Genomic DNA, 55,729 nt, shown 5'->3' with positions numbered 1-55,729 from the left:
AAATTGCAGTTCACGTTCTCTAATATCGTGTATTAATTTAGTCAACATATCCGCAGCGGTGGCATCAATGTAATTTATGGATTCTGCATTCAAAATAATTCCTTTAAGTGCCGGACCTTTTGCCTTTATATGCTTAAGCAATTGTTTTTTAAAATAAGCTGAATTACCAAAATACAACTGAGAATCGAACCTAACAATCAAAAGATCGTTACGCACCACCACCTCATCTGCAAAACGAATTACATTTTTATAATAGTCGGAATTGCCAATATTACCAATCTCTACAAAATGGGGTTTAGAAGTCCTATAGACCATTAGCAATAAAGAGCATAGAACACCTATTAAAATACCTTGTGTGATACCGATGAACAAAGTGATCAAAAAAGTCACCAGCATCACAAAAAATTCATCTTTTCTGTTTGACCATAAATATTTAAAGTACTTAATATCTATAAGTTTTACTACGGATACCATAATGATACTAGCCAGAATAGCATTGGGTAAAAACTTAAACAACGGTGTTAAAAAAAGTAAGGTCAACACCACCAAAATAACACTGAAGACAGCACTTAAATTGGTTTTAGTACCAGCATCAAAACTAATTGCCGATCTAGAAAAACTTGCTGTCACTGGATACCCTTGAAAAAAAGAACCCACAATATTTGATGATCCTAAGGCTATTAATTCTTGATTTGCCCTTATGGTATCTTCCCCTGTTTTATCTTCAATGGCCTTACCTATAGAAATAGCTTCTAAATAGCCCACCAATGCCAATGCTATAGCAATTGGCGCAAGTTGCTTTACATCTTCAATATTCAATGTAGGCATTATAAAAGATGGCAATCCACTAGGTACGTTTCCTACCAATTTAACTCCGTAAGTTTCTAGCTGAAAAAAGTAAACCGCCACAATCCCCAACACTACGATAATTAATATACCGGGAATGTTCTTTGCCCACTTTTTAAACCCTAGCAACAAAGCTATACCAACAAGACCGATTGAGAAATCCACATAATTTATTTCTCCTAGCTTATAAAAAATATTGATTACGGTCTTGTAGATTCTGTTACTTCCTACTACGGAAATACCCAACAAATGTTTCATTTGGCTAAAAACAATTATAATAGCCGCGGCAGATGTAAAACCACTAATTACCGGTTTTGAAAGAAAATTGACCAAGAAGCCCATTCGCAAAACCCCCAATAAAAACTGAATAACACCTACCATTAAGGCAAGTACCACCACCATTTTTATATAGTTTTCTACCCCGGTTATAGCCAAGGTACCCAAACCTACAGCCACCAAAAGCGAATCCATAGCCACAGGACCAACCGCTATTTTTCTTGAGGTGCCTAAAAGTGCATAAACAAGGACAGGAAATAAAGAGGCATAAAGACCATGTACGGGTGGCAAACCTGCTATCATTGCATATGCCATACCTTGTGGCACCAATACAATACCTACGGTAATACCCGCCAACAAATCTTTTACAAAGTCGGTTTTTTTATAGGATGAAATCCAATCCAGAAAAGGAAAAATGTTTTTCACGCCGTAAATTTAATCATTTCATAGGGCATGAAAGCCTATTTGACAGCCAAGATCATGTATTTAAAAGTATATTAAACTCCAAAGCTTTCGTCACCCAAAAATCCAGGTCATTTTCATTATCGAACCCATCAGGACCAACAAACAAAAAACCACGTGAAGGCTTACCCGTAAAATCCATTGGGCTACTACCCGGTTTATTTAGCAATTCTTCATAATTGAGTTTCCCTACTCTTACCATTAACTTGTCTTCTTCGGTTTTTTTATCGAACATAATACCAATGCACATTTTCCCATTGACCATAAAAACGAGCACGCCCATCATTTTCTTCTCCTCTACAAACCCTTTTCCCTTTAATCTTGGTCTTACCCTATCTGCCAAATATTCACTGTATGCCATTTTCTAAAAGTCCAACTCATTAGTTTCAAGTTCCATGTATTTTACCTCATCGGTAATTGAAGCAATATTGCCTGCATAATTTTTACCTCGAAGCTTGCCCACGGTATGTGCCTCTAATTCCACCTTGTCATTTCTGTTCAATAGTTCTTTTAACTCCTTTTCAAAATCCGAATGTGAGGAAAGCCATTGCTCTTCCATATCATCGGATAGTATTAATGGCATGCGGGGTTCTTTTAATTTTGGGTTATTATGAATTTTAGCCATCATGCCATTACCAACAGTGGTTACAATTGAAAAAGAATGGATAGTACCACCATGTTCAGGGTGTATCCATTTAGACCATAATGCAGCCAAAGCTAATGGTTCATTACTTTTTCGGTGGATGAAAAATGGATAGGTGTTATTTTTAAAATGATGATGCTCATAAAATCCGTCCACATAAAGTATACAACGTTTCTCATTGGCTGCATCCCTAAAGGCGGGTTTTTCAAAAATGGTTTCTACCCGAGCATTTAATGTACTGTTCCAAATTTTCTTTTGTTGATCTACATTATTTACCCAATGCGGAATTAACCCCCAAGTAGCTACTATGGGATAAAAACGATCCTGATTAGTGTAGATCAACACGTCTGGATGTGAAAACCCCGATGCATGATGAAGCGGTAGATCGGTCAACGGCCCTAATTTTTCAACAATTTCTTCAATTGCCTTTAAATCTTGATTACGTTTCGCTCTTTTTAGCTGCGCTTCCAAACTGGTTTTTACATCATAACACATACATCTGTACTTAACGGTAGTTTTTGACTACAATGGTTTTAAACTTACCTTAAAAATGGCAGGCTCATCTTTTAGCACCATAAATCCTTCCGCTAAATTCTGTTGTGCCACAGCATATGGATAAAAGGTAATCGGCTCTATACAAACCATATTTGGCACCTCTGTCCAAAGCATAAAATGGCTAAACCCTTCAGATGTTATTTGAATGGATTTCTCATCTTTTAAGATAATGGTATCCGTTTTAGGCACTTGTAGTGCCCTACTACCCACCGCCATTACTTCTGGAATAGTAATGTCTTGATTGCCCGTTGAGATTACGGCATTTTCTGAATGTAGCATAAATGCCGGATGATAACCCAACATAAAAGGCATACCTTCTTCTCCTGAAATAGAAAACGTAACTTCTAAAGTATTGTTCACCAATTCAAGTGTTTTTATGAACTCAAAATCATAAGGCCAACTCAATTTTTCGGCAGTTGATTTTGCTGGATATTTAGAGTTTAAAATTTCCGTATTCGCGCTATATTTTTTAGAAAATACGGCTTTACTATCGGTACTATCCGTAAGTACATATTCCATTTCACGCAATAGTCCATGTTGATCTTGGGTAGCAAATCCTTTTGGAGTATTTACCTTAAAGTCCGCTTCATTGGTAGGACCGATCAACGGAAACATTTCAGTATCTACACTTCGCCAACCGGGGTTCCCTTTTTGATGCATAAACTCATGACCAGAAACTTGGTAGCCTACCAATTCTCCAGCTTCAATTTTAACCTGATGGTCTCCTACTTTTATTGTTGTTATATTACTCATTTATCAATCTATAAATTAATAATGCCGTTCTTTTTGTTAATGCTTCTATCGTATTCAAGTTCACGGTTTCCTCAGGAGTATGGGCAGCATTTCCCATAGTACCCAATCCGTCCAAACAATCTACATATTCCGCTACAAAAGAAGTATCTGCCGCTCCTCTTTTACCGGGATCATATGCAATTACCTCACCTTGTTTCAAATCAAGGCTTACTTGATTTAGCTTTGCTAACAAAGCTTTATTTCCTTCTGTAGGTTGCATTGCCGGATAACTATCTTTGAAAGTCACCTTTGCAGATGTATGTGGTAAATTGTTAGCAACAACCGTTCTCATATTGTCACGGGCACGTTCCTTTTGTTCTTCGGATATAAAACGCAATCCGCCACGCACCTCTGCTTTTTGCGCTACTACATTGGTCTTACCGAACACCCTACCCTTACTGGTCATTTCATCAAATTCAACAAACGTTCCTCCCACTAAAGTTCCAGGGTTAAAGGTCAATAAATCTTCACCCTTAACATCGGTATAAAAACCGTTCAATATTCTTGACATTTCAAAAATGGCACCTGCACCCGTGTCTTCACTAAAAATACCCGATGAATGCGCTCTTTTACCTTCCACTTCAACTTTCCAGCCAGATGATCCTCTACGGGCAACGGTAGCATAATTGAACCCTGTAGAAGTTTCAAAACCCAGACCAATATCACTTCTTTTTGCTGCTTCAATTAAATCGTGCCTACTTTTTTCCAATGGACTACCAGTACTTTCTTCATCTCCGGTAAAAGCGACTATAATCTGAGCATCATCTAGCAATCCGTTTTCCCTTAATGCTTTTAATGCATAGAGCACAATGACATTGCCACCTTTCATATCATTACCTCCTGGCGCATGGGCAATAGAATCGTTCACCATTTTAAATGTTTGAAACGGACTATCTTCTTCAAAAACCGTATCTAAATGACCTATTAATAATAATTTCTTTCCTTTGGTCCCTTTGATCTCCGCAAATAAGTGTCCCGCTCTATTCATTTCTTCGGGCATGGGAATCCACGTACTTTCAAAACCAATTTCAGTAAAAGCAGTAGCAAATTCTTTTCCTACCATTTCTACCCCTTTAAGGTTTAAAGTTCCGCTATTGATATTGACGACTTTCTCCAAGAATGAAATTGCCTCATCATTATTTTTTTCGATGGATTTTAAAACCTTCTTTTCGTTCTTAGAAAGCTTTTGCGCATTGCTAGTGGTCACTAACAACAATGTAAATAGTGTAAAAAGTAACTTTTGATGCATGTGGTCTGTTTTACATCAAATTTACCAAAAACGCTCAAGTTAATGCTAGAATAAACCACTAACTATGTTAAGTTTAGACCAATGTATAATGTGGTGCAAATAATTACTATATTGCACCATAATCTCTTTTTTATGGCAACAATACGAAAATCTATAACCTTTACTGATCAGCAAGATAATTGGATAAAGTTAAAAGTAGAGAGTGGCGATTACACTAATGACAGTGAATATATACGTGATTTGGTTAGAAAAGACCAACAAGAAAATATGAAATTGGCAGAATTAAAAAATGCCATTGATGAAGGTTTACAGAGCGGAAGAAGCTCACTAAAAATCACTGATATTATTGAGCAAGTAGATAATGGCAAATTATAATTTATCTACCAAAGCACAACAAGATTTAATTGCTATTTATAAATATGGTATTAATTTTTTTGGACAATCACCAGCAACAAGTTACCTACAGGAGTTAGAAAATTTTCTATTGGAATTATCTGACAGACCTAGCTTAGCCAAAAATGCATCACCAATTGCAAATGGATTAAAGTTCTATAATTTCAAAGCTCATGTTATATTTTACCAATTTGAAAACAAGAACGAAATCTATGTGGTAAGAGTTCTAGGAAAACGAATGAACTTTGTAGAACATCTATAATTCAAACTTCTACTACTCAAATCGGATAGCCTTTACCGGTGTAATTCTGGTTATTATATATGATGGAATCAGTAACATCAATAAACATAACAACAATACCCCCGCATTTAAGAAAAGAATAGTCCACAGATCTATACTTACGGGTATGTACTCAATATAATACTCCTTTGGATTTGGAAATTTAAATACCCTAAACTGATCCTGAATAAAGATAATACCCAAGCCTATAAGGTTGCCCCAAAACAAACCTACCGCAATCAAATAAGCTGCATTATATAAAAAAACCTTTCTAATACTCCAATTTGTGGTACCCAATGCCTTTAATATACCGATCATGGGCGTTCGTTCTAAAATAAGTACCAACAATGCAGTAATCATATTAATACCGCCAACTATGATCATAATGCCTATGATCAGGGCAATATTAAAATCAAAAAGTCCGATCCATTCAAAAATTTTATAGTACTTATCTTTTATGGTCTTGGTATCTAAACTAGCAACCGTTTCTCCGTAAATCTCATTTGCTTTTTGATCAATATCATCAAAACTGTTCAAGAATATCTCAAAATTACCAACTTCGGTATTTTCCCACTTATTCATGCGTTGAATATGCCTTATGTCGGTGAAAATATAGAGTCCGTCAATCTCTTCAAATCCACTATCAAAAATACCGGTAATGGTGAACTTCCGTTGATTGGGTATTTTATCCGCTGCATCATCCCGTAAAAAAAAGGTGAAAAACGAGTCGCCCACTTTAAAATTGAGTCGGTTTGCCATTATCCTGGAAATCAACACATCTGAATTTAACTCCCCGGAATAATCTGGCAACACCCCGTCAATAAGAAACTCTTCAAACGGTTTCCAATTATAATCCTTGCCAACACCTTTGGCAATAATACCTTCAAAAGTATCTTCCGTTCTTATAATACCCGCCTTGGTGGCCACCGCCTGAATATGTTGCACCCCATCTACCATTTTAAAATCCGGATAGAACTCTTGTTCCGTACTCACAGGTACCACAGATACTTCAGAATTATTATTATCGTAATTATAGATTTGTACGTGACCGTTAAAAGCGGTCACTTTTTCACGGATTTTTTCTTTTAAACCCAACCCCGTAGCAATAGCGATCAACATCATAACCACCCCAATAGCAATTGCGGCAATAGCTATTTTTATTATTGGTGCGGATATACTAATTTTATGCTCCTTACCCTTTATAAGCCGTTTGGCGATAAAATATTCTAGATTCAAATGATGTTATTTTTATCCAATTTCAAAAGTACAGTTTTATTATGGTTTTTGGTATTGGCTACTTGCGGAAACGATTCCGAAAATGTAGCCGAAGGCACGCAAAGCCAAACCGAGCCACAAATAGTACAAGAGAAAAAAGAAATAGTTGTAGCCGCTAACCGTACGGAAGCCTATCTACCAATTTTAAAAGGGAAAAAAATAGCTGTTGTCGCCAACCAGACCAGTGTCATTTTTAAATCTGAAGGTCATACCCATTTGGTTGATAGCCTACTATCTTTAGGTGTGGACATTAAACATGTTTTTGCCCCAGAACACGGATTTAGGGGGAATTTTGATGCCGGTGAACACGTGAACAATAGTAAAGACATCAAGACAGGGCTAGAATTGATATCCTTACATGGAAAAAATAGAAAACCAAACCAGGATCAATTAGAGGGATTAGACTTAGTACTGTTCGATATACAAGATGTGGGCGTTCGTTTTTACACTTATATTTCTACCATGCAATTAGTGATGGAGGCTTGTGCAGAAAAAGGTATTCCCGTTTTGGTATTGGATAGACCAAACCCGAACGCACATTATGTAGATGGCCCAACGATGGAAGCAGAACACACTTCTTTTCTTGGCATGACCCAAATACCTTTAGTGTATGGTATGACCATTGGTGAATATGCAAATATGATCAATGAAGAAATGTGGCTTGAAGGAAATAAAAAAGTAAATCTTACAGTAATTCCTCTAGAAAACTGGACGCATGACATGTTCTACAGTTTACCCATTAGACCTTCGCCAAACTTGCCTAACGATACTTCAATTACCCTATACCCGAGTTTAGGAATGTTAGAAGGCACCAATATCAATGCCGGGCGTGGAACGGAGTTTCAGTTTCAACGTTATGGAGCGTCATTTTTAGATTCAAAAGTGTATGATTTCACCTATACTCCCAAACCAAATTTTGGTTCTAAATACCCAAAGGAAGAGGGGAAACTTTGTTACGGCAAAGATTTATCGAGAACCGAACGAATTAACGAAGTAACAATGGATTTTATGATTGACGCCTATACCAATACCTTGGACAAAAGTAAATTCTTTTTAACGAGCGGATTTACCAAACACGCAGGCAATAATAGACTTCAAAAACAAATTGAAGCCGGTGCCACTAATGCCGAAATTAAAGCAACTTGGCAAAAAGACATTGAAAAGTTTAAAAAAATAAGGGCAAAGTATCTACTTTACTAAAGGCTGTTCATTAACCACATCCGCTAGGTTACTACCATCTGTAGTAGGTTTCCTATACCCCACAAATGGATATTTCAACAATGAGCTAATTTGACCATTGGCCACCTCATCTGGGAAAGTGTCTACGCCGTAGATAATTTTCTCTCGATCTAAATGCATGTAGGTACCGAACAAACGATCCCACCAAGAAAAGATATTACCGTAATTAGAATCTGTATATGGTAACACGTAGTGATGATGTACTTTATGCATATCTGGAGAAATCAACACCCAACTAATAGCTTTGTCCACACTTTTTGGCAATTTAATATTGGCATGATTGAACTGTGATAATACTACCGAAAGACTTTGGTACAACATAATTATGCCTACAGGAGCACCAACTACAAATACACCCACCAAAGTAAAAATATAACGAATTAAACTCTCTAAAGGATGATGTCTATTTGCTGTGGTAGTATCAACATTATGATCCGTATGGTGAACCAAATGCACCATCCACAAAGGTTTTACACGGTGCTCTACCAAATGCGCCAAATATGCTCCTATTAGGTCAAGCAAGGCAACACCTAAAAATACATAAGCCCATAATGGCATTTCTGGTAACCAATTAATGATACCGAATTCATTGGCAACTGCCCAATCTGATGTTTTTAGCAACAAAAATGCTAATGGGAAATTGATAATTATGGTACTTAGTGTAAAAAAGAAATTAGGAACCGAGTGTTTCCATTTGTTATAGCTACCGTTAAATAGTGGTACTATGCCCTCTAGTATCCAAAAAAATGTAATTCCACCAACCAAAATAAGTGATCTGTGCGCTGCAGGGATTGATTCAAAATATGTTATAATCTGTTCCATGAAATGAGTGAGTCGTTTAAGTTATGAGCCGCAAATTAACTTTCTAACACACAATTATTGTATCGTCAATAAAAAATATGAATTATGATAAATTCGCAACTAACCACCCAATATAATAAACTTTTGTTGATTTTAAATTGTAAAATTTGATTTTAAGAAATAATCAGTCAATTACGCAAAAAACATAAAATATTACAAAAGAGTAAATTTCATTGAATCCATCACCCTCCAGGTATCTTGTATTTTATATACTTTTTTCAAAACAATCAGAAAGTTCTTGTCCTTATTTGAAAACGCTAAGGTTATACTTCCTCTTTCAATAGGCACATTATTATCAGGACTACTCTTAAAACTTACTTTTTCTAAAATGATATCTTCCCACAACACCCCGAAAGAACGACCTCTTGTACTTACTTTTCTAAAGTTTTCAATAGCTTTATTTTCAAAGTTTAAGATTATAGCATCTACAGACGGAACATTTTCATTAGGTTGAGTTTCTTTAACTATAGGAATAAGATATTCAACTTCGTTTTTAGTAGGTAAGATTTTTAAAAATTCTTTTTCACTCTGAGATTTCAGGGCATTAAAAACATTATTTACAAGCTCAGTATTTCTAAAATCTTCTTGTGCAACGGAAGTATAGGTTACCAATAAGGAAATCATCAATAAAGAAAAATAAAGGGTACGTTTCATCAATAAAGTTTTGGTTGAATAGTATATCTGAGGTAAATAAAAAACTATTAGCTAATCTAATTCAAAAACAACATTTCTTTCGGTATTTGTCTTATACCTGATTTTGGGAGCAATCTCTAAACTAGCACCATAGCGATAATTTTTACTATTTGGGTTTAGCATATAATCAAGTTGATGTTGGATCATTTTTTCAAACGGGACTAGGAAGTCCGCCGTATTACATTGTTCAATCGTTCCTTTATTCAACAAGTTTAAAACGGTATAGACCGATTCTATGGTGCTAAGACAAAGTGCTTCTGGTTGTTGTTTGATGATGAATTTTGATGCTATGCTATTATCAAAACTAACCCTATTTAACTTTTGCAAGTTCTTACTCAATTTAAGCATCTTTCTGGCACAGGGCCAGGTACCATCGAGAATGAAAATATTTGCACCTTTACCTATAAAATTATGCATTTCAGCACTACTTCTTTGAGATAGGTTAAAACTGTTTTTACCCGGGTAAAGTAAAAATGAATTTTCATTACTGTCCAATAATTCATTTACACGAGTATTATCACTAAAATCTACGCCCACTATTATTTCAGAATTTTCCAGTTGAAGATTCGTCATGTAGCCTGTACCGTTCCTTTCCTTTTTATACTCCTTAGGGTGCATTAAAATAATGAAACGTGTTTTAGTTTTTACGGCACTAATATGTTCACAAATACAGGTACTTGAAGGTCTCATGCATTGGTAACATTTTACTCTTGGATTATTTATATCAACTAGCAATCTTAATTTATTTTCAATATTCTACTTACTTCATCAACTTCTTCATCTCCTCTACAATATTATAAGCAGCTGGGCAAATAGCCACATTTTTTAAGGTAAGATTACTAATTTGCTGAAACTTCTTTCTATCCGTATGTGGAAATTCTCGACATGCCTTGGGACGTACATCATAGATAGAACAGTAATTATCCGCTCCTAAAAAAGTACATGGTACTTGCTGTAACACATAATCGTTCTCCTCATCTATACGCAAATAGCTTTCAATGAACTTCTGTGGTTTCATTCGGAACGATTTTGAAATTCGTTCCACATCTGCGTTGGTAAACAGCGGCCCTGTAGTTTTACAGCAATTGGCACAGGTTAGGCAATCGGTACGTTCAAATTCCGCCTCATGCAGATCTTGCATGGTATAGTCCAAATCTTTTGGTGGTTTCTTTCTTAGTTTGGCAAAGAACTTTTTATTTTCATTATGTTTTTCCCTTGCTTTTTTGGGCAATTGTCGTAAAACCTCTTCCATGTATCAAATTAATTCTTCAAAACTAGGAAAGTAGTACCAAAAAGCGAGACTTTTACAACTAGAAATACAAGAATTTTGGACAAGGACATTTTAGGAACGGCACTTTTAGATTATCAAAACGGAAACTACACCGAAGATATTACCACACATTCATCGCTTCAAGAAGAAGATGTTTTGCCACTGCCCTATATGTTCAGGACATTTGAAGAAATGCCGGAACTGGAGCAAAAGGCATTACAATTGTGCAAAGGCGAAGTACTTGATGTTGGTTGTGGTGCCGGTAGCCATAGTCTGTATTTACAAAATAAAGGATTTTCCGTTATTGGGCTAGATGCATCTAAAGGTGCTACCGAAGTTAGTGCTATACGCGGACTCAAAAATATTGCACACACTGCACTTCTTAATTACGAAGGTGATAAATTCGATACTATTTTAATCCTAATGAACGGCGTAGGCTTGGCAGGCACATTGGCAGGACTTGACCAATTTTTTACAAAATTAAAATCCCTCTTAAAAGACAACGGACAAATTCTTCTCGATTCCAGCGATATTATCTACATGTTTGAAAATGATGAGGATGGCGGCTATTGGATTCCCGATAATGTTAACTATTACGGCGAGGTAAACTTTAGTATGGAATATAAAAACGAAAAAAGCGAATTGTTTCCGTGGCTATACGTAGACTATAATACCCTGCAAAGAGCGGCAAATTATAATAATTTAACATGCGAACTTGTAATGGAAGGTGAACATTACGACTATTTAGCTAGATTAACGCATATGAAGTAATAGGTTACCTATTTTATCGTTATGCTATGTAGAGAAAATAATTGGCATGTATAAGTTAAGAAGAATTTTGTTTTTAGGTATTTTGGCATTTGCCATATCATGCTCTAAAAATTCATCTGACGATGAAAGTCCAGAAACTAGAGTTGACAAAAGTGCTAATTTATTGGCAACGGGAGATTCAGCAAAAGATATTCTTTCTAACGAAAACTTTGATAAACTCTTAATTGAAATAGCCTATGTTACCGGTTTTAAACCTACCGATGAGGCAATGGCAGATTTTACCGAATACCTTAAAGAACACACTTTTAAGGAGGATATTGAACTGGTGTATAATGAATTATCCAGTCCGTCAGAAGATGAACTTACTTTACAAGAAATTGCAGATTTAGAAATTTCCAATAGAACCGCCTTTAACACGGGCAGAACATTGGCTATCTATATTTACTTTGCAGATTCCCCTGCTGAAGGTGATGACCTTGATGGTGGTTTGGTAACGTTAGGTTCTGTTTACCGTAATACTTCAATGATCATTCATGAAGTAACGGTCAGGGATTTGGCCGCCCTAAGTATTTCAATTAGCGAAGCAGATGTAGAGACCACGACCTTGAACCATGAATTTGGACATCTATTCGGTTTGGTAGACCTAGGAACTGAAATGGTCAACGACCACCAATCTGAATCCGAAAATGAAGATGGGCAATTAGTACCTGACAACCATTGCAACCAAGCCGGTTGCTTAATGCGAGCCGAATTGCAATTTGGCAGATCTTCAGGAAAATCTTCAACAGCAAATTCCCTCTCCCAATATGAAGCCGGTGTAAAATCTGGTTGTAGATTAACTGGACATTCGGTTCTAGACCTGCTACAACAAAATACCGGAAAGACCACGAACACAGTAGCCTTGGATGCTGAATGTATATTGGACATTCAATCTAATGGAGGCCGTTAACGAATAAATCCTGTTTTAAGGAATATTTAAATACTTATGGGTCTGTAATGACACTTTCCATTTTGGGTTGTTCATTACATAGTCAACGATCAGTGGCACCACCTTGTCCCTAACACTCCACTCTGGTTGTAAATACAAAATGCAATTGGCATTCGTTTTCGCAGCCTGTTCTTCTGCAAAAATTAAATCATGCTTGTTATAGACAATTACTTTGAGCTCATGAGCTTCATCATAGATACGGCCTTCGGGTAATTTATTCTTTTTGGGCGAAAGACAGATCCAATCCCAATCACCAGAAAGTGTATAGGCACCAGAAGTTTCTATATGGGTTTTTAAGCCCTTTTCCTTTAAGGCTTTTGTAATCGGGCTCATATCCCACATTAAGGGCTCACCACCTGTAATAACAATAGTATCTGAATATTTGGCGGCATTATCCACAATTTGCTCTATAGCCGTTGGCGGATGAGTCTCTGCATTCCAGCTCTCTTTTACATCGCACCAATGGCAACCAACATCACACCCACCTACTCGAATAAAGTAGGCTGCGGTACCTTTATGGAAACCTTCGCCCTGTATGGTGTAGAACTCTTCCATTAATGGTAAATACACCCCTTTATTCACTTTCTCAAGTACCTCCGCATTTTTCATTCGGCAAAGATACGTTTTAGTTCATTAATTCTATAAGAAGTCGGCATCGGTAAATTCTGTACTCAGGCACGTACAGTTCGCACATCAAATGTTAAAAAATAGTGATATTTAAGGCTGGTCTAGTCTTTTGGTTTGGTTAAAAATCCCCTATTTTTATCGAAAATATATAACATGGCCGGTACCGAAGATTTTTTTGACCATATAGTAAAAGGATATTCCACAAAAGGAGACTATATAAATATGGGTGCAGCAATGCTAAATGGCGAAGCTGTAAAAGACGCTTTTGTAAAAATTCCGTTGAAAACATTAAACAGACACGGACTTATTGCAGGTGCTACAGGTACAGGTAAAACAAAAACGCTGCAGGTATTGGCAGAAAATTTATCTGACAAAGGTATTCCTGTAATGCTGATGGATTTAAAAGGTGATTTAAGTGGATTGGCACAACCAAGTCCCGGTCATGCAAAAATTGATGAACGCCACGCCAAAATTGGTTTCCCTTTTGAGGCAAGTAGCTTTCCTGTTGAAATTCTTTCATTATCTGAGCAAGATGGCGTAAAATTGAGAGCTACGGTCTCTGAATTTGGTCCTGTACTGTTATCTCGTATTCTTGACCTTTCAGATACGCAATCAGGTATTGTATCGGTAGTATTCAAATACTGCGATGACCAGAAAATGCCGTTGTTAGATTTAAAAGATTTCAAAAAAGTACTACAATATGCTACCGGAGCAGGTAAAGCAGATTTTACCAAAGAATATGGTAGAATCTCTACAAGTTCAACCGGCGCAATTCTTAGAAAGATTATTGAACTAGAACAGCAGGGAGCTGAATTGTTTTTTGGTGAAAAATCTTTTGATGTAAACGACCTTACCCGTATTAACGAAGAAGGAAAAGGGTATATCAATATTTTACGATTGACCGACATTCAGGACAGACCTAAGTTATTCTCGACATTTATGCTGAGCCTTCTTGCAGAAATCTACGATACCTTCCCTGAACAAGGAGATAGCGACAAACCAGAATTGATTCTATTTATAGACGAAGCCCACCTTATTTTCAAAGAAGCTTCAAAAGCGTTGTTAGATCAAATTGAAAGTATTGTAAAACTGATTCGTTCTAAAGGAATCGGTTTGTATTTTGTGACCCAAAACCCTACCGACGTACCAAACGATGTATTGTCTCAATTAGGTTTAAAAGTACAACATGCGTTAAGAGCTTTTACCGCCAGAGATAGAAAAGCAATTAAATTGACTGCAGAAAACTATCCTGAGTCCGAGTATTATGATACTAAAGAAGTGCTTACCTCATTAGGTATAGGTGAAGCTCTAATTTCTGCTTTGGATGAAAAAGGTAGACCTACGCCATTAGCTGCAACATTACTGCGTGCGCCAATGAGCCGTATGGATGTTTTGACCAAAAAAGAATTGGCAGAAGTTATCGACAGCTCTTCATTGGTGAAAAAATATGGAGAGGTAATTGATCGGGAAAGTGCCTATGAAATCTTGAACGAAAAAATTGAGAAGGCAGAAAAATTAGCTGAAAAAGAAAAGAACAAACCGGCTGCCAGAAAAACATCCAGTAGAGCTAGCACGAGACAAAACCCCGTAATTAAGGTATTAACAAGCGCAACGTTTATTAGAGGTGTTCTTGGAGTATTAAAAAAAGTGATGAGATAGGATATGAGATTTAAAAACACCCTTTTATTAATGTTATGCTGCGGAATACTTGTTAATTGCGCAGGGGAAACAAATACTGATTTTTTGATATCCGGTGACCAAGTAGGCAAATTATCAAAAGAAAGTTTAGCACGTGATGTTGAATTAATATTTGAGAAAGATTCCGTCGTTCAAGATACCGTTAAACTTAAAATTGGCAGCGGGGCAAGTAAAATCAAAATTTTTGAAAGAGGTGCCGGTGCATTGTTGCTTACCCTTACCCCCAATAACGATAGTATTGCCACCATACAGAATGTGTTGATCAATGATGAAAGATTTAAGACCTCTAAAGGTATTTCAAAACTGAGCACTTTTAAGGAAATACGGGAAAACTACCCGATAAAAAAGATTATTACATCTTTAAATAATGTAGTGGTGCTATTAAAAGACAGTGATATTTATTTTACCATTGACAAAAAGGAGCTTCCAGAAAGTCTTAGATATAACGCTAATAACAACATTGAAGAAGTTCAGATACCGGATGCGGCCAAAGTGAAATATATGATGGTAGGCTGGGATTGATCAATTAAAATTCCAAACTTCTCATATCCTCAAGGATAATAATGTAATATATTTTAAATTTTAGCAGGTGCCGGTATTTCTACAAAAATTTATACCTAAATTAATAGGTTTTTACCTCAACGTTCTTGTTTGGTTTTCGCCAAAAAAAGCTGCTAAAAAAGCTTTTTTAGTCTTTATAAAAGTTAGAAAAGGACGTGTACTGCCCAATCAAAAGACATTTCTTGATAATGCCAAATTAGAGGTGTTATCGTTGGACAAAAATGATATTCAAGTATACAATTGGCCCGGAAACAAAGAAACCGTTTTATTGGTACATGGTTGGGAAAGTAACACTTGGCGTTGGCATAAACTTATAGAGAAATTACAAAAGGCAGGTTACAACATTGTAGCCTTTGACGCCCCTGCTCACGGGTATTCTTCAGGCGGCAATCTTCATGTTCCCTTATATGCAGATACTGTACAACACATGTTAACCAAATACAGACCAAAAACAGTTATAGGCCATTCTATGGGCGGTATGACCGTTTTGTACAATGAATCTTTAAACCCCAATAAAACGATTGAAAAAATAGTTACCATTGGTTCTCCATCAGAGTTTCATGAAATTCTTAGCCATTATAAAGATTTATTAGGTTTTAACGGCAGGGTTTTAAAAGCCTTAAAAAGTTTAGTGTACAATAAATTTAAATTTACGGTAGAAGAATTTTCAAGCTCCAAGTTTGTGGAGAACAACCAAAAGAAAGGTTTACTTTTTCATGACAAATTTGATAAGATCGCACCTTATCACGCCTCTGTTGATGTACATAAACATTGGAAAGGGAGTGAATTAGTTAGTACAGAAGGATTAGGGCATTCTATGCACCAAGATGGGGTAAACGAAAAGATCATATCTTTTTTAGAAGGATAATTTCTTATTCTATACAGCACACCCAAAAGTCACTTTTTATTTAATTTTAAATAAAAAATGGCAAGGTCAAATAATATACCTCAGATAAAGAACGAAGAACAATACCAGGCATTGGTAGACAAGGGCTACAGTAAAGAAAAAGCTGCACGTATTGCTAATACAAAAGATGCGGGAAAGAAAGGCGGTAAAGCTTCTACATATGAAGAAAGGACCAAAAAGGAACTTTATGACCAAGCTAAAGAAATTGGTATTGACGGACGTTCCAAAATGAGCAAAAAAGAGTTAATTTCAGCCTTAAGAAATAACTGATTATGCAAAACGTAACACCTTTCCACATTGCCATTCCTGTACACAACTTAGCGGAATGTAGAACTTTTTATAGAGAAATATTGAATTGCGAAGAAGGCCGTAGTAGCGACCACTGGGTAGATTTCAATTTATTTGGACATCAATTGGTGATACACTACAAGCCTAAATCCGAAACCGAAACCGTACATCACAACCCCGTTGACGGTCACGATGTGCCCGTACCGCATTACGGAGTAGTATTACCTTGGGATACTTTTCAGAGCTTTTCAGAAGAACTAAAATCCAAAGGTGTACAATTCGTCATTGAACCATATGTTCGTTTTGAAGGTAAAGTAGGTGAACAGGCTACCATGTTTTTCTATGATCCAGCTGGCAATGCATTAGAGTTTAAAGCTTTTAAAGATATGAGGCAGTTGTTTGCGAAGTAAGACACAAGTTTAATCTGCGTTTTTTAATCGTTTATCAAACCAGGATATGACTAATTCATCTAGCTCTTTTCTTTTATTTGAGAAAAAGTGATCTGTTATAAATTCTTGATATTCAAAATCATATTTCAAGTCTGATAATTTTTCTGCAAATTTAGTTGTAGAATCTTGATTTGCTCTTTTATCATTTTTACCGGAGATAATTAATAAACTACTATGTTTGTTTAATTTTTGCGGCCAAAATATAGCGGAACGTTTTTGTAATTCTACTTCTTTATTCTGATAATAATTTGGAATACATTCAGCTAAAACCGCTGTTTCCATTTTAGGTCTATCTTTTATCAATTGAAACAAGTCCGTAACCCCATTACCTACAATAGCAGTTTTAATTTTATATGACTCTTTTAAGCTTAAGTATGTCATTATACCTCCTCTTGACCACCCGAACATACCAATACAATTTGCATCGGCTTTTTCAATTTCTTTTACCGTTTCTGTCAAATTCAAAACATCATTCAATTCTTTACCACCAAACTCATCTTTTTCTCGATAATTACTTCCTATAATAACATACCCTTGTTCAGCCAATTTTGAAGTATAATTAATTATAGTAGACAAGTTTAGTGGAGCAAAATCCCTATTTCCACCACGATTAAAAATTATAACAGGATAGACTCCTTCTATCTTAGGTTCAACCAGAATACCTTGTATTTCCAGAGAATCACTATGATAAGTTATAGAGAAGAAATCTAATTTTTCTAAATGAATAAAATCAGGTTTCAAAGCATTATTTTCAGAAACCCTATTCCAAACTGGCGTATTGGTAATATTAATAACTTCTTTAGAAATCAATTTTCCGTTTTGGGCAAATCCGACATTTATAATGGTTAAGTTTAATATGAAGTAGAATATATGTTTCATTAGATTGCTAAACAAATTACTACTGCGACCAAGAAGTAGGCACTCTATCCCAGCGGTGCTTTTTTAATTCTTCATACAGTTCATTGGATAATAAATTGCCATCACTATTGGCTGTATTCGCCAATACATTACGTTGCTTACGCATACCAGGTATGGTTGTAGCTACATTATCATTCATTAGAATAAAACGCAATGCCATTTCTGCCATGGTCATACCCTCAGGAATTAACGGTCTTAAAGCATCGGCATGCTCTACCGAAGAAATTAAATTCTCAGGCACGAAGTAGGTACCACGCCAATCCCCTTCAGGGAACGTAGTTTCCTTCGTCATAGTTCCTGTCAAAGTTCCTTCATCAAAAGGTACGCGTGCAATGGTTGCGATATCTAACGCTTTACAAAGTGGAAATAAATTATCTACTGGCGCTTGATCGAATATGTTATAAATGACCTGAACGGCATCTAACATTCCTGTTTTTAAGGCTTTTATTCCATTTTCCGGTTCCCAACGATTCATACTAATGCCCATTGCAGCAACTTTACCTGAAGTTTTTAAATCTTCAATAGCACGTTGCCATTCTTCTCTGTCGCTCCAACCGTCATCCCAGGTATGAAATTGCATAAGGTCTATTTGCTCCAACCCTAAATTCTTTAAAGTCTTATGGGTGTATTCCATAATATGCTCCGTAGGATAAGATTCCTCAAAAGCATATTCTGGCTTTGCTGGCCACTGAAAATTTTTAGGTGGAATTTTACTAGCCGTGTATAATTTCTTAGAAGGATGTCTTTTTACCAACTTGCCCAACAGCTCCTCACTATGACCTTCCCCGTATCCCCAAGCGGTATCAAAGAAATTGACGCCCTTTTCAACTGCCAAATCCAACGATTTTGCAGATTGCGAGTCATCACTTGCCGTCCAACCGGCCATTCCCCACATTCCGTATCCCACTTCGCTTACTTGCCAATCTGTTCTTCCGAATCTTCTGTATTTCATATGATAAACTTAACCATTGAAAATAATAATTTAAAGGTTTCGTTATTATTAAAATCTAACTTTTCTTGTATGTTGAAATTAAGAGTTTTCTACAAAATAATATTTTCACTTTTATTTTGCACTTGGATTAGTTGCGATAATGACTCAACTGAAGGAATGATTGAACAAGAAATGATTAGTAAACCTGTTATTTCTATTTCGGAAGATCTTAGTTATGTTGAAACAGAAACCAATTTCTTGATTAAAATTGAATCTGATTATAATGTACAAACTGAATTGTCTATCGACAATCAAGAATTAATTTCCAGTACTGAAAAATCTTTTGAATTTACAATTGACCCCTTTCTATATAATATTGGAAATCATATTTTAAAAATCAAATCCACAGATTCTCAAAACCAAGAAACATCATATACTGTTAACATAGAAATAAAAAAACTTCTTTTTGAAGACCAGACATTCTACCAAAAAGAAAATCCACTTCAGGGTTTGAGATATATTTCTGTTCATAATCAATCTGGAATTCTAATTGATATAAAACAAATAGAAGGTATAAATGATGGTAAATTCTACGCCGACAATAATTTTATTAAAGAAGATTTAATAGTTACTAGATATGAACTTCCTACATTATTTAATGGGTTTTATCATTTGTCATCCTTTGTTGATGTAAGACCAGGTACTGTTGTCAATGAAGATCACAACTTTAATAGTCCATATTTTTTTCCAAAAACCGAGTCTCTAAATTTCACCTCAGAAATAACACCGGCACTAATTGCAAATAATTTCAATAGCACCATCGTAAGTAAAGATAACTCAGATTACGTTTTATTATATTCTTTGGCTCAGACTAAAAACTTCCTAATAACTACCTCTACTGATAACCTGGATACTTTAGATAATTTTAAATATTTCTTTATAGATGACATAAACAAAACCGAATATGTCTTAGGTGATTCCAAATCACTTACTAACATTGAAGAACTTGAAATACCAGTTTCGTCAAATTTCAGATTAAATTTATATGGTTTTATTGATAATAATGATTTCCAAAACAATAAATACTACGAAGCATTTGTATCGCGAAATGCAAACAATAACATTATTGAAATACCACTTATTGATGAATTTGAAATTAATCAAGCTAGATTAGCATATTCAGAAAATAATACTGAAATTTTCATAAATCAGGATATAACAAATAAGAAAATTGAGTCTCCGAATGTTAACATATTACAAGATGGTAATACTGTAAATATTTCTGGAGAGTATGATTATTTAGGCTTAAATGTTATACTTACAACTTCTGATTTATCAAATACTGTAAGCTGGAGTATTATTACTTCTGAAAAAGATAATATTGACATGCTTCATAAAACAATCGAAATACCCGAAATAATACATGAAACATTATTAAATGTCGGGATAAATATGAATGTCAATGAAACATCTGATCAAGGCAAATTCTTAACCTGCACCCTTTACAAGAATTACGACTATACTTTTAATCAAAATCAATTAATTACTCAGCCAAATTATTCTTCAAATCGAGATGGATTTAGCTTTAAAAAGACACTAAGTTTCAACTAGGTCTACTTATACCTCCAACTTGTTAAATCGGCATCTTTTGGAGCACTTTTCTCAATACGCTCCATAATCTTTGGCACATACATACTATTGTAACGTAGGCGCGTTATGGCATTGGGTTGATCTGGATCACCATTCCAGCAATGTTCATCACGGTCACCGTATTTTACTTCGCCTTCATAATAAGGATCCGTTGTGCTTTCAAGAAAATCCTCCATTAGGTAGACAGCGTTGTTTAAATAGTAATTATCCATATCACCACAATAGATATGAATTTTACCTTTTAAGTTATCGCCCAGTTTATCCCAATCACGTTCAAGAATATGTCTTAGATCAAAATTCTCTTTCCAATACTCAGCAACCTCATGGTCAATATCTCCTGTCATTTTATCCCAAATTCTTTCAGGATAGCCATCTTTGCCTTGTGGGGAATAAGTTGCTTCCCAAATATCCCATTGTTGCCCTGACCTAGATTTATCTCCCAAAACCAACTCTAAGTGATTTCCTTGTCTTAATGTAGAATGTATTTGACCTAAATAATTACGATGCGACGGCACTTCCAACGTTTTATGTGCACTCTTATAGAAATAGGCATTTTCATCTTCGTATATGTTTGTCAACGTATATGCTCTAAAATCAATAGGATCGGGGCATGCCGCAAAACAACCATTGTATTCATCGGGATATTTGACCTGTACCGCCAAAGCTTCCCAACCGCCGGTAGAGCCACCGTAAAGAAAACGAGACCACCCCTCTCCCATGCCCCTGAACTGTTTTTCAATTTCCGGAATAAGCTCATAGGTAATAGCATCTCCATAAGGACCTTGACTAGCAGAATTCACTGCATATGAATCATCATAATATGGGGTTGGGTGTTGAATTTCAATAATTAAAAAGCGAGGAAAATCGGGCTCGTTCCATCGTTTATAAAAATCGTAGGCTTCTTGCTGTTGAATAATATTGTACCCTTCTAAACTAAAACGCTCAGAATACTCTGGCTTTAAATTAGGGTCTGGAGGTGTAGTTCTAAATCCGCCAAAATCCGAAGGAAAATGACCGTGAAAAACCATCAGTGGATACTTGGCTTCCGGATGCTCGTTAAACCCCTTAGGCAACAATACATGAGCTCCTAAAAAGATATCCCTCCCCCAGAACTCGGATAATTTTTCAGATTTCACCTTTATATGCTTGATCCACTCGGTATCTTTTGGTTCTTCAATGGGCGGAATCACCTGATCCAGTTCTACCGACACGTTCTCAAACCCGTTGCTAGCAACCCTTATCTTAAAAGGCTTGCTATATAAATTACCTGGTGATTTGTTCCATTGTTGTCCCTCGCCATTATCCATAGGCAACTTAACGGTATGGCCAGTAGATAGGTTAAACGTTTCATACACATTAAGAAGTGCCTGCACATTATACTCCCCTGGCGGTACATCTTTTAAACTTTCATACGGGTAACCAAACACAGATTCATTGAAAGTCAATACTGAATCCTTAGCCCAATTCTCCACATTCATACCAAAAATGAGCTGGGTGTTTAGTCCGTCATTAATTTGAAAACGGGGTTCATCACTATCATCCGAAGAAAGCATTAGCAGCAAACGTCCATCTTTTGCCAAAGAATCTACCTCAGCAGAATAACTAACCTTTATTGAAAATTTGCGCTCTAATTTAGGTGGCTGTGTGCAACTTGTTACACAAGCAATAATAGCTAACAACAAAAGATTTTTTTTCATAAGGATAAATGTTTCACAAAAGGTACAGTATTCTCTTTTGACATCAAATACCAAGATTAAATTTTCAACGTTTTAAATACATGACATTTTAGTAGTACTCCCTAAATCTATGTTATGAAGAAAATACTATACACCATACTGATTACCATTTCAATAACCGTATTGGCAAGTTGCGATTATGATGATAGTAACGATATTGACATCTTAGTACCTAACGACACTACCGAAACCGGTGTAACCATCAAAAAACTACCGGCATAAAAAAAGCCCCACAATAGTTTGCAAGGCTTTTAATATATTTTATACTGTTCTAGTTTCTACTTCTATGTCTTTCACGAGCTAACAATGTGTTTTTTAGTAACATTGCTATGGTCATAGGACCAACCCCACCAGGTACAGGTGTAATATAGGATGCTTTTTTACTTACATTCTCAAAATCAACATCACCCGTAATATAATAACCCTTTTCCTTTGTATCATCTGGTACTCTGGTGATACCAACATCAATGACAACAGCATCGTCTTTTACCATTTCCGCTTTTAAGAATTTAGGAACTCCTAAAGCAGAAATTACAATATCTGCTTGAGATATAATTTGAGTAATATTCTTTGTATGACTATGGGTAAGTGTTACGGTAGAGTTACCTGGCCACCCTTTTCTACCCATTAAAATACTCATTGGTCTACCCACAATATGGCTACGGCCAATAACTACGGTATGTTTACCTTTTGTATCTACTTTATAACGCTCCAATAATTCAAGAATACCAAACGGCGTTGCAGGGATGAACGTACTCATATCCAAAGCCATTTTACCAAAATTGGTAGGGTGAAAACCGTCAACATCCTTATCTGGATCTACAGCCATAATTACCTTTTGGGTATCTATCTGCTCTGGCAACGGTAACTGAACAATAAAACCGTCAATATCATCATCAACGTTCAATTCTTTGATCTTGTTCAATAATTCTTGCTCAGAAGTAGTACTCGGCATTTGAATTAAGGTAGATTCAAAACCAATACGTTCACAAGAACGAACTTTACTGCCTACGTAGGTTAAACTAGCACCATCACTACCAACAATAATTGCCGCCAAATGAGGTACTTTTTCACCACGCTCTTTCATCTTGGCAACCTCTGCCTTGATTTCCTCTTTAATTTCGTTGGATACTTTTTTACCATCCAATAATTCCATATCCGCTTTTCTTTAAGTTGTTTTGTTAGGTTGTATTATTCGGTCTTTATTTCATTCCTTTCATGGCACCCATCATCTGCATCATCTTCTTACCGCCACCGCCTTGCATCATTTTCATCATCTTGCTCATTTGATCGAACTGCTTTAAAAGTTGATTGATCTCTTGAACTTCTCTACCTGAACCTTTTGCAATACGTTTTTTTCTACTTGCATTTAATTTAGATGGCGTAGAACGCTCATCTGGTGTCATTGAATAAATAATTGCTTCTATATGTTTGAAAGCATCATCATCTATATCCAAACCTTTTAGGGCTTTACCTGCACCAGGTATCATCCCCATAAGATCTTTCATATTACCCATCTTCTTAATTTGCTGAATTTGGCTCAGGAAATCATCGAATCCGAATTTATTTTTAGCAATTTTCTTTTGAATTTTTCTGGCCTCTTCTTCATCAAACTGTTCTTGAGCCCTTTCTACAAGTGATATTACATCACCCATACCCAAGATACGATCTGCCATACGTGAAGGATAGAAAACATCTATAGCTTCCATCTTCTCACCGGTACCAATAAATTTAATTGGCTTATCTACCACAGATTTAATAGAAATAGCGGCACCACCACGGGTATCACCATCTAATTTGGTTAAGATAACACCATCAAAATTCAAGATATCGTTGAATGCCTTTGCCGTATTTACAGCATCTTGACCAGTCATAGAATCTACCACGAACAAAGTCTCTTGAGGTTGTATCGCCTTATGAATATTGGATATTTCATTCATCATAGCCTCATCAACAGCTAAACGACCAGCGGTATCAATGATGACCACATTATGTCCGTTTGCCTTTGCATGTGCTATACCAGCTTTAGAAATAGCTACTGGGTCTGTATTTTCCCTATCTGAATATACTTCAACACCAATTTGCTCACCAACTACGTGCAACTGATCAATTGCCGCCGGACGGTATACATCACAAGCCACCAATAATGGTTTTTTAGTTTTCTTTGTTTTTAGGAAATTGGCAAGTTTACCAGAGAAGGTAGTTTTACCAGAACCCTGTAAACCAGACATTAAAATAACCGATGGATTACCTGAAAGGTTAATACCTTCTGACTCACCGCCCATTAATTGGGTTAGCTCATCTTTTACAATCTTGACCATTAACTGGCCAGGCTGCAAGGTGGTCAATACATCTTGCCCCAATGCCTTTTCTTTTACCCTGTTGGTAAATTCTTTGGCTATTTTAAAGTTAACATCCGCATCCAATAAGGCTCGGCGTACTTCTTTGGTAGTCTCTGCAACATTAATTTCTGTAATCTGACCATGTCCTTTTAGTACATGTAATGCCTTGTCTAGCTTATCGCTTAAATTATCGAACATTCTTTTCTTTTTTAAGGGGTTACAAATTTAATAATATCAATGTAAAATTCGTAGCAAGTGCCAGAAAATAAACAAAACAAAAGAGCATCCATTATAAATGGATGCTCTAAAGTTGCTTGTGGGGCAAAAAAGGAATTCTATTTACATAAACTCCTCCACAAAAACATCTATCAATATCATAGGCGAGGCCCAACTCTTTACTGCCAATGAAATACTTTTAGATGTTTTTTCTAAAACTTTTTTAACGGATTTCTTTTAAATAGTATTTACCCGATTAAACCAATTTGGTACGGGTATTAATGCAACGTTCAAGAAATTCTGATTATATATACGGGAGAATGGGAATCTTAGACTTTGAAAGCTTAAGTATTCGACAAAGTGCAATAGTAATATAAAAATTGCCATGATACTAGAGCATACAATACCATAGTACCTTGCTATGAACATACGGGTTAAAAAATAAAATAGAAGTTCCTACTACTAATTACATACGTTCCGGAACCGATACGCCCAACAAAGCAAATGCATCTTGTATAACCTCCGAAACCTTCTTGGACAATTGAACACGTAATGCCTTTTTAGCATCATCGGTTTCACCTAAAATAGAGACTTGCTGATAGAAAGAATTAAACTCTTTAACCAAGTCATATGTATAGTTTGCAATCAAAGCCGGACTATAATTATCCGCAGCTAATTGAATAGTATCCGGGAACAATTGTAATTGCTTGATCAACTCCTTTTCCTTGCTATGAAGCGCTGTAACCTTAACTTCGTTAGCAGTATCAATCCCCATACTTTCTGCCTTTCTTAAAATAGACTGAATACGTGCATAGGTATATTGAATAAACGGACCCGTGTTCCCTTGAAAATCCACAGATTCTTCAGGATCAAAAAGAATACGTTTCTTAGGATCTACTTTTAATATGTAATATTTTAAAGCCCCTAAACCGATCATTTTATAAAGTGCTTGCTTTTCTTCTTCGTTATAGTCATCTAGCTTACCTAACTCTTCTGAAATATTTGCAGCAGTTTGGGTCATATCTGCCATAAGATCATCGGCGTCAACGACAGTACCTTCCCTACTTTTCATTTTTCCGCTAGGTAGATCTACCATTCCGTAGCTTAAGTGATGTAGTTTGTTAGACCAAGAAAAACCAAGTTTTTGTAAAATCAGAAACAATACCTTAAAGTGGTAATCTTGCTCATTACCTACGGTATACACCATACCATTTACATCTGGGTGATCTTTTACACGTTGTATTGCTGTACCAATATCTTGGGTCATATATACCGCTGTTCCATCTGAACGAAGTACAATTTTTTCATCCAAACCATCTTCGGTCAAATCTATCCAAACACTACCATCTTCTTTTTTAAAGAATACGCCTTTTTTTAATCCTTCGGCAACAACATCTTTTCCTAAAAGATACGTGTCACTTTCATAATAAAGGGTATCAAAATCAACTCCAAGATTTTTATAAGTCACTTCAAAACCTTTGTATACCCAACCGTTCATAGTTTTCCAAAGTGCAACGGTTTCTTCGTCTCCAGACTCCCATTTTAAAAGCATTTCTTGTGCTTCCAATAAAATTGGCGCTTCTTTTTCCGCAACTTTCTGTTCCGTACCGTTAGCAACCAACTCCGCTATTTGCTCTTTATAGGCTTTATCAAAAGCCACATAATAATTACCAACTAACTTATCTCCTTTTAACCCTGTTGACTCTGGCGTTTCTCCATTTCCAAACTTCTGCCATGCCACCATACTCTTGCAAATATGAATACCACGGTCATTGATAATTTGAGTTTTATAAACCTTCTTACCAGATGCCTTTAAAATTTCTGCAACAGAATATCCTAATAAGTTATTACGAATATGCCCTAGGTGTAATGGCTTATTGGTATTTGGTGAAGAATATTCTACCATTACAGCATCATCAGATTCTTTTATATATCCGTAATTTTCGGTAGCAATAATAGAATTGAAAAAATCTAAATAAAACCCATCATTGATAACAATGTTCAAAAATCCTTTAATCACGTTAAAGCCGGCAACGGTAGCAACATGCTCTTCTAAATAAGCACCAATTTGCTCACCAATTTGAACAGGATTTCCTTTAACAACACGCAACATTGGGAAAACCACAATCGTGATATCTCCTTCAAAATCTTTACGGGTAGGCTGAAACTCTACATTTGGCAATTCTTTGTCAAAAATAGATTTTACCGCCTCTTTTACTTTATCTGATAGTACCTCTTGAATATTCACCAAAACGTTTAATTAAGGCTACAAAATTAAACATTTTTTATGCTTTAAGATGAACAGATGCGGCATTGATTCGGCATTTCGTTAACTTTAATGAAAACTGCGCAACAATTTTACCATGCTCGTAAACGTAACTTATAATAACAAAGAGATTTCAAGAAAAATTGACACTGAAGTGGGCAAACCTTTTACTTTGAAAGAAAGATGGTCTTTGAACGGTATAGGTTCTCCAAAATTAATAATTACGGAAACGAGTATTGAAATTAGAAATTTATTGATTTTAGATAATAATAGAGATACGTGCAATATAGAAATGAGACCAAAAGGAATCATAGTAGGGTTCCGATCATTGTTAGAATCATATGCATTGGTGGTCCCTTATTACAAACTTTCTATATATAAAGGCGAAGCATCTGTTTATTCTATCTATAAAGACCATCATTTTATAAAAGTAGCATCTGATACCAAAGCCGTTCAGAAATTCTTCAAAAAAATATTGGACTATAAGGCCGATAATGCACCAACATCAATAGAAGACCTATAATATGTTCGCAAATCTGCCTAAAATAGCTATAAATCTTACAAAAAATCAACAAAGCTTGATTTTTGCCGGGTGGATAATACTAGCTTTAAATTTACTAGTCATTGCAATTTTTTATGCTGATTTACCCGAAACTATTCCTTCACATTTTAATTACAGAGGAGACGTTGACGGATATGGCAAGAAAAATACTATTTGGACATTACCCTTGATAATGTGTTTTACTTACACACTACTTTATCTAATTATAAAAAAAGTAAAACCTTGGAACATGAATCATCCGGTTAAGGTAACAGAAAAGAATGCTCCACAAGTTTACAACATGTCATTACAAATGTTGATATTAATGAACTTGTTAATAGCAATTATAGCTACTCCTGTAATTATAGAAACCATATTACAAGCTTATAAAATAGACATACGGTTTAAAATCTCAAGCCTATCATTAATAATTGTGGCAGTCGTGACCCTACTACCAATTTATTACATCTTTAAGATGTTTAAAATACCTAAATAATGAAGATACTACTCACCGGTGCCAATGGTTATATAGGTATGCGACTTCTACCGCAGCTTTTAGAAATGGGACATGAAATTGTTTGTGCGGTACGTGATGAAACTAGACTTTCGGTAGACAAAGAGACAAGAAATCTGATAGAAGTCATTGAGATTGATTTTTTAGAGGAACCCAAAGAAAATGTAGTCCCAAAAGATATAGACGCCGCTTATTTTTTAATTCACTCTATGAGTTCTTCTACGCAGGACTTTGATGATATGGAGGCGAAAACTGCTGAGAATTTTAACAAGTATGTTTCCAAAACTCAAATTAAGCAAGTAGTTTATTTAAGCGGAATTGTCAATGATAAAAATCTTTCAAAACATTTACAGTCACGAAAAAATGTGGAGGATATACTTTACCAAGGCAATTTTAACCTAACAGTTTTAAGAGCCGGAATTATTGTAGGTTCCGGAAGTTCCTCTTTTGAGATCATTCGGGATTTATGTGAAAAATTACCGGTAATGATTACTCCCAAATGGGTATTGACAAAAACGCAACCCATTGCCATACGTGACGTTATTACCTTTTTAACAGGAGTATTGGGTAATGACAAAACCTACAACGAGTCTTTTGACATTGCAGGACCAAACGTTCTTACCTATAAAGAAATGCTCCATAAGTATGCAGAAGTAAGAGGTTTTAAAAACTGGATTTGGACAGTACCGGTCATGACACCTAAACTATCATCATATTGGCTATACTTTGTAACCTCAACATCATACAAGCTTGCATTGAACTTGGTGGACAGCATGAAGATAGAAGTAGTAGCAAAGGACACACGTTTGCAAGACATACTTGGCATTACGCCTCATACATACAAAGATGCTATTGATTTGGCCTTTAAAAAAATAGAACAGAACTTAGTGATCAGTAGTTGGAAAGACAGTATGATCAGTGGTCGTTTTGTGGACAATTTGGAAAAACACATACAGGTGCCTAAATATGGTATTCTTAAAGATTACAAACAACTTAAAATTTCAAATCCTGATGAGGTTCTAGAGCGCATTTGGAGTATTGGCGGTGAAACCGGATGGTACTACGGAAATTGGCTCTGGAAAATAAGGGGCTTTATAGACAAGCTTTCTGGAGGAGTTGGACTACGACGTGGCAGAACACATGCACATAAAATTTTTGCAGGTGACTCTTTGGATTTTTGGCGGGTATTACTAGCGGATAAAAAAGCCAAACGATTATTACTATTTGCCGAAATGAAACTACCCGGCGAAGCATGGCTAGAGTTTAAGATTGATGAAAACAATATTCTTCATCAAACCGCAACATTTAGACCACGAGGATTAAGAGGTAGATTATATTGGTACAGTATAGTACCTTTTCACTATTTTATCTTTGGCGGAATGATCAAGAATATTGCCAATCAAAAAAATACCAATTAATATAACACCCTTACCTTAAACCGTCTTAGATAATTTTAAGGGCAACTCCGTTAATCTTTCTCCAGTTAAGCGTCTAACAGCATTTGCTATTGCTGCACCAATTGGTCCTAGAGGTGGCTCCCCTACCGCACCAGGCGTATCTTTACCCTGCAGTAGAACCACATCAATTTCTTTAGGGGCGTTTTTCATTAAAGCCATTTGATATGGACCGTAAATGGTCGGGATCAATTCTCCATTTTCTACAAACATTTCTTCATAGAGCACTGCACTTATCCCCATGATCACACAACCTTCGCATTGTGCACGTATTTGATCTGGATTTACCGCCAAACCTGGATCCATAGCTACGGTTACCTTATGCACCACTATTTCATTATCTACAATAGAGACCTCGACTACTTGGGCGCAAGGTGTATTAGCATCTATGGAAGCAGCAAAGCCCATTGCACGGCCATTTATGACTTCTTCATGATAATTTGCTTTTTTAGCTGCTGCTTTAATTACATTTTTTAACCTAACATCAATAGGCGCCTCGCCAATTTGGCCTATTCTAAATTCTACAGCATTCTTTTTTGCCTTAATTGCCATTTCATCTATAAAGCTTTCCATAGCAAAAGTGTTGGCCAATAAACCTAAACTACGCCACCAACTAGTTGCAAAAGGCAAAACTACATGCCAATAAACCGCCCTAAAGTTAGGAATAGCAGTGTATTGAATAAATCCGCCACGAATAGCGCCTACATCTGCCCCTAAAAAGTTAGTCAAAAAATTGGGTATTAAAGCTGAATCTGTAGCCACATCACCACTTACAAACTCATGTTCCAGCGTATCTAAAAAGCCTTCACTGTTTAATTTCCCCTTAATAATATGATGTGTTGGCGGGCGAAACATATCATGCTGAAACTCCTCTTTTCTACTAAAAAAATATTTCACAGGTTTACCTACAGCTTTAGACATTACAGCTGCCTGTACAGCATGTGGCGTATGCAACCTTCTACCAAAACCACCACCTAGATAAGTAGGCACAATATTCACTTTTTCGGTATCTAAACCTAAGCGTTTTGCAACTTCTTTTCTAGTTATACTTACAACTTGTGTTGAAATTTTTATGGTAGCGCTGTCACCATCTACAGAAGCCACAACACCATTAGGTTCAATTTGCGCATGTGCCCCAATAGGACTTCTAAATTCTAATATTTCAAAATCATCATCCTCACCAAAAGCATTACCGTTTTTCTGTATGGTGGTAGAATTACCGTTACCAACGGTCATCATATTTTTAATGGCTGCAGTATCTAAATCCCCATAGTTTTCCCATGTAACGTTTATGGCATTTTTGGCATGCTCAGCTTCCATCATAGAATTGGCGACTACGCCAACAAAATCATCTTCAACTATTATTTTTACTACACCCGGCATGTGATCTGCTGCCAAGATATCCGCGCTTACAAAAGTTGACCCAATTTTTGAAGGCCTTACAACTGCACCGTAGAGCATTCCCGGCATTTCTGCATCCATCCCAAAAATGGGATCGCCATATACCTTAGCATCCAAATCTACCCTCGGCACCGGCTTACCTATAAATTTATAATCTTTTATATCTTTCAAAGCAGGAACATCAGGTATCTCCCAATTTTCAACACCCTCTGCCGCAAGTGCATACGTTAAACTTTTTCCCTTAGCCGATATAATACCGTTTTCTACTGAAAGTTCATCAATACCGACTTTCATCTTACGAGCAGCTTCCTTTATAAGCATAACCCTAAGCATGGCAGCGAGTTCCCTTAAAGGTTCCCATAATCCTGAAATTGAAGTACTACCGCCTGTTGCAAAGCTATCAACATTACCGGTAGATGAAGCGGCATGGACAACCTTTATCTGATCCATGGAAACCGACAGTTCATCTGCGGCCATTTGGGCAATTCCAGTAAATGTCCCCTGCCCCATTTCCATTTTAGGAGAATGCAACAGAATTTCGTTGTTCTTGGTCACTTCAAACCACATCATGGGTTTATCGGTATTATCCGTGTAAGGAGCTTCAAGTGAATTTGCAAATCCTAATAATTCTCTACGAATTGGATTCCTAAAAATGTATGCACCAATTGCAACTACACCAACAGTTCCCAAACCACCTTTAATCAAGAATTTACGTCTAGAAGTTTTTTTTGAATCATTTCCTTTATCAGCCATCTATTATAACTCTTTAGATTCATAAATTTCTTTCTTCGAATGCAACTCTGCAGCTTTATGTATAGCTTTTCGCATTCGATAATAGGTACCACATCGACATACATTTATAATATTATTATCAATATCCTCATCGGTAGGTTTGGACACTTTATTTAAAAGGGCAGCTGTAGCCATCATAAAACCAGGCTGGCAATAGCCACATTGAGGCACAACTTCATCTATCCAAGCTTGTTGAACTGGATGCGGATTTTCTCTATCTCCTAAACCTTCAATAGTAGTCACATCTTTACCTTCCGCAAATTTTACCGGATAAGAGCATGAACGCACCGCTTCACCATCTACATGCAAGGTACAAGCGCCACACGCTGCCTTTCCACAGCCAAATTTAGTTCCCTTTAAACCTAAAGTGTCTCTTACGACCCATAGTAAAGGGGTGTTTTCATCTGCTATAGAAACGGTTTTATGCATACCGTTAACAGTCATAGAAATTTCCATAAAATTTATTATTTAGATGGGATTATTGCCCCGTTGGCAAACCAATTTTCAACCGCCTCCTTAAATTCTTCTTTAGAAACAGGTGGTAAAGATCGTTGCCTACCATTGGCATCTATACCTGGTTCCCATGCCCAAAGTACAAGATCATCCTCTGTCATGTGTTTAACTAGATCTTCATGACTTCTATTGCCATTCATGGTCATATCCAACAATCGTTCTGCAATTTCCTTCCTTGTCAGTCCTTCCCAAGCCATGGAAGCCGGAGCCAATGCCCAATGTGGTGCACCGGGAACTCCAGAATTTAAATTATTTTCTGATTGATGACAGGTGTTACAATTAGTAGCTTCAAAACCATGATCATCTTCTCCCCTGGCCATATCAAAATAATGAGGATGACTTTCATCTCCCTGCTTAGGAATATCATCACTAGGATGACAATTCATACAACGTTGATGGGTAAGTACATCCATCATCTTATCATAATCTTGGTTAGAACTTTTAGATGTTAGCTCTACCGGTCCGTATTTAGAAACCTTGGGCGTATTTGCCCAAACGAACAGATAGCCGAAGACAGATAATACTAAAACAACGTAAAATGGTTTTGACTTCATAGTGATATAAATATGTAAAACACCTAACTCCTATGAAGATAGCGAATACTTTACAAAAAAGTTACCCCATTAAAATATATAATTTCAACAGGGTAAATATTCAATTTAGTTCTTTGGAAGAAACACTTCTGCCATCATACAGCGGGCACTACCACCTCCACAAGTTTCAATAGTATGTAAAGAACTGTGCAGTATACTACAGTGATTCTCAATTTGCGCAACTTGTTCTGGTCGTAAACTATGATAAGCAGCAGAACTCATAACCATATATCTTTTATCATCGCTACCTAGTACTTGAAGCATATTTCCTGCAAAATGATGCATTTGTTGTTCGGTAATAGTGATTACTTCTTTTCCATCTTTTTTAAGATGGTCCAATACATTTTTACGTTCTTTCTTGTCATCAATGGTATCTGCACATATAACTACAAAATTTTCCGCCAGAGCCATCATTACATTGGTGTGGTAGATGGGCAATCTTTTACCGTCTACAGACTGGTTAGCCGTAAATATAACCGGAAAGAAATCAAAATCTTCACAAAATTCAATAAACAAATCTTCATCCGCCCGTTCAGAAAGTGCGCAATATGCTTTTTTGTTTACCCTATCCAATAATATACTACCAGTACCCTCAAGATACAGTTCTTCATCTTCGGCAGAAGTATAATCTATAACATCTTTAATTTTAAAACCGTTCTCTTCCAATATCTCAAAAACATCTTCTCTTCTTTCATTTCTTCTATTTTCTGCAAACATTGGGTATACACCTACCGTACCGTTGGCATGGAAAGAGATCCAGTTATTGGGAAAAATACTATCTGGTGTATCTGGCTCTTTGGTATCTTGAACTACTATAACATTAACTCCTTTATCTTTTAATACGGATACAAAAGCATCAAACTCCTCTTGGGCTTTCTTATTTATTTCTTGATTTTTCATATCAATATCTTCCATGAAGTAGTTGTTCACAGCGGTCTGCTCGTTCATCCTAAAGGATACCGGGCGGATCATCAATATTGTATTTGTTATTTGCATAGGGGTACTAATTAAATTGTTGTTGTTTTATGAATTATGATCTGATCAAGGGTAATGTACTACAACGCAACAACCCTTCTTGTTTTGATATTTCTGCGTACGGTATTTCCTCTACCGTAAAGCCTTGCTCTCGCAACCAATTGTTTAAACGTGTAAAGTTTTTTTCAGAAACGACTACATCTGGCGATATGGAAAAAACATTACTATACATATGGTACATTTCATTTGCATCTATCTCAAAAATATTTTCCTTACCAAAAAAATCAACCAGCCACTGGTACTCTTCCTCTATTAAAAACCCGTTTTTATGTATAATAGCTTTTCCGTTACCCAAAGGCTGAAAACAACAATCTAAATGCAGCGCATTCTCTTTAGCTACGGTGTTAGATTTTCTTAGTTCGAATGATTTAACCGTTTTATGCGGAAATTGTTTTTTCAAGTAATCAACAGCTGCCTTATTTGTTCTTGCTGTAATAAAAGAAGGATAATCTTTTGCGGTATAGGTACCTACAAAAATATAATCGTTCCAAGGCATTACATCACCTCCTTCAACATGAACATCTTCTGGCGGAGTTAATATATTATTGTCATCAATTTTATCCAAAACATGTAGTATTGCCTCAACCTCTTGTTCTCGATCAGGCAGTATATTGGCTTTTATTAATTTATCTTCTATTACAAAAGCTATATCCCTAGTAAATATTTGATTACAATCTTCAAGAACTTCAGGTCTAAAGACCTTAACATCATACTTCTCAAAAACCTTTCTAAAAGCTTCCATTTCTGCAATCATATCAGCTTCAACGGGGTATGTACCCGCTTTAATATGTTCTGCAGATTTTGGATCATAAGCCTCTTCCAAAGTTGGTGTTGGTCCAGAACTTTTGGCTATTCCTAAAACAACGGCTTTCAAAGGTGAAATTTCGTCGTTAATATTTAACTGTAACATTTGTATTTATTTAAATCTGAATTAAAACTGGCACAAAAAAAAAGCCCCTTTAAAAATTAAAAGAGCTTTTTGTTTTTTTATTAACGGTAGCAATCTACCTTTTATCAAGTTCGACAAAAGGTCTTAAATTTTCACCAACATAAACTTGTCTTGGCCTACCGATCGGTTCACCGTTCAACCTCATTTCTCTCCACTGAGCGATCCACCCTGGCAATCTACCAAGAGCGAACATTACCGTAAACATTTCTGTTGGTATACCTAAAGCTCTATATATAATACCTGAATAGAAATCCACATTCGGGTATAATTTTCTATCTACAAAATACTGATCTTCAAGCGCTTCTTTTTCCAGGCCTTTTGCAATATCCAAAATAGGATCATCTATTCCTAGATCAGCTAACACCTCATCTGCAGCAACTTTAATAATTTTGGCACGGGGATCAAAGTTTTTGTATACTCTATGACCGAAGCCCATTAATCTGAACGGGTCAGATTTATCCTTAGCTTTAGCCATATACTTTTTAGTATCGCCACCATCAGCTTCAATAGCCTCAAGCATTTCTAATACCGCTTGATTGGCACCACCGTGCAATGGTCCCCAAAGTGCAGAAATACCGGCAGATAAAGATGCGAACAAACCGGCATGTGAAGACCCAACGATACGAACTGTACTAGTAGAACAGTTTTGCTCATGATCCGCATGCAAAATCAATAATTTGTCCAATGCCTCTATGACAACCTTGTTTTGTTTATAATCTTGGTTAGGACGCTTGAACATCATTTTATGAATGTTCTCTACATAGCCTAAACTATCATCTCCATAATCTAAAGGAAGTCCTTTCTTTTTACGCAAAGTCCAAGCTACAAGAACTGGGAATTTAGCTAAAATACGCACAATGGCATGGTACATATCTTCATCTGAACTTACATCTACCGTAGATGGGTTAAATGCAATCAACGCACTGGTTAACGATGACAAAACACCCATTGGGTGAGCAGATTTTGGAAAACCATCCAATATCTTTTTCATTTCTTCATCTACATGAGATTCGTCTTTAATATCCTTATGAAATTTAGACAGCTCTTCTTTATTTGGTAAATTTCCAAATATTAATGCATAAGCAACTTCCAAGAAATCCGCTTTCTCAGCTAATTCTTCTATTGAGTACCCTCTGTAACGTAAAATACCTTTCTCGCCATCTAAAAAAGTAATTGCACTTTCACACGATCCTGTGTTTTTATAACCTGGATCAATAGTTATAATTCCTTTGGTTACCGAACGCAATGATTTGATATCGATTGCAAGTTCATTTTCGGTTCCTTTAATAATAGGAAACTCGAATTTTTCACCATTATATTCTAAAATAGCTTTGTCTGACATTTTTATTTTTACGTTTTATATACTTCTCGTAAAGTTAACAAAACAGGATTGGTCTACCAATTTCACAAATCTGTTTTGGGTAAAATTAACAATAAGTACTATGAAAGGCTTTCATTACAACAGATATAATGACTCGTAATAGGCATCTAATGATTTTTCCCAAGTGAAACGAACTTTTTTAGCGTTGGCCTTAATTTTTTTCCAAGCAGTTTTATCATTTTCCCAAATAGTCAAGGCTTCATCAAAACTATTCACCATATTGGTAATTTGCTCATCATAGGTGTCACCGCTAAAAGCAAAGCCTGTTTTTAAATGTTCCACGGTATCTTTAAGACCGCCTGTATGATGAACCAAACATGGATTACCATTTCTCATTGCCAACATTTGGCTAATACCGCATGGCTCAAACAAACTAGGCATAAAATATAAATCGGTCTCTAAATACATAGAGTCTATTAAATCTTCAGATTGCCCATTCGTGAATACGAAATTTTTATGATGATAACTCATATGACGAAAAAACTCTTCGTAATCTGGGTCACCTGTACCCAATAATATGAATATGCCATCTATATCATTTAATCTTGAGAGCATTTTCTCAAAAGCTTCCGGAGATCGTTTTAAAAAATAAAATTTTTGTTCCGTAAGCCTAGCCACACTAGACACAATAAATTTTGGTCTATTGTCCACCAACTGCATAATTTTTTCACCGGTATGGGCAAGAAAATCAGCTTTGTATTTTTTTGAGTTTTCTTGAAGCCATCTAAAAATTGCCTTTACCGTATTTCTATATAACAATCCCTTTTCCGCTTCTCTAATATTGCCATAGTTACTTGCATTTAAAATGCCAAAAAGTCTACCTTCATTGTTTGCATTGATCAAATCCTGTTCTAAACTTTCTCCTCCTATAAACTCCGGTCTTCTACTAGGCAAAAGAACATCTTCTTTGTAAGATGGTGAAACTGTATGTACCGCATCGGCAAAACGAATGCCAACAGCCATTAAATTAATGCAATCTTGGTAGCGAGGATCCATCAAAGTCCTGTGATCCAATTGAATTTCAGGAAACCAATTGTTGACAGATGCGTAATTGTTATAAAAAGGACGTATCCCTTGTATCGCTAAATTGTGGATAGTGTATACATATCTTACCTTTTTCAAATCTTGGTACTGCGGATGATATCTTTTTATAAACAAAAGCGCCGCAGAATGCCAATCGTGCATATGCACAATATCCAAATCACCAAATGCCTTTATTTTAATAGCCTCGGCCGTAGCGGTACAAAATATAATGAACTTTATAAAATCATTAAAAAAAGGCTCTGTTGGATCATCATGATAAATATGCGCTATACCTCCTTCTGTAATTTCAGGATGATGTATAACATAATGTGTTATATTCTTATCTACTCTTTTTGGAATAACTTCATATAATTCGGCAGAATATGGTACACCCCTAAGACTAAATTCAAGTTTTGTTTTAAAGATCCCGTTTTTATGTAGTCTAGAATAAGAAGGCACAACTACATGAACCCTATCATCTCGCTTTGATATTTCCCTAGGAACATCCCTGACAACGTCACCCATTCCACCAGCTTTACAATCAGGAATGGCGTCATTCTCTGCGGAAACAAAAAGAAAATTATTCATACGCTAACAAAGAGAGATTAATATTGATTTATTCTCAAAAGGTAGTTAAAGTTTTGAAGTATGCCAAAAAAAAAGCCTTTCTAGAAAGAAAGGCTTAATTAATTATTATTCTTAAAAATCAACCTAATTTAAAAGCCTTTTCTTGAGGGTAGTAAGCCGTACTTCCTAATTCTTCCTCAATACGAAGTAGTTGGTTATACTTGGCCATACGGTCAGATCTTGAAGCTGAACCTGTTTTTATTTGACCTGTATTTAAGGCAACCGCTAAATCTGCTATAGTATTATCTTCCGTTTCACCGGAACGGTGTGACATTACTGAAGTATAACCCGCATTCTTTGCCATATTAACAGCTGCAATTGTCTCTGTCAAGGTACCAATTTGATTTACTTTTATCAAAATTGAATTTGCAATACCTTTTTCTATACCTGTAGATAAACGCTCTACATTAGTTACGAATAAATCATCACCAACTAATTGAACCTTATCACCAATTTTTTCAGTCAAGGATTTCCAACCATCCCAATCATTCTCATCCATACCGTCCTCAATAGAGATAATAGGATACTTGGCGCTTAGATCGGCCAAATACTGTGCCTGCTCTTCAGATGTTCTAATTACACCAGATTCACCTTCAAATTTAGTATAGTCATATTTACCATCCACAAAAAATTCTGCCGCAGCACAATCCAATGCTATCATAACATCATCACCTAAGGTATAACCAGCGTTTTTGACCGCTTTAGCAATAGTATCCAAAGCATCTTCAGTACCACCGGCAAGGTTTGGTGCAAAACCACCTTCATCACCTACTGCGGTACTAAGTCCACGGTCATGTAAAACCTTTTTAAGGTTATGGAAAATTTCCGTCCCCATTTGCATGGCGTGCGAAAAACTTTTTGCCTTAACAGGCATAACCATAAATTCTTGGAATGCGATAGGTGCATCTGAATGAGAACCACCGTTTATAATGTTCATCATTGGTACCGGTAACGTATTTGCGCTAACACCACCAATATATCTAAAAAGTGAAAGTCCCAATTCGTTTGCAGCAGCCTTGGCAGCAGCAAGAGAAACCCCTAATATTGCGTTAGCTCCTAATTTAGATTTATTAGGCGTACCATCTAAATTTATCATAGTTTGATCTAATAGGTTTTGATCGAACACGCTCATTCCTAAAATTTCTTCAGCAATAACACTATTTACATTATCTACAGCTTTCATGACACCTTTGCCCATGAAAGTTTCACCTCCATCACGTAACTCAACAGCTTCATGCTCACCAGTAGAAGCACCAGAAGGAACCGCCGCTCTACCCATTACACCATTTTCTGTAACTACATCTACTTCAACAGTAGGATTACCTCTAGAATCCAATATCTGTCTTGCGTGAACATTTAAAATAATACTCATTTTTAATCTTTTTATTTGTTGTTTGTTTGAAAAAGTAAAGATACGAAACGGGAAAATCAATGGGTTTATTTACACATTAGATTTCCCAATAATTTAATGTTTATTTAAACTATTTCGTTATGTTTTGCACTTTTCTCAATTAATTTAAAAAAATCATCAAAAAGATAGTCAGCATCATGTGGTCCTGGACTTGCCTCTGGATGATATTGAACTGAAAATACATCTTTATTTTTCATACGAATACCAGCTACAGTTTGATCATTAAGGTGTGTATGTGTAATTTCCAAATTATCGTTAGCTTCCGTTTCTTCCCTATTTATTGCAAAACCATGATTTTGAGAAGTAATTTCTCCTTTTCCTGTTATTAGGTTTAAAATAGGGTGATTTATTCCCCTATGCCCATTATGCATTTTATAAGTAGAAACCCCGTTTGCCAATGCCAAAACTTGATGCCCTAAACAAATACCAAATAAAGGTTTATCAGTTTGAATCATTTTTTTAACTGCGGCAATGGCGTCCACCAATGGTTCCGGATCACCAGGTCCATTTGAAATAAAAAAAGCATCCGGATTCCAAGAAGACATTTCTTCAAAGCTACTATTGTAAGGAAACACCTTAACATATGCTCCACGCTTCACAAGGTTTCTTAGTATGTTTTTCTTAATACCTATATCCAGTGCAGCAATTTTAAAAGTTGCATTCTCATCACCAACAAAATAGGGTTCTTTAGTTGAAACTTTAGATGCAAGCTCCAAACCTTCCATACTAGGCACCTCCTTAAGGCGATTTTTCAATTCCTCAACATTCTCAACATCAGTAGAAATTACGGCATTCATAGCCCCGTTATCCCTTATGTAACTAACTAAGGCACGCGTATCTACATCAGAAATGGCAAACAACTCATTTTTTTCTAAAAAACCTTGTAAACTATCATCTGCCAAAGGCCTTGAATATTCATAACTGAAATTTCTACAAACTAATCCAGAAATCTTTATGGATTCTGATTCTACTTCCTCTGCATTAACTCCATAATTACCTATATGGGCATTAGTGGTAACCATAATTTGTCCAAAATAAGAAGGGTCGGTAAATATCTCTTGATATCCTGTCATTCCGGTATTGAAACATACTTCTCCAAAAGCGGTACCTTCCTTATCCCCCACAGATTTTCCATAAAAGATAGTCCCATCTGCAAGTAATATAATAGCTTTTCTCTTTGCCTGATATTTCATTTTAGTCTTATAATTTATTCGTTCACAAAAAAACATAAAAAAAGGGATAAGCTAGAAAGCTTATCCCTTTTCATTATTAATATTTATCGACAATTTTATTCCTTAGAATCATCTGTCTTAGCTTCTGTTTCATTTTGAGCTTCTTCTACTTTGGTTTCTTTCTCAGAAGAAACGGCAGCAGCATCGCTTCCACTTGATCTTCTACTTCTTCTTGTAGATTTCTTCTTAGGTTTGCCAGCGTTGTACAATTCGTTGAAATCAACCAATTCTATCATTGCCATATCAGCATTATCACCTAAACGATTACCTAATTTTATAATTCTAGTATAACCACCTGGTCTATCTGCAACCTTTTCAGATACTACACTGAACAATTCTGTAACAGCGTTCTTATCACGTAGGTTTTTAAAAACGATACGTCTGTTGTGCGTACCTTTCTCAGCACTAACATTATTTTCAGCTTTTGACTTAGTGATCAAAGGCTCTACAAATTGTTTTAAAGCTTTCGCTTTAGCAACTGTAGTGTTAATTCTTTTATGCTCGATCAAAGAACAAGCCATGTTAGCTAACATTGCCTTTCTATGGGCAGTTTTTCTACCTAAGTGGTTAATTTTTTTACCGTGTCTCATGTTTTTATTTTATCATCTTGCTACCAAACTCGTTAGACCGAGGAGCAAAATATGATTAATTAATCTTTATCTAATTTATATTTTGATAAATCCATACCAAAACTTAAGCCCTTGTTAATTACAAGCTCTTCAAGTTCAGTCAAAGATTTCTTACCGAAGTTTCTGAACTTCATTAAATCATTCTTATTAAAAGAAACTAAATCACCTAAAGTATCAACTTCAGCCGCTTTTAAACAGTTTAGAGCACGAACAGAAAGATCCATGTCCACTAATTTAGTCTTTAATAACTGTCTCATGTGTAAAGACTCTTCATCATAAGTCTCTGTTTGAGCAATTTCATCAGCTTCTAATGTAATGCGCTCGTCAGAGAATAACATGAAGTGATGAATAAGAACTTTTGCAGCTTCCGTTAAAGCATCTTTTGGATGTATTGATCCATCAGAAGATATTTCAAAGACTAACTTTTCATAATCCGTCTTTTGCTCTACACGAAAATTTTCTATACTATACTTTACGTTTTTAATAGGTGTAAAAATAGAATCTACAGCAATAGTACCTAATGGTGCGCCAGATTTTTTATTTTCCTCTGCAGGAACATAACCTCTGCCTTTTTCAATAGTAATTTCCATATTGATGCTAACTTTGTCATCCATATTACAAAGCACTAAATCTGGATTCAATACTTGATAACCAGAAATAAACTTTTGAAAATCACCTGCAGTTAATTGGTTCTTACCGCTAACAGAAATTGAAACAACTTCAGCTTCTGAATCTTCTATTTGCTTTTTGAAACGAACTTGTTTCAAGTTTAATATAATCTCTGTTACATCTTCAACAACGCCAGGTATGGTAGAAAACTCATGCTCTACCTTATCAATCCTAACCGAAGTAATTGCATGACCTTCTAAAGAAGAAAGCAATACTCGTCTTAATGCATTCCCAACAGTTAATCCATAACCAGGTTCCAAAGGGCGAAATTCGAATTTACCTTCGAAATCAGAGGAATCGATCATTATTACTTTATCGGGTTTCTGAAAATTAAATAATGCCATAATTGGATCGGTATTGTTTATTTAGAGTATAACTCCACGATTAATTGTTCTTTGATATTTTCTGGAATCTGTAATCTTTCAGGAACGGTAACATAAGTACCTTCTTTCTTTTCACTGTTCCAAGAAATCCACTCATAGACTGCACTACTGGCAGCTAATGAATCTTGTATACTTTGTAATGATTTAGATTTCTCCCTAACACCAACAACATCTCCTGCTTTCAATGAATAAGAAGGTATGTTTACCAACTCTCCATTTACCGTAATGTGTCTATGAGATACTAATTGTCTTGCACCACTTCTTGTTGGAGAAATACCCATTCTATAAACCACGTTATCTAAACGAGACTCACATAATTGAAGTAAAATTTCACCTGCAACACCTTCTTTTCTCTTTGCAGTCTGGAATAGGTTTCTAAATTGCTTCTCTAAAATACCATAGGTATATTTAGCTTTTTGCTTTTCCATCAACTGAACAGAATATTCAGATTTCTTTCCTCTTCTTCTGTTATTACCGTGTTGTCCTGGAGGGTAATTCTTTTTTTCGAAAGATTTATCATCTCCGAAAATTGCTTCGCCAAACTTACGGGCGATTTTTGATTTTGGTCCTGTATATCTTGCCATTTTCTTTAAATTAGAAAGTGAGATTATGAATTAAGGCTTATCCTTCGATAATCGTAATTACACTTTCGGTGAAATATTACTAGTTAATTAAACTCTTCTTCTTTTTGGAGGTCTACATCCGTTATGCGGCATTGGAGTAACATCAATGATTTCCGTTACTTCGATACCAGCATTATGTAAAGATCTTATTGCTGATTCTCTTCCATTACCAGGACCTTTTACATATACCTTAACCTTTCTTAAACCTGCTTCGTGAGCAACTTTAGAACAATCTTCTGCAGCAACCTGTGCAGCATAAGGTGTATTTTTCTTAGAACCTCTAAAACCTAATTTACCGGCAGATGACCAAGAAATAACATCTCCCTTTTTATTGGTTAGAGAGATAATGATGTTGTTAAAAGAAGCACTAATATGAGCCTCTCCAACAGAATCTACTATAACTTTACGTTTCTTGGTAACTTTAGTATTTGCCTTTGCCATACCTAATTATTATTTAGTTGCTTTCTTCTTGTTAGCAACTGTTTTACGCTTTCCTTTTCTAGTTCTAGAATTATTCTTGGTTCGTTGACCTCTTAAAGGTAAACCTGACCTGTGACGAATTCCTCTATAACAGCCAATATCCATTAAACGCTTAATGTTCAACTGAGTCTCTGAACGTAATTCACCTTCAATTACAAATTCAGAAACAGCTTCCCTGATACGACCTATTTCATCATCATTCCAATCAGAAACCTTAGTATCTTCGCTAACTTGGGCTTTACTTAATATTTCTTGTGACCTACTTCTTCCAATTCCGAAAATATAGGTTAAGGCGATTACACCTCTTTTTTGTTTTGGTATATCTATACCTGCGATTCTTGCCATAACTACCCTTGTCTTTGTTTAAATCTAGGATTCTTTTTGTTGATTACGTACAACCTGCCTTTTCTGCGAACAATCTTGCAGTCGGCACTTCTCTTCTTAACTGATGCTCTTACTTTCATCTTGTATCTTAGTATCTATATGTAATTCTTGCTTTAGTAAGGTCATAAGGACTCATCTCCAATTTAACCTTGTCTCCAGGTAAAAGCTTTATATAGTGCATACGCATCTTACCTGATATATGTGCTGTTACCACATGTCCATTTTCCAACTCTACACGAAACATTGCATTTGATAATGCCTCGATAATAGATCCATCTTGTTCTATTGCTGCCTGCTTAGCCATAAATTATGCTACTTTTCTATTTTTACCGGTTTTCATTAAACCATCATAATGTCTATTCAACAAATATGAATTTACCTGTTGCACTGTATCAATAGCGACACCAACCATAATTAAAAGAGAGGTACCACCATAAAATAACGCCCATCCGGCTTGAACATCCATCAATTTTACCACTATCGCCGGTAAAATAGCCAGCAAAGCTAAGAAAATAGATCCAGGTAACGTTATTAAAGACATAATCTTATCTAAATAATCTCCAGTTTCTTTTCCGGGACGTATTCCGGGAATAAAACCACCGCTTCTTTTTAGGTCATCTGCCATCTTATTGGTAGGGACTGTAATTGCAGTATAGAAATATGTAAATATTATAATCAAGATTGCAAACAATAAATTATAAGCCCATCCAAAAATATCACTAAACTGAACCTGCATCCATTGTCCAAATGAAGTATCATCAAAAGCTCCACCTATCATTCCCGGCACAAACATAATTGCCTGTGCGAAAATTATTGGCATAACTCCAGAAGCGTTTAACTTTAAAGGTATGTACTGTCTAGAACCCATAATGTTTTTTTCATAACCGCCAGAAGCAGTTCTTCTTGCATATTGAACAGGAATTTGTCTTGTAGCCATAACTAAAAGAATACAGGCCAATATTACCAAGAACCAAACAATCACCTCAATCAATATAAACATTAGTCCACCATTATTATTAGTTGTTCTTGAAATAAATTCCTGAACAAAGGACTGTGGCATTGTAGCAATAATACCGATCATTATTAACAAGGAAATACCGTTACCAATACCTTTATCGGTAATTTTCTCACCTAACCACATAGCAAATACAGTACCGGTAACCAAAATAATCACGGCCGGTACCATAAAATCAAGTCCTTTCCCTAATAAAAAAGCACTATCCCTAACACCGAAAGCCTCTAAACCATACAAATAGGCTGGAGCTTGAACAATACAAATACCAATGGTCAACCATCTAGTAATTTGATTTATAGTCTTACGACCGCTCTCTCCTTCCTTTTGCAACTTCTGAAGATAAGGAATTGCAATACCCATCAACTGGACTACGATAGATGCAGATATGTATGGCATGATACCTAATGCAAAAACAGAAGCGTTAGCAAAAGCTCCTCCTGTAAATGCATTTAAAAGACCAAAAATACCTTGGTCAGTACTATCCGTTAAACCACCTAGCTGCGTTGAATCTATACCTGGAAGTACGATTTGACAACCAAAACGATAAACCAACAAAAGACCTAAAGTAATAAGAATTCTATTTCTTAGCTCTTCTATTTTCCAAATATTGGATATTGTATCAATAAAATTCTTCATGCTTTCGTTTATGCTTACAAACTTATTGCTTCACCACCTGCTGCTTCAATTGCTGCTTTGGCAGATGCTGTAAATTTATGTACCGAAACTTTAAGAGTAGCCTTTAACTCGCCATTTCCTAAAATTTTCACTAAATCATTTTTACCAACTAAACCATTCTCAATTAAAATGTCCAAAGTAACCTCGTTGTCAATAACTTTATTATCAACAAGCTCCTGTAACTTCTCTAAGTTGATACCTTGGTAATTTTTACGATTGATATTCGTAAAACCAAACTTAGGTACACGACGTTGCAAAGGCATTTGACCACCTTCAAAACCAATTTTCTTAGAATAACCAGATCTTGATTTTGCTCCTTTATGACCTCTTGCAGCAGTTCCTCCTTTACCAGAACCTTGACCTCTTCCAAGGCGTTTTCCGTCTCTATTAACTGAACCTTCTGCAGGCTGTAGACTATGTAAACCCATTTTATCCTATATTTAAGCTTCCTCTGTAGAAACTAAATGTTTAACTTTATTTATCATTCCAAGAATGTTAGGAGTATCATCATGCTCTACTACCTGACCAATTCTTTTTAAACCAAGAGCCTCTAAAGTTCTTTTTTGATTTTGAGGTTTCTTAATTCCACTTTTTACCTGTGTAACTTTAATCTTTGCCATAATTTTCCTCTTAGCCTTTAAATACTTTTTCTAAAGAAACACCTCTTTGTGTTGCAATGGTTTTTGCATCTCTAAGTTGCAATAAAGCATCAAAAGTAGCTTTCACAACATTATGCGGGTTTGAAGACCCTTGAGACTTAGACAATACGTCATGAACACCAACTGATTCAAGTACCGATCTTACGGCACCACCGGCAATTACACCGGTACCATGAGATGCAGGCTGAATATATACTCTAGCCCCACCGAATTTACCTTTTTGCTCATGCGGCAAAGTACCCTTGTTCAAAGGTATACGTACTAAATTCTTTTTACCATCTTCAATTGCTTTAGCAATTGCAGTAGCAACTTCTTTAGATTTACCTAAACCGTGACCTACAACACCATTTTCATCACCTACAACAACAATTGCAGAAAAACCGAATGCTCTACCACCTTTTGTTACCTTAGTTACACGTTGAATACCAACTAATTTATCTTTTAAATCTAAACCACCTGGCTTAACAGTTTCTACGTTTTTATATTTTTGGAACATACTAGTATATTAGAATTTTAGACCTGCTTCTCTTGCACCTTCAGCTAGAGACTTAACTCTACCATGATACAAATTACCCCCTCTATCAAAAGCTACTTTATCCAAACCAGCTTTTACAGATTTCTCAGCGATTGTTTTACCAACCAAAGCAGCAATCTCGGTTTTATTTCCTTTTACTTTTGCAATATCCTTATCTCTTGAAGAAGCAGATACCAAAGTGACTCCTTTAACGTCGTCTATAACTTGAGCGTAAATTTCGCTATTACTTCTAAATACAGATAACCTTGGCCTAGCTGCAGTTCCAGAAGAAACCTTACGAATTCTACGACGGATTCTTAATTTTCTTTGTGTTTTTGATAATCCCATAATATCCTATTATTAAGCTGACTTACCAGCTTTTCTTCTTAATATTTCACCTACAAACTTGATACCTTTCCCTTTGTATGGCTCTGGCTTACGGAAAGATCTGATTTTCGCTGCTATATGACCAACTAATTGCTTATCATGAGAAGTCAGCTTTACGATAGGATTCTTACCCTTTTCTGATATAGTCTCAACTTTCACCTCTGGTGCCAAGTCAAAAACAATGTTGTGTGAAAAACCTAAAGCCAAATCAAGTTTTTGTCCTTGATTACTTGCTCTATAACCTACACCAACTAGTTCTAATTCTTTGGTCCATCCTCTAGAAACACCTTCTACCATATTGGTGATAAGTGATCTATAAAGACCATGCTTTGCTTTATGCTCCTTAGAATCAGAAGGCCTTGTTACAAAAACCTGTCCGTCTTCTACTTTTATCGATACTCCCGAGAACTCTTGAGTCAACTCACCTAACTTTCCTTTCACAGAAATGATGTTGTCGTTGATTTCAACTGTAACCCCTTCAGGAATTGCGACTGGATTATTACCTATTCTAGACATTTTCTAAATCTTTTATCAATTAATAAACGTAGCATAAAACTTCACCACCAACTTTCTCTGCCTTTGCCTGCTTGCTAGTCATTACACCATGAGATGTAGAAACGATTGCAATACCTAAACCATTCAATACACGAGGCAAATCTTCGCTTCCCGCATATTTTCTAAGACCAGGCTTACTAATACGCTGTATTTTCTTGATAACAGGTTCTTTTGTAAGCTTATCATATTTCAAGGCTATTTTAATAGAACCCTGAACTTTACTTTCTTCGAACTTGTAACTTAAAATATATCCTTGGTCGAATAATATTTTAGTAATTTCTTTCTTTAGATTCGACGCAGGGATTTCAACAACCCTATGTCCCGCTCTACTCGCGTTTCTAACTCTCGTTAGGTAATCTGCAATAGTATCTGTTACCATATAAATATAATTCGGAAACGGTTTTTGGCAATTTCACCAAACCTGAATCCATTAATAATTCTTTATTTACCAGCTAGCTTTCTTAACTCCTGGTATTAAACCAGCGTTAGCCATCTCTCTGAATTTTACCCTTGAAATACCAAAAGTTCTCATGTAACCTTTAGGCCTTCCAGTTAATTTACATCTGTTATGCAAACGTACCGGAGATGCATTTTTAGGTAATCTTTGTAGTGCTTCGTAATCTCCAGCTTCTTTCAAAGCTTTACGTTTCTCAGCATAATTTGCTACAGTCTTTTCCCTTTTTCTTTCACGGGCTTTCATTGATTCCTTAGCCATACTAATTCTTTTTAAAAGGTAAACCTAATTCTGTTAATAATGATTTCGCTTCTTTATCCGTATTTGCAGATGTTACAAATGTAATATCCATACCATTGATTCTATTGATCTTATCAATATTAACTTCTGGAAATATAATTTGCTCTGTTACACCTAGGTTGTAATTTCCACGACCATCAAAACCGGTAGCTTTGATACCTTGAAAATCCCTAACACGTGGTAAAGCAGAAGTAACCAAACGATCCAAAAACTCATACATGCGCTCACCTCTTAGTGTAACTTTTGCACCAATAGGCATACCTTTTCTTAACTTAAAGGCAGCAACATCTTTCTTTGACATGGTAGCAACGGCCTTTTGACCAGTTATCATTGTCATTTCATCAATTGCATGGTCAATAAGTTTTTTGTCAGCAACAGCAGCTCCTACACCTCTACTCATTACTATTTTTTCTAACTTAGGAACCTGCATTACATTACTGTAACCAAACTCTTCGGTAAGGGCAGCAACAATTCGCTCCTTATACTCTTTCTTTAATCTTGCAACGTATGCCATAACTAAATTACTTCATTGGATTTTTTGGAAACCCTAACTTTTTTACCATCCCTCATCTCGTAACCTACTCTTGTTACTTCGCCAGTTTTACTGTCGATCAAGGCCAAGTTAGAAATATGGATTAAAGCTTCTTTTTTTACAATACCACCTTGAGGATTCTTAGCACTTGGCTTCTCATGTTTAGATACCATATTGGCACCTTCTACGATGGCTTTATTTTTCTCAAGATTAACGCGTAAAACTTTACCTTCGGTACCTTTATGATCACCAGCAGTAATTCTTACCGTATCTCCTGTTTTGATTTTTAACTTTTTCATCTTGTCCGTTATATTATAATACCTCTGGGGCCAATGATACAATCTTCATGAACTGCTTATCCCTAAGCTCTCTTGCTACAGGTCCAAAAACACGAGTTCCTCTCATTTCTCCGGCAGGATTCAATAACACACAAGCGTTATCATCAAATCTGATATAAGACCCATCTGGTCTTCTAACCTCTTTCTTTGTACGAACTACAACAGCAGTTGAAACCGCACCTTTCTTGATACCTCCGTTTGGAGTTGCCTCTTTTACAGTAACAACAATTTTGTCACCTATTGAAGCATACCTTCTTTTGGTACCACCAAGAACACGGATAGTTAAAACTTCCTTTGCCCCTGTGTTATCCGCTACTTTTAGTCTAGATTCTTGCTGTAACATAACTTATTTAGCTCTTTCTAAGATTTCTACTAATCTCCAACATTTGGTTTTACTCATAGGTCTAGTTTCCATGATCTTTACAGTATCACCAATGTTACAATCGTTCTTTTCGTCATGCGCAACATATTTCTTTGTCTTCAAAACGAATTTACCGTACATAGGATGTTTTACTCTTTTCACTTCCGCAATAACAATAGATTTCTCCATTTTATTACTAGTGACAACTCCTACTCTTTCTTTTCTTAAATTTCTTTTCTCCATAAAGCCCACCAGTTATTGGTTCTCCCTATTAGTTAATTCAGTAGCTAATCTTGCTACCGTTCTCCTTACTTTTCTAATCTGAAGCGGATTTTCTAACGGAGTTACAAAATGTGCCATTTTCAAATCTGCATGCTGCTTCTTGTACTCGGCCAATTTCTCCGTAAGTCCTTCCACAGACATTTCTTTAATCTCTTGTTTTTTCATTATTACTTACGTTTAATTTCCAGCCTCGTAATCACGAGCTACAATGAATTTTGTTTTTACAGGAAGTTTCTGAGCCGCTAATCTTAAAGCTTCTTTTGCTACTTCCATAGGAACTCCGGCCACTTCGAACATAATTCTACCAGGCTTAACCACAGCTACAAAATATTCTGGAGCACCTTTACCTTTACCCATACGTACCTCTAATGGCTTTTTGGTAATAGGCTTATCCGGAAATATTTTAATCCACAATTGACCTTCTCTTTTCATAAATCTAGTAGCAGCGATACGCGCAGCTTCTATTTGGCGTGAAGTTAAAAATGCAGCATCATCAACATTTTTTATACCGAACATACCATTTGAAAGTTGGTGTCCTCTTCCAGCAAGACCTTTCATACGGCCTTTCTGCATCTTACGGAACTTCGTTCTTTTCGGTTGTAACATTACTTTAGTTCTTTAAAAAATTACTTTCTACGACGTTGTTTTCTTCCACCTTCTTGCTTACCACCTTTAGAAGAATCTTTTTGCATTCCTACTAACGGGGATAAATCTCTTTTACCATATACCTCACCCTTCATAATCCAAACTTTTATACCAAGTTTACCATACGTAGTTTGAGCTTCCTGTAAAGCATAATCAATATCCGCTCTAAAGGTAGATAATGGAATTCTACCATCCTTATAAGATTCGGAACGAGCCATTTCAGCACCGTTTAATCTACCAGAGATTTGAATCTTTATTCCTTCGGCATTCATACGCATTGCTGCAGCGATTGCCATTTTTATAGCTCTTCTAAAAGAAATTCTACTTTCAATTTGACGAGCAACACTTGCCGCTACTAAATTAGCATCAAGCTCCGGTCTCTTTATTTCAAAAATGTTGATTTGAACCTCCTTATTGGTGATTTTTTTCAACTCCTCTTTTAACTTATCAACTTCCTGACCACCTTTACCGATAATAATACCAGGTCTTGCAGTAGTTACAGTAACAGTGATCAACTTAAGAGTACGTTCAATTATAACTCTTGAAACACTAGCCTTAGAAAGTCTCGCATGAATATACTTACGTATTTTATCATCCTCAGCCAATTTATCTCCGTAATCGTTACCACCATACCAGTTAGATTCCCAACCTCTAATGATTCCTAGACGATTTCCTATTGGATTTGTTTTCTGTCCCATTCTAGTTTTCTGTTATGTTTTTTGACCCCAAAACCAATGTAACATGGTTTGAACGTTTTCTAATTCTATGTGCTCTACCTTGTGGAGCAGGACGCAATCTCTTTAACATTGCACCACTATCTACTCTAATCTCAGCTACGATTAAATCAGCATCCTCTAAACTAGCCTCTTCATTCTTCGCTTGCCAATTTGCTAAAGCAGAAAGCAACAATTTCTCCAACTTTCTAGATGCCTCCTTAGGATTGAATCTTAATATCGCCAAAGCTTGCTCTACTTTTACACCGCGAATTAAATCTGCGACCAAACGCATTTTCCTAGGTGAAGTAGGACAGTTGTTCAACTTAGCGAAAGCTACCATCTTTTTCTCAGCCTTTATTCTTTCGGCCATCTGTTTTTTACGAACTCCCATAGCTTACTTTTTTCCTTTGTTTTTCGCACCTGCATGACCTCTAAAAGATCTAGTTGGTGAAAATTCCCCAAGTTTATGTCCTACCATGTTTTCTGTTACAAAAACAGGTACAAATTGTTTTCCGTTGTGCACCGCTATTGTCATCCCAACAAAATCAGGAGTGATCATAGATGCCCTAGACCAAGTTTTAATTACCGCTTTCTTACCGGATGATACACTTTGCTGGATTTTCTTTTCCAAACTATAGTGAACGTAAGGTCCTTTTTTTAGTGAACGTGCCATTTCTTTCTACTTTTTTATTTCTTTCTACGTTCGATTATATACTTATTGGTACTCTTGGTCTTAGAACGAGTCCTGAATCCTTTAGCAGGTATTCCGTTTCTCGATCTTGGATGACCACCTGAAGCTCTACCTTCACCACCACCCATTGGATGATCGACAGGGTTCATAGCTACCGGTCTAGTTCTAGGCCTTCTACCCAACCATCTACTTCTACCAGCCTTACCTGATACCAATAATTGATGATCTGAGTTAGATACGGCACCAATAGTTGCCATACAACCTGAAAGAATTAATCTAGTTTCACCAGATGGCATTTTAACAGTAACGAACTTACCGTCTTTTGCCATTAATTGAGCAAAGGTACCTGCACTACGAGCCATAACAGCACCTTGACCAGGTCTTAACTCAATACACGAAATTATAGTACCTAATGGAATCTCACTCAATGGCAACGCATTACCGATCTCAGGAGCTACAGTAGCACCGGCAGAAACCTGCTGATCAACCTGTAAACCGTTTTGAGCGATTACATAACGCTTTTCACCGTCCGCATATTCCAAAAGAGCAATAAATGCAGTTCTATTTGGATCGTACTCTATAGTTTTAACGGTTGCAGCAACATCCTGCTTATCCCTTTTAAAATCTATTACACGATACCTTCTCTTATGACCACCACCTTTTTGGCGTATAGTCATTTTTCCTTGACTGTTTCTACCTCCGGACTTTTTTAACGGAGCAAGCAAGCTCTTCTCCGGCTTATCAGCAGTAATGGCGTCAAATCCATTTACTACTCTAAAACGCTGTCCTGGAGTGATTGGTTTTAATTTTCTAACTGACATTTCTTGTCTTTATAGATTACTGTAAAAATCGATAATATCACCTTCTACAACATCAACGATGGCTTTTTTAATAGCGTTCGTCTTACCATGTTGCACACCAGTTTTTGTATATCTGGATTTTCTTGAAGGACCGTAATTCATTGTACGAACCTTCTTCACAGAAACACCATAAGTAGCCTCAACCGCATCTTTAATCTGCAATTTATTAGCCTTAGGGTCAACTACGAATCCATAACGGTTGTTCAACTCGCTATCAGCAGTCATTTTTTCCGTTATAATTGGCTTTATCAACACACTCATGATATTATTGTTTATTTAAATTCGATTCAATTCCTTCTAAAGAGCTTTCTAACAACACCACACTATTTGCATGAAGAATTTTGTAAGTACTTAATTCTGAGTTAGTTATAACTTCTGAGCCCTTAAAATTACGCGAAGACAAATATACACCTTTATTTGAATCACCCAACACTATTAAAGACTTTTTATTCTCAAGACCTAAAGTCTTTAAAACCTGAATAAAATCTTTAGTTTTTGGAGTATCAAAATCAAAGTCTTCAACTACCAAAATCGCATTTTCTTTAGACTTTAAAGTCAATGCAGATTTTCTTGCCAAACGCTTTAAGTTTTTATTTAACTTTTGACTATAATCTCTAGGTCTTGGTCCAAATATTCTACCACCACCTCTAAAAACTGGTGATTTAATACTACCTGCTCTTGCAGTACCTGTACCTTTTTGCTTCTTAATTTTTCTTGTACTACCAGCGATCTCAGCTCTTTCCTTTGCTTTGTGAGTACCTTGTCTTTGATGAGCTAAATACTGCTTTACATCTAGGTAAACCGCGTGATCATTAGGCTCTATAGCAAAAACATCATCAGAAAGGTCTGCCTTTCTACCTGTGTCTTTTCCTTTAATATCTAAAACTGCTATCTTCATTACATCTACCTTTGTATGGTTACATAAGCATTCTTATGGCCCGGAACACAACCTTTTACTACTAAAAGATTTTTTTCAGGAACTACTTTTAAAACTCTAAGGTTCTGAACTGTTACACGATCAGTACCCATTCTACCGGCCATTTTCATACCTTTAAATACTCTTGCCGGATATGACGCCGCACCAATAGAACCAGGAGCTCTAAGTCTATTATGCTGACCATGTGTTGCTTGACCAACACCACCGAATCCATGACGTTTTACAACACCCTGAAAACCTTTACCTTTAGACGTACCAATAACATCTACAAACTGTCCTTCAGCAAAAACATCAACACCTACGGTGTCACCTAATTTAAATTCACCTTCAAAATCTCGGAACTCAACGACTTTTTTCTTAGGAGAAGCACCTGCTTTTTTAAAATGGCCTAATTCAGCCTTAATAGCACGACTTTCTGCCTTGTCATCGAAACCAAGTTGAAGGGCACTATACCCGTCGACCTCTTCGGTTCTGACTTGGGTAACTACACATGGTCCAGCTTGAATAACGGTACATGGAATGTTTTTTCCATTCTCGTCAAAAATACTGGTCATGCCTACTTTCTTTCCTATTAACCCAGACATACTTATTTATATTAATTATTACTTATTAAATTCAACTCAAAAAAATAGGGTCAAAATAATTTAACCCTAAATTATTTTTATCCGTTTTTCCCTCGCACGCAGCTTAGGACATGTCACCCAACCCTTTACAAGGTCAGGTATTGCATTACACCTTAATCTCTACTTCAACACCACTAGGAAGCTCTAACTTCATAAGTGCATCAATAGTTTTAGACGAAGAACTATAAATATCCAATAACCTCTTATAAGAACTCAATTGGAACTGCTCTCTAGACTTTTTATTTACGTGCGGTGAACGCAAAACTGTAAATATCTTTTTGTGTGTTGGCAAAGGAATTGGTCCTGTTACAACAGCACCGGTAGTCTTTACCGTTTTTACAATCTTTTCAGCAGACTTATCCACCAAATTGTGATCGTAAGATTTTAGTTTTATTCTAATTTTCTGACTCATGTCCTAAATTTATGCTGTTATACCTTTTGCTGCTTTAATAACTTCCTCCGAAATATTAGAAGGAGTTTCTGCATAGTGTGAAAATTCCATTGTTGAAGTTGCACGACCAGAAGACAATGTTCTCAAAGAAGTTACATATCCGAACATTTCAGATAATGGAACTGTACCTTTAACAACTTTTGCCCCAGCTCTATCACTCATATCACCAATGGTACCTCTACGTCTATTTAAATCTCCAACGATATCACCCATGTTTTCTTCAGGGGTAATAACTTCTAACTTCATGATTGGCTCCATAATAACGGCACCTGCTGCTTTACCGGCAGCTTTGTAACCCATCTTTGCAGCCAGTTCAAAAGAAAGCGCATCAGAATCAACAGGGTGAAAAGAACCATCCTTAAGTACAACTTTCATTGAATCCATTTCATAACCGGCCAAAGGACCATTTTGCATAGCAACAGTAAATCCTTTTTCTACAGATGGAATAAATTCTTTTGGAATACGACCACCCTTGATTTCATCAACGAATTGCAATCCTTCACCATCAAAATCCTCATCCGCAGGACCCATTTCAAATACAATGTCACCAAACTTACCACGTCCACCAGATTGTTTCTTATACGTCTCTCTGTGTGAAGCTGTTTTAGTTAAAGCCTCCTTGTATTCTACCTGAGGCTCACCTTGACTTACCTCTACTTTAAATTCTCTTTTTAAACGGTCAACAATAATATCCAAGTGAAGCTCACCCATACCAGATATAATCGTTTGTCCAGAAGCTTCATCAGTTCTTACGGTAAACGTAGGATCTTCTTCAGCTAACTTACCTAAAGCCATACCTAATTTATCAACATCAGCTTTGGTCTTTGGCTCCACAGCAATACCAATTACCGGCTCTGGGAAGTCCATACTCTCCAATACTATCGGATGCTTTTCATCAGACATCGTATCACCAGTCTT

General features: G+C 36.2%; 70 protein-coding genes and 1 pseudogene (1 of these 71 cut by a window edge). 15 read left to right on the top strand and 56 right to left on the bottom strand.

The genetic code is table 11. From position 1 onward, the window contains the following. The 5 genes in view from QZ657_RS11470 to QZ657_RS11450 are tightly spaced (at most 52 nt apart) and all read right to left on the bottom strand, a layout consistent with a single transcriptional unit that may run on beyond the window. Window positions 1-1,548, bottom strand: the 5' portion of a protein-coding gene (locus QZ657_RS11470) for a SulP family inorganic anion transporter (RefSeq protein WP_291967000.1). It extends 201 nt beyond the left edge of the window; the window shows 1,548 of its 1,749 coding nt (coding positions 1-1,548); its start codon is at window positions 1,546-1,548; its stop codon lies off the left edge, out of view. 52 nt (window positions 1,549-1,600) lie between these two features. After that, window positions 1,601-1,945 (bottom strand): TfoX/Sxy family protein, encoded by a 345-nt coding sequence (locus QZ657_RS11465; RefSeq protein ID WP_291966999.1) that lies wholly within the window; start codon window positions 1,943-1,945, stop codon window positions 1,601-1,603. Window positions 1,946-1,948: 3 nt separating this feature from the next. Continuing rightward, window positions 1,949-2,722 carry an SOS response-associated peptidase gene (locus QZ657_RS11460; protein WP_291966998.1) on the bottom strand — a complete coding sequence of 258 codons (774 nt, stop codon included), beginning with the start codon at window positions 2,720-2,722 and terminating at the stop codon, window positions 1,949-1,951. 27 nt (window positions 2,723-2,749) lie between these two features. After that, a complete protein-coding gene (locus tag QZ657_RS11455; protein ID WP_291966996.1) occupies window positions 2,750-3,535 on the bottom strand; it encodes an aldose 1-epimerase in 786 nt (261 codons plus the stop codon). After that, entirely contained in the window at window positions 3,528-4,823 is a 1,296-nt protein-coding gene (locus QZ657_RS11450; protein WP_291966994.1) for a M20/M25/M40 family metallo-hydrolase, read from the bottom strand. The genes QZ657_RS11455 and QZ657_RS11450 overlap by 8 nt, the downstream gene beginning before the upstream one ends. A gap of 132 nt (window positions 4,824-4,955) precedes the next feature. Here QZ657_RS11450 and QZ657_RS11445 point away from each other — a divergent pair, with 132 nt between their 5' ends. Together QZ657_RS11445 and QZ657_RS11440 are read left to right on the top strand one after the other, a co-directional pair. After that, window positions 4,956-5,198 (top strand): type II toxin-antitoxin system ParD family antitoxin, encoded by a 243-nt coding sequence (locus tag QZ657_RS11445; protein WP_071341398.1) that lies wholly within the window; start codon window positions 4,956-4,958, stop codon window positions 5,196-5,198. Beyond that, the gene (locus QZ657_RS11440) at window positions 5,185-5,478 is read left to right on the top strand and encodes a type II toxin-antitoxin system RelE/ParE family toxin (protein WP_291962786.1); all 294 of its coding nucleotides are present in this window, start codon (window positions 5,185-5,187) and stop codon (window positions 5,476-5,478) included. Before QZ657_RS11445 ends, QZ657_RS11440 begins: the two co-directional genes overlap by 14 nt. Window positions 5,479-5,490: 12 nt before the next feature. Here the strand turns inward: QZ657_RS11440 and QZ657_RS11435 are convergent, their stop codons facing one another. Next, complete coding sequence (locus tag QZ657_RS11435; RefSeq protein ID WP_291966992.1) at window positions 5,491-6,732, bottom strand: ABC transporter permease; 1,242 nt, start codon at window positions 6,730-6,732, stop codon at window positions 5,491-5,493. 3 nt (window positions 6,733-6,735) lie between these two features. On the opposite strand from QZ657_RS11435, the gene QZ657_RS11430 reads away from it, so the two are divergent. Further along, window positions 6,736-7,971, top strand: coding sequence for a DUF1343 domain-containing protein (locus tag QZ657_RS11430; protein WP_291967009.1), 1,236 nt, complete (start codon window positions 6,736-6,738; stop codon window positions 7,969-7,971). Here the strand turns inward: QZ657_RS11430 and QZ657_RS11425 are convergent. The 4 genes from QZ657_RS11425 to QZ657_RS11410 form a co-directional block, all read right to left on the bottom strand. Beyond that, the gene (locus QZ657_RS11425) at window positions 7,960-8,832 is read right to left on the bottom strand and encodes a sterol desaturase family protein (protein ID WP_291966989.1); all 873 of its coding nucleotides are present in this window, start codon (window positions 8,830-8,832) and stop codon (window positions 7,960-7,962) included. The two genes, QZ657_RS11430 and QZ657_RS11425, sit on opposite strands and share 12 nt — an antisense overlap. A 192-nt stretch (window positions 8,833-9,024) precedes the next feature. Beyond that, window positions 9,025-9,525 carry a hypothetical protein gene (locus tag QZ657_RS11420; RefSeq protein WP_291962781.1) on the bottom strand — a complete coding sequence of 167 codons (501 nt, stop codon included), beginning with the start codon at window positions 9,523-9,525 and terminating at the stop codon, window positions 9,025-9,027. A gap of 51 nt (window positions 9,526-9,576) precedes the next feature. After that, window positions 9,577-10,299, bottom strand: a complete 723-nt coding sequence (locus QZ657_RS11415) for a tRNA-uridine aminocarboxypropyltransferase (RefSeq protein ID WP_291966987.1) — start codon at window positions 10,297-10,299, stop codon at window positions 9,577-9,579. Window positions 10,300-10,324: 25 nt separating this feature from the next. Further along, a complete protein-coding gene (locus tag QZ657_RS11410; RefSeq protein WP_291966985.1) occupies window positions 10,325-10,816 on the bottom strand; it encodes a YkgJ family cysteine cluster protein in 492 nt (163 codons plus the stop codon). A 75-nt stretch (window positions 10,817-10,891) separates the two neighbouring features. Here QZ657_RS11410 and QZ657_RS11405 point away from each other — a divergent pair, with 75 nt between their 5' ends. Both QZ657_RS11405 and QZ657_RS11400 read left to right on the top strand, forming a co-directional pair. Next, entirely contained in the window at window positions 10,892-11,605 is a 714-nt protein-coding gene (locus QZ657_RS11405; RefSeq protein ID WP_291966983.1) for a class I SAM-dependent methyltransferase, read from the top strand. 46 nt (window positions 11,606-11,651) lie between these two features. Continuing rightward, the gene (locus QZ657_RS11400; protein WP_291963521.1) at window positions 11,652-12,554 is read left to right on the top strand and encodes a hypothetical protein; all 903 of its coding nucleotides are present in this window, start codon (window positions 11,652-11,654) and stop codon (window positions 12,552-12,554) included. 15 nt (window positions 12,555-12,569) lie between these two features. Here the strand turns inward: QZ657_RS11400 and QZ657_RS11395 are convergent, their stop codons facing one another. Continuing rightward, window positions 12,570-13,202 (bottom strand): 7-carboxy-7-deazaguanine synthase QueE, encoded by a 633-nt coding sequence (locus QZ657_RS11395; protein WP_291963520.1) that lies wholly within the window; start codon window positions 13,200-13,202, stop codon window positions 12,570-12,572. Window positions 13,203-13,373: 171 nt separating this feature from the next. Between QZ657_RS11395 and QZ657_RS11390 the strand changes: the two genes are divergently transcribed. The 5 genes from QZ657_RS11390 to QZ657_RS11370 all read left to right on the top strand — a co-directional run bounded on the left by QZ657_RS11390 (window position 13,374) and on the right by QZ657_RS11370 (window position 17,084). Then, window positions 13,374-14,879 (top strand): helicase HerA-like domain-containing protein, encoded by a 1,506-nt coding sequence (locus QZ657_RS11390; protein ID WP_291966981.1) that lies wholly within the window; start codon window positions 13,374-13,376, stop codon window positions 14,877-14,879. Between the two features lie 3 nt (window positions 14,880-14,882). Then, a complete protein-coding gene (locus tag QZ657_RS11385; protein WP_291963518.1) occupies window positions 14,883-15,440 on the top strand; it encodes a hypothetical protein in 558 nt (185 codons plus the stop codon). A 67-nt stretch (window positions 15,441-15,507) separates the two neighbouring features. After that, window positions 15,508-16,347 carry an alpha/beta fold hydrolase gene (locus tag QZ657_RS11380; RefSeq protein ID WP_291966980.1) on the top strand — a complete coding sequence of 280 codons (840 nt, stop codon included), beginning with the start codon at window positions 15,508-15,510 and terminating at the stop codon, window positions 16,345-16,347. 57 nt (window positions 16,348-16,404) lie between these two features. Continuing rightward, window positions 16,405-16,656: a Rho termination factor N-terminal domain-containing protein gene (locus QZ657_RS11375; protein ID WP_291966978.1), complete on the top strand. Its 252-nt coding sequence runs from the start codon at window positions 16,405-16,407 to the stop codon at window positions 16,654-16,656. A 2-nt stretch (window positions 16,657-16,658) separates the two neighbouring features. Beyond that, on the top strand, window positions 16,659-17,084 hold the full coding sequence (locus QZ657_RS11370) for a VOC family protein (protein ID WP_291966977.1): 426 nt from the start codon (window positions 16,659-16,661) through the stop codon (window positions 17,082-17,084). Between the two features lie 9 nt (window positions 17,085-17,093). On the opposite strand, the gene QZ657_RS11365 is transcribed toward QZ657_RS11370, so the two are convergent. Further along, on the bottom strand, window positions 17,094-17,933 hold the full coding sequence (locus QZ657_RS11365; protein ID WP_291966975.1) for an alpha/beta hydrolase family protein: 840 nt from the start codon (window positions 17,931-17,933) through the stop codon (window positions 17,094-17,096). Window positions 17,934-18,021: 88 nt separating this feature from the next. Continuing rightward, window positions 18,022-18,993, bottom strand: a complete 972-nt coding sequence (locus tag QZ657_RS11360) for an aldo/keto reductase (protein WP_291966973.1) — start codon at window positions 18,991-18,993, stop codon at window positions 18,022-18,024. Window positions 18,994-19,062: 69 nt separating this feature from the next. Here QZ657_RS11360 and QZ657_RS11355 point away from each other — a divergent pair, with 69 nt between their 5' ends. Continuing rightward, the gene (locus QZ657_RS11355; RefSeq protein WP_291966971.1) at window positions 19,063-20,583 is read left to right on the top strand and encodes a hypothetical protein; all 1,521 of its coding nucleotides are present in this window, start codon (window positions 19,063-19,065) and stop codon (window positions 20,581-20,583) included. A gap of 2 nt (window positions 20,584-20,585) precedes the next feature. Here the strand turns inward: QZ657_RS11355 and QZ657_RS11350 are convergent, their stop codons facing one another. Continuing rightward, on the bottom strand, window positions 20,586-22,319 hold the full coding sequence (locus tag QZ657_RS11350; protein WP_291966969.1) for an alpha/beta hydrolase-fold protein: 1,734 nt from the start codon (window positions 22,317-22,319) through the stop codon (window positions 20,586-20,588). Window positions 22,320-22,433: 114 nt separating this feature from the next. Here QZ657_RS11350 and QZ657_RS11345 point away from each other — a divergent pair, with 114 nt between their 5' ends. Continuing rightward, window positions 22,434-22,580, top strand: coding sequence for a hypothetical protein (locus QZ657_RS11345; RefSeq protein WP_291963723.1), 147 nt, complete (start codon window positions 22,434-22,436; stop codon window positions 22,578-22,580). A gap of 49 nt (window positions 22,581-22,629) precedes the next feature. On the opposite strand, the gene QZ657_RS11340 is transcribed toward QZ657_RS11345, so the two are convergent. The 3 genes from QZ657_RS11340 to argS form a co-directional block, all read right to left on the bottom strand. Further along, window positions 22,630-23,514 (bottom strand): bifunctional 5,10-methylenetetrahydrofolate dehydrogenase/5,10-methenyltetrahydrofolate cyclohydrolase, encoded by an 885-nt coding sequence (locus QZ657_RS11340; RefSeq protein WP_276471687.1) that lies wholly within the window; start codon window positions 23,512-23,514, stop codon window positions 22,630-22,632. A 46-nt stretch (window positions 23,515-23,560) separates the two neighbouring features. Continuing rightward, window positions 23,561-24,898: a signal recognition particle protein gene (gene ffh, locus QZ657_RS11335; RefSeq protein WP_276471686.1), complete on the bottom strand. Its 1,338-nt coding sequence runs from the start codon at window positions 24,896-24,898 to the stop codon at window positions 23,561-23,563. Between the two features lie 484 nt (window positions 24,899-25,382). Next, entirely contained in the window at window positions 25,383-27,164 is a 1,782-nt protein-coding gene (argS, locus tag QZ657_RS11330; protein WP_291962570.1) for an arginine--tRNA ligase, read from the bottom strand. A 115-nt stretch (window positions 27,165-27,279) separates the two neighbouring features. Here argS and QZ657_RS11325 point away from each other — a divergent pair, with 115 nt between their 5' ends. From QZ657_RS11325 to QZ657_RS11315, 3 genes are read left to right on the top strand one after another with little or no spacing between them, the layout of a single operon-like run. Then, entirely contained in the window at window positions 27,280-27,705 is a 426-nt protein-coding gene (locus QZ657_RS11325; protein WP_276471684.1) for a hypothetical protein, read from the top strand. Between the two features lies 1 nt (window position 27,706). Next, complete coding sequence (locus tag QZ657_RS11320) at window positions 27,707-28,219, top strand: DUF1648 domain-containing protein (protein WP_291966966.1); 513 nt, start codon at window positions 27,707-27,709, stop codon at window positions 28,217-28,219. Then, window positions 28,219-29,655, top strand: coding sequence for an SDR family oxidoreductase (locus tag QZ657_RS11315; protein ID WP_291962564.1), 1,437 nt, complete (start codon window positions 28,219-28,221; stop codon window positions 29,653-29,655). Before QZ657_RS11320 ends, QZ657_RS11315 begins: the two co-directional genes overlap by 1 nt. Before the next feature lie 15 nt (window positions 29,656-29,670). Here QZ657_RS11315 and QZ657_RS11310 read toward each other — a convergent pair whose 3' ends face one another. The 39 genes and pseudogenes from QZ657_RS11310 to fusA all read right to left on the bottom strand — a co-directional run. Beyond that, the gene (locus QZ657_RS11310; RefSeq protein ID WP_291966965.1) at window positions 29,671-31,845 is read right to left on the bottom strand and encodes a xanthine dehydrogenase family protein molybdopterin-binding subunit; all 2,175 of its coding nucleotides are present in this window, start codon (window positions 31,843-31,845) and stop codon (window positions 29,671-29,673) included. A 3-nt stretch (window positions 31,846-31,848) separates the two neighbouring features. After that, entirely contained in the window at window positions 31,849-32,340 is a 492-nt protein-coding gene (locus tag QZ657_RS11305; protein ID WP_276471680.1) for a (2Fe-2S)-binding protein, read from the bottom strand. 8 nt (window positions 32,341-32,348) lie between these two features. Then, entirely contained in the window at window positions 32,349-32,951 is a 603-nt protein-coding gene (locus QZ657_RS11300) for a hypothetical protein (RefSeq protein ID WP_291966963.1), read from the bottom strand. A gap of 105 nt (window positions 32,952-33,056) precedes the next feature. Beyond that, window positions 33,057-33,986: a citrulline utilization hydrolase CtlX gene (gene ctlX, locus QZ657_RS11295; RefSeq protein ID WP_291966961.1), complete on the bottom strand. Its 930-nt coding sequence runs from the start codon at window positions 33,984-33,986 to the stop codon at window positions 33,057-33,059. A 34-nt stretch (window positions 33,987-34,020) separates the two neighbouring features. Beyond that, a complete protein-coding gene (locus tag QZ657_RS11290; RefSeq protein WP_291962555.1) occupies window positions 34,021-34,935 on the bottom strand; it encodes a dimethylarginine dimethylaminohydrolase family protein in 915 nt (304 codons plus the stop codon). Between the two features lie 94 nt (window positions 34,936-35,029). Further along, window positions 35,030-36,316, bottom strand: coding sequence for a citrate synthase (locus QZ657_RS11285; protein ID WP_276471676.1), 1,287 nt, complete (start codon window positions 36,314-36,316; stop codon window positions 35,030-35,032). A gap of 114 nt (window positions 36,317-36,430) precedes the next feature. Next, window positions 36,431-37,966: a glycogen synthase gene (locus tag QZ657_RS11280; RefSeq protein WP_291966959.1), complete on the bottom strand. Its 1,536-nt coding sequence runs from the start codon at window positions 37,964-37,966 to the stop codon at window positions 36,431-36,433. Window positions 37,967-38,084: 118 nt separating this feature from the next. Then, the gene (eno, locus tag QZ657_RS11275) at window positions 38,085-39,377 is read right to left on the bottom strand and encodes a phosphopyruvate hydratase (protein WP_291966957.1); all 1,293 of its coding nucleotides are present in this window, start codon (window positions 39,375-39,377) and stop codon (window positions 38,085-38,087) included. A 104-nt stretch (window positions 39,378-39,481) separates the two neighbouring features. Next, the gene (carA, locus tag QZ657_RS11270; protein ID WP_291966955.1) at window positions 39,482-40,609 is read right to left on the bottom strand and encodes a glutamine-hydrolyzing carbamoyl-phosphate synthase small subunit; all 1,128 of its coding nucleotides are present in this window, start codon (window positions 40,607-40,609) and stop codon (window positions 39,482-39,484) included. Window positions 40,610-40,704: 95 nt separating this feature from the next. Further along, window positions 40,705-41,238, bottom strand: a complete 534-nt coding sequence (gene rplQ, locus QZ657_RS11265) for a 50S ribosomal protein L17 (protein WP_291966953.1) — start codon at window positions 41,236-41,238, stop codon at window positions 40,705-40,707. 59 nt (window positions 41,239-41,297) lie between these two features. Then, window positions 41,298-42,290 carry a DNA-directed RNA polymerase subunit alpha gene (locus tag QZ657_RS11260; RefSeq protein ID WP_276471671.1) on the bottom strand — a complete coding sequence of 331 codons (993 nt, stop codon included), beginning with the start codon at window positions 42,288-42,290 and terminating at the stop codon, window positions 41,298-41,300. A gap of 17 nt (window positions 42,291-42,307) precedes the next feature. Beyond that, on the bottom strand, window positions 42,308-42,913 hold the full coding sequence (gene rpsD, locus QZ657_RS11255; RefSeq protein WP_276471670.1) for a 30S ribosomal protein S4: 606 nt from the start codon (window positions 42,911-42,913) through the stop codon (window positions 42,308-42,310). A gap of 87 nt (window positions 42,914-43,000) precedes the next feature. Next, the gene (gene rpsK, locus QZ657_RS11250) at window positions 43,001-43,393 is read right to left on the bottom strand and encodes a 30S ribosomal protein S11 (RefSeq protein ID WP_036152169.1); all 393 of its coding nucleotides are present in this window, start codon (window positions 43,391-43,393) and stop codon (window positions 43,001-43,003) included. A gap of 9 nt (window positions 43,394-43,402) precedes the next feature. After that, window positions 43,403-43,777 carry a 30S ribosomal protein S13 gene (rpsM, locus tag QZ657_RS11245; RefSeq protein ID WP_133672059.1) on the bottom strand — a complete coding sequence of 125 codons (375 nt, stop codon included), beginning with the start codon at window positions 43,775-43,777 and terminating at the stop codon, window positions 43,403-43,405. Window positions 43,778-43,779: 2 nt separating this feature from the next. Next, entirely contained in the window at window positions 43,780-43,896 is a 117-nt protein-coding gene (ykgO, locus tag QZ657_RS11240; protein WP_013305171.1) for a type B 50S ribosomal protein L36, read from the bottom strand. A gap of 8 nt (window positions 43,897-43,904) precedes the next feature. Further along, the gene (gene infA / locus QZ657_RS11235; RefSeq protein WP_013305172.1) at window positions 43,905-44,120 is read right to left on the bottom strand and encodes a translation initiation factor IF-1; all 216 of its coding nucleotides are present in this window, start codon (window positions 44,118-44,120) and stop codon (window positions 43,905-43,907) included. A 3-nt stretch (window positions 44,121-44,123) separates the two neighbouring features. Further along, window positions 44,124-45,467, bottom strand: coding sequence for a preprotein translocase subunit SecY (gene secY, locus QZ657_RS11230; protein ID WP_036152165.1), 1,344 nt, complete (start codon window positions 45,465-45,467; stop codon window positions 44,124-44,126). 14 nt (window positions 45,468-45,481) lie between these two features. Beyond that, window positions 45,482-45,934 carry a 50S ribosomal protein L15 gene (gene rplO, locus QZ657_RS11225; RefSeq protein ID WP_291966948.1) on the bottom strand — a complete coding sequence of 151 codons (453 nt, stop codon included), beginning with the start codon at window positions 45,932-45,934 and terminating at the stop codon, window positions 45,482-45,484. Between the two features lie 12 nt (window positions 45,935-45,946). Next, complete coding sequence (rpmD, locus tag QZ657_RS11220; protein ID WP_027064811.1) at window positions 45,947-46,126, bottom strand: 50S ribosomal protein L30; 180 nt, start codon at window positions 46,124-46,126, stop codon at window positions 45,947-45,949. A 10-nt stretch (window positions 46,127-46,136) separates the two neighbouring features. Beyond that, complete coding sequence (rpsE, locus tag QZ657_RS11215; protein ID WP_058103817.1) at window positions 46,137-46,661, bottom strand: 30S ribosomal protein S5; 525 nt, start codon at window positions 46,659-46,661, stop codon at window positions 46,137-46,139. Window positions 46,662-46,670: 9 nt separating this feature from the next. Beyond that, the gene (gene rplR, locus QZ657_RS11210; protein ID WP_058103818.1) at window positions 46,671-47,027 is read right to left on the bottom strand and encodes a 50S ribosomal protein L18; all 357 of its coding nucleotides are present in this window, start codon (window positions 47,025-47,027) and stop codon (window positions 46,671-46,673) included. A 12-nt stretch (window positions 47,028-47,039) separates the two neighbouring features. Next, the gene (gene rplF, locus QZ657_RS11205) at window positions 47,040-47,582 is read right to left on the bottom strand and encodes a 50S ribosomal protein L6 (RefSeq protein ID WP_291966945.1); all 543 of its coding nucleotides are present in this window, start codon (window positions 47,580-47,582) and stop codon (window positions 47,040-47,042) included. A gap of 19 nt (window positions 47,583-47,601) precedes the next feature. Beyond that, the gene (gene rpsH, locus QZ657_RS11200; RefSeq protein ID WP_076547392.1) at window positions 47,602-48,000 is read right to left on the bottom strand and encodes a 30S ribosomal protein S8; all 399 of its coding nucleotides are present in this window, start codon (window positions 47,998-48,000) and stop codon (window positions 47,602-47,604) included. Between the two features lie 66 nt (window positions 48,001-48,066). Further along, window positions 48,067-48,336, bottom strand: coding sequence for a 30S ribosomal protein S14 (gene rpsN / locus QZ657_RS11195; RefSeq protein ID WP_291966943.1), 270 nt, complete (start codon window positions 48,334-48,336; stop codon window positions 48,067-48,069). A 1-nt stretch (window position 48,337) separates the two neighbouring features. After that, window positions 48,338-48,889: a 50S ribosomal protein L5 gene (gene rplE, locus QZ657_RS11190; protein ID WP_276471666.1), complete on the bottom strand. Its 552-nt coding sequence runs from the start codon at window positions 48,887-48,889 to the stop codon at window positions 48,338-48,340. Window positions 48,890-48,891: 2 nt separating this feature from the next. After that, complete coding sequence (gene rplX, locus QZ657_RS11185; RefSeq protein ID WP_276471665.1) at window positions 48,892-49,206, bottom strand: 50S ribosomal protein L24; 315 nt, start codon at window positions 49,204-49,206, stop codon at window positions 48,892-48,894. Window positions 49,207-49,219: 13 nt separating this feature from the next. After that, window positions 49,220-49,588 (bottom strand): 50S ribosomal protein L14, encoded by a 369-nt coding sequence (gene rplN / locus QZ657_RS11180; protein WP_027064819.1) that lies wholly within the window; start codon window positions 49,586-49,588, stop codon window positions 49,220-49,222. A gap of 3 nt (window positions 49,589-49,591) precedes the next feature. Further along, entirely contained in the window at window positions 49,592-49,849 is a 258-nt protein-coding gene (gene rpsQ / locus QZ657_RS11175; RefSeq protein WP_027064820.1) for a 30S ribosomal protein S17, read from the bottom strand. Between the two features lie 12 nt (window positions 49,850-49,861). Then, window positions 49,862-50,053: a 50S ribosomal protein L29 gene (gene rpmC / locus QZ657_RS11170; RefSeq protein ID WP_036152146.1), complete on the bottom strand. Its 192-nt coding sequence runs from the start codon at window positions 50,051-50,053 to the stop codon at window positions 49,862-49,864. A 12-nt stretch (window positions 50,054-50,065) separates the two neighbouring features. Next, window positions 50,066-50,494 (bottom strand): 50S ribosomal protein L16, encoded by a 429-nt coding sequence (rplP, locus tag QZ657_RS11165; protein ID WP_036152144.1) that lies wholly within the window; start codon window positions 50,492-50,494, stop codon window positions 50,066-50,068. A gap of 20 nt (window positions 50,495-50,514) precedes the next feature. Beyond that, window positions 50,515-51,231: a 30S ribosomal protein S3 gene (rpsC, locus tag QZ657_RS11160; RefSeq protein WP_027064823.1), complete on the bottom strand. Its 717-nt coding sequence runs from the start codon at window positions 51,229-51,231 to the stop codon at window positions 50,515-50,517. Window position 51,232: 1 nt separating this feature from the next. After that, a complete protein-coding gene (gene rplV, locus QZ657_RS11155) occupies window positions 51,233-51,640 on the bottom strand; it encodes a 50S ribosomal protein L22 (RefSeq protein ID WP_073242600.1) in 408 nt (135 codons plus the stop codon). Between the two features lie 3 nt (window positions 51,641-51,643). After that, on the bottom strand, window positions 51,644-51,922 hold the full coding sequence (gene rpsS, locus QZ657_RS11150; protein WP_027064825.1) for a 30S ribosomal protein S19: 279 nt from the start codon (window positions 51,920-51,922) through the stop codon (window positions 51,644-51,646). A 14-nt stretch (window positions 51,923-51,936) separates the two neighbouring features. After that, a complete protein-coding gene (gene rplB / locus QZ657_RS11145; RefSeq protein ID WP_276471664.1) occupies window positions 51,937-52,761 on the bottom strand; it encodes a 50S ribosomal protein L2 in 825 nt (274 codons plus the stop codon). A gap of 9 nt (window positions 52,762-52,770) precedes the next feature. Beyond that, complete coding sequence (gene rplW / locus QZ657_RS11140) at window positions 52,771-53,061, bottom strand: 50S ribosomal protein L23 (protein ID WP_036152136.1); 291 nt, start codon at window positions 53,059-53,061, stop codon at window positions 52,771-52,773. A gap of 4 nt (window positions 53,062-53,065) precedes the next feature. Next, a complete protein-coding gene (gene rplD / locus QZ657_RS11135; protein WP_276471663.1) occupies window positions 53,066-53,698 on the bottom strand; it encodes a 50S ribosomal protein L4 in 633 nt (210 codons plus the stop codon). Window positions 53,699-53,703: 5 nt separating this feature from the next. After that, complete coding sequence (gene rplC / locus QZ657_RS11130) at window positions 53,704-54,321, bottom strand: 50S ribosomal protein L3 (RefSeq protein ID WP_036152131.1); 618 nt, start codon at window positions 54,319-54,321, stop codon at window positions 53,704-53,706. A gap of 145 nt (window positions 54,322-54,466) precedes the next feature. Then, window positions 54,467-54,772, bottom strand: a complete 306-nt coding sequence (gene rpsJ / locus QZ657_RS11125) for a 30S ribosomal protein S10 (RefSeq protein WP_007094989.1) — start codon at window positions 54,770-54,772, stop codon at window positions 54,467-54,469. Between the two features lie 9 nt (window positions 54,773-54,781). Beyond that, a pseudogene (gene fusA / locus QZ657_RS11120) lies at window positions 54,782-55,729 on the bottom strand (elongation factor G); the annotation flags it as partial.

Source organism: Maribacter sp., from assembly GCA_020629415.1.
GTDB lineage: Bacteria > Bacteroidota > Bacteroidia > Flavobacteriales > Flavobacteriaceae > Maribacter > Maribacter huludaoensis.
The sequence above is the reverse complement of the archived record's forward strand: the minus strand, read 5'-3'. Positions and strand labels throughout refer to the sequence as shown.

Bases quoted from the DNA above. Each gene is read 5' to 3' on its own strand.
- QZ657_RS11465 (WP_291966999.1), bottom strand. From the start codon at position 1,945: ATGGCATACAGTGAATATTTGGCAGATAGGGTAAGACCAAGATTAAAG.
- QZ657_RS11460 (WP_291966998.1), bottom strand. From the start codon at position 2,722: ATGTGTTATGATGTAAAAACCAGTTTGGAAGCGCAGCTAAAAAGAGCG.
- QZ657_RS11455 (WP_291966996.1), bottom strand. From the start codon at position 3,535: ATGAGTAATATAACAACAATAAAAGTAGGAGACCATCAGGTTAAAATT.
- QZ657_RS11450 (WP_291966994.1), bottom strand. From the start codon at position 4,823: ATGCATCAAAAGTTACTTTTTACACTATTTACATTGTTGTTAGTGACC.
- QZ657_RS11445 (WP_071341398.1), top strand. From the start codon at position 4,956: ATGGCAACAATACGAAAATCTATAACCTTTACTGATCAGCAAGATAAT.
- QZ657_RS11440 (WP_291962786.1), top strand. From the start codon at position 5,185: ATGGCAAATTATAATTTATCTACCAAAGCACAACAAGATTTAATTGCT.
- QZ657_RS11430 (WP_291967009.1), top strand. From the start codon at position 6,736: ATGTTATTTTTATCCAATTTCAAAAGTACAGTTTTATTATGGTTTTTG.
- QZ657_RS11425 (WP_291966989.1), bottom strand. From the start codon at position 8,832: ATGGAACAGATTATAACATATTTTGAATCAATCCCTGCAGCGCACAGA.
- QZ657_RS11420 (WP_291962781.1), bottom strand. From the start codon at position 9,525: ATGAAACGTACCCTTTATTTTTCTTTATTGATGATTTCCTTATTGGTA.
- QZ657_RS11410 (WP_291966985.1), bottom strand. From the start codon at position 10,816: ATGGAAGAGGTTTTACGACAATTGCCCAAAAAAGCAAGGGAAAAACAT.
- QZ657_RS11400 (WP_291963521.1), top strand. From the start codon at position 11,652: ATGTATAAGTTAAGAAGAATTTTGTTTTTAGGTATTTTGGCATTTGCC.
- QZ657_RS11395 (WP_291963520.1), bottom strand. From the start codon at position 13,202: ATGAAAAATGCGGAGGTACTTGAGAAAGTGAATAAAGGGGTGTATTTA.
- QZ657_RS11390 (WP_291966981.1), top strand. From the start codon at position 13,374: ATGGCCGGTACCGAAGATTTTTTTGACCATATAGTAAAAGGATATTCC.
- QZ657_RS11385 (WP_291963518.1), top strand. From the start codon at position 14,883: ATGAGATTTAAAAACACCCTTTTATTAATGTTATGCTGCGGAATACTT.
- QZ657_RS11375 (WP_291966978.1), top strand. From the start codon at position 16,405: ATGGCAAGGTCAAATAATATACCTCAGATAAAGAACGAAGAACAATAC.
- QZ657_RS11370 (WP_291966977.1), top strand. From the start codon at position 16,659: ATGCAAAACGTAACACCTTTCCACATTGCCATTCCTGTACACAACTTA.
- QZ657_RS11360 (WP_291966973.1), bottom strand. From the start codon at position 18,993: ATGAAATACAGAAGATTCGGAAGAACAGATTGGCAAGTAAGCGAAGTG.
- QZ657_RS11355 (WP_291966971.1), top strand. From the start codon at position 19,063: ATGTTGAAATTAAGAGTTTTCTACAAAATAATATTTTCACTTTTATTT.
- QZ657_RS11350 (WP_291966969.1), bottom strand. From the start codon at position 22,319: ATGAAAAAAAATCTTTTGTTGTTAGCTATTATTGCTTGTGTAACAAGT.
- QZ657_RS11345 (WP_291963723.1), top strand. From the start codon at position 22,434: ATGAAGAAAATACTATACACCATACTGATTACCATTTCAATAACCGTA.
- QZ657_RS11340 (WP_276471687.1), bottom strand. From the start codon at position 23,514: ATGGAATTATTGGATGGTAAAAAAGTATCCAACGAAATTAAAGAGGAA.
- ffh (WP_276471686.1), bottom strand. From the start codon at position 24,898: ATGTTCGATAATTTAAGCGATAAGCTAGACAAGGCATTACATGTACTA.
- QZ657_RS11325 (WP_276471684.1), top strand. From the start codon at position 27,280: ATGCTCGTAAACGTAACTTATAATAACAAAGAGATTTCAAGAAAAATT.
- QZ657_RS11320 (WP_291966966.1), top strand. From the start codon at position 27,707: ATGTTCGCAAATCTGCCTAAAATAGCTATAAATCTTACAAAAAATCAA.
- QZ657_RS11315 (WP_291962564.1), top strand. From the start codon at position 28,219: ATGAAGATACTACTCACCGGTGCCAATGGTTATATAGGTATGCGACTT.
- QZ657_RS11310 (WP_291966965.1), bottom strand. From the start codon at position 31,845: ATGGCTGATAAAGGAAATGATTCAAAAAAAACTTCTAGACGTAAATTC.
- QZ657_RS11305 (WP_276471680.1), bottom strand. From the start codon at position 32,340: ATGGAAATTTCTATGACTGTTAACGGTATGCATAAAACCGTTTCTATA.
- QZ657_RS11300 (WP_291966963.1), bottom strand. From the start codon at position 32,951: ATGAAGTCAAAACCATTTTACGTTGTTTTAGTATTATCTGTCTTCGGC.
- ctlX (WP_291966961.1), bottom strand. From the start codon at position 33,986: ATGCAAATAACAAATACAATATTGATGATCCGCCCGGTATCCTTTAGG.
- QZ657_RS11290 (WP_291962555.1), bottom strand. From the start codon at position 34,935: ATGTTACAGTTAAATATTAACGACGAAATTTCACCTTTGAAAGCCGTT.
- QZ657_RS11285 (WP_276471676.1), bottom strand. From the start codon at position 36,316: ATGTCAGACAAAGCTATTTTAGAATATAATGGTGAAAAATTCGAGTTT.
- QZ657_RS11280 (WP_291966959.1), bottom strand. From the start codon at position 37,966: ATGAATAATTTTCTTTTTGTTTCCGCAGAGAATGACGCCATTCCTGAT.
- eno (WP_291966957.1), bottom strand. From the start codon at position 39,377: ATGAGTATTATTTTAAATGTTCACGCAAGACAGATATTGGATTCTAGA.
- carA (WP_291966955.1), bottom strand. From the start codon at position 40,609: ATGAAATATCAGGCAAAGAGAAAAGCTATTATATTACTTGCAGATGGG.
- rplQ (WP_291966953.1), bottom strand. From the start codon at position 41,238: ATGAGACACGGTAAAAAAATTAACCACTTAGGTAGAAAAACTGCCCAT.
- QZ657_RS11260 (WP_276471671.1), bottom strand. From the start codon at position 42,290: ATGGCATTATTTAATTTTCAGAAACCCGATAAAGTAATAATGATCGAT.
- rpsD (WP_276471670.1), bottom strand. From the start codon at position 42,913: ATGGCAAGATATACAGGACCAAAATCAAAAATCGCCCGTAAGTTTGGC.
- rpsK (WP_036152169.1), bottom strand. From the start codon at position 43,393: ATGGCAAAGGCAAATACTAAAGTTACCAAGAAACGTAAAGTTATAGTA.
- rpsM (WP_133672059.1), bottom strand. From the start codon at position 43,777: ATGGCAAGAATCGCAGGTATAGATATACCAAAACAAAAAAGAGGTGTA.
- ykgO (WP_013305171.1), bottom strand. From the start codon at position 43,896: ATGAAAGTAAGAGCATCAGTTAAGAAGAGAAGTGCCGACTGCAAGATT.
- infA (WP_013305172.1), bottom strand. From the start codon at position 44,120: ATGGCTAAGCAGGCAGCAATAGAACAAGATGGATCTATTATCGAGGCA.
- secY (WP_036152165.1), bottom strand. From the start codon at position 45,467: ATGAAGAATTTTATTGATACAATATCCAATATTTGGAAAATAGAAGAG.
- rplO (WP_291966948.1), bottom strand. From the start codon at position 45,934: ATGGGTTTACATAGTCTACAGCCTGCAGAAGGTTCAGTTAATAGAGAC.
- rpmD (WP_027064811.1), bottom strand. From the start codon at position 46,126: ATGGCAAAGATTAAAGTTACACAGGTAAAAAGTGGAATTAAGAAACCT.
- rpsE (WP_058103817.1), bottom strand. From the start codon at position 46,661: ATGTTCCAAAAATATAAAAACGTAGAAACTGTTAAGCCAGGTGGTTTA.
- rplR (WP_058103818.1), bottom strand. From the start codon at position 47,027: ATGGGATTATCAAAAACACAAAGAAAATTAAGAATCCGTCGTAGAATT.
- rplF (WP_291966945.1), bottom strand. From the start codon at position 47,582: ATGTCTAGAATAGGTAATAATCCAGTCGCAATTCCTGAAGGGGTTACA.
- rpsH (WP_076547392.1), bottom strand. From the start codon at position 48,000: ATGGTAACAGATACTATTGCAGATTACCTAACGAGAGTTAGAAACGCG.
- rpsN (WP_291966943.1), bottom strand. From the start codon at position 48,336: ATGGCTAAGGAATCAATGAAAGCCCGTGAAAGAAAAAGGGAAAAGACT.
- rplE (WP_276471666.1), bottom strand. From the start codon at position 48,889: ATGGCATACGTTGCAAGATTAAAGAAAGAGTATAAGGAGCGAATTGTT.
- rplX (WP_276471665.1), bottom strand. From the start codon at position 49,206: ATGAAAAAGTTAAAAATCAAAACAGGAGATACGGTAAGAATTACTGCT.
- rplN (WP_027064819.1), bottom strand. From the start codon at position 49,588: ATGTTACAGCAAGAATCTAGACTAAAAGTAGCGGATAACACAGGGGCA.
- rpsQ (WP_027064820.1), bottom strand. From the start codon at position 49,849: ATGGAGAAAAGAAATTTAAGAAAAGAAAGAGTAGGAGTTGTCACTAGT.
- rpmC (WP_036152146.1), bottom strand. From the start codon at position 50,053: ATGAAAAAACAAGAGATTAAAGAAATGTCTGTGGAAGGACTTACGGAG.
- rplP (WP_036152144.1), bottom strand. From the start codon at position 50,494: ATGTTACAACCGAAAAGAACGAAGTTCCGTAAGATGCAGAAAGGCCGT.
- rpsC (WP_027064823.1), bottom strand. From the start codon at position 51,231: ATGGGACAGAAAACAAATCCAATAGGAAATCGTCTAGGAATCATTAGA.
- rplV (WP_073242600.1), bottom strand. From the start codon at position 51,640: ATGGGAGTTCGTAAAAAACAGATGGCCGAAAGAATAAAGGCTGAGAAA.
- rpsS (WP_027064825.1), bottom strand. From the start codon at position 51,922: ATGGCACGTTCACTAAAAAAAGGACCTTACGTTCACTATAGTTTGGAA.
- rplB (WP_276471664.1), bottom strand. From the start codon at position 52,761: ATGTCAGTTAGAAAATTAAAACCAATCACTCCAGGACAGCGTTTTAGA.
- rplW (WP_036152136.1), bottom strand. From the start codon at position 53,061: ATGAGTGTGTTGATAAAGCCAATTATAACGGAAAAAATGACTGCTGAT.
- rplD (WP_276471663.1), bottom strand. From the start codon at position 53,698: ATGAAGATAGCAGTTTTAGATATTAAAGGAAAAGACACAGGTAGAAAG.
- rplC (WP_036152131.1), bottom strand. From the start codon at position 54,321: ATGTCTGGGTTAATAGGAAAGAAAGTAGGCATGACCAGTATTTTTGAC.
- rpsJ (WP_007094989.1), bottom strand. From the start codon at position 54,772: ATGAGTCAGAAAATTAGAATAAAACTAAAATCTTACGATCACAATTTG.